Annotated in this window: 43 protein-coding genes and 1 pseudogene; 5 read left to right on the top strand and 39 right to left on the bottom strand. The window is 59.8% G+C overall.

The features are described 5' to 3' along the window. Together ACESLM_RS17455 and ACESLM_RS17460 are read right to left on the bottom strand one after the other, a co-directional pair. Positions 1-859 (bottom strand): annotated as a pseudogene (locus ACESLM_RS17455) (hypothetical protein); the annotation flags it as partial. A gap of 78 nt (positions 860-937) precedes the next feature. Beyond that, the gene (locus tag ACESLM_RS17460; protein ID WP_372632855.1) at positions 938-1564 is read right to left on the bottom strand and encodes a ribonuclease HII; all 627 of its coding nucleotides are present in this window, start codon (positions 1562-1564) and stop codon (positions 938-940) included. 232 nt (positions 1565-1796) lie between these two features. Here ACESLM_RS17460 and ACESLM_RS17465 point away from each other — a divergent pair, with 232 nt between their 5' ends. Beyond that, positions 1797-2171 carry a hypothetical protein gene (locus ACESLM_RS17465; RefSeq protein ID WP_372632856.1) on the top strand — a complete coding sequence of 125 codons (375 nt, stop codon included), beginning with the start codon at positions 1797-1799 and terminating at the stop codon, positions 2169-2171. 49 nt (positions 2172-2220) lie between these two features. On the opposite strand, the gene ACESLM_RS17470 is transcribed toward ACESLM_RS17465, so the two are convergent. Together ACESLM_RS17470 and ACESLM_RS17475 are read right to left on the bottom strand one after the other, a co-directional pair. Further along, positions 2221-2640, bottom strand: coding sequence for a thiol-disulfide oxidoreductase DCC family protein (locus ACESLM_RS17470; protein ID WP_372632857.1), 420 nt, complete (start codon positions 2638-2640; stop codon positions 2221-2223). A 162-nt stretch (positions 2641-2802) separates the two neighbouring features. After that, positions 2803-3561 (bottom strand): YheC/YheD family protein, encoded by a 759-nt coding sequence (locus ACESLM_RS17475; protein WP_372632858.1) that lies wholly within the window; start codon positions 3559-3561, stop codon positions 2803-2805. A gap of 190 nt (positions 3562-3751) precedes the next feature. Between ACESLM_RS17475 and ACESLM_RS17480 the strand changes: the two genes are divergently transcribed. Next, positions 3752-4936: an acyl-CoA dehydrogenase family protein gene (locus ACESLM_RS17480; protein ID WP_372632859.1), complete on the top strand. Its 1185-nt coding sequence runs from the start codon at positions 3752-3754 to the stop codon at positions 4934-4936. Positions 4937-5022: 86 nt separating this feature from the next. Beyond that, on the top strand, positions 5023-5436 hold the full coding sequence (locus tag ACESLM_RS17485) for a VOC family protein (RefSeq protein WP_372632860.1): 414 nt from the start codon (positions 5023-5025) through the stop codon (positions 5434-5436). Between the two features lie 296 nt (positions 5437-5732). Here ACESLM_RS17485 and ylqF read toward each other — a convergent pair whose 3' ends face one another. The 33 genes from ylqF to ACESLM_RS17650 all read right to left on the bottom strand — a co-directional run bounded on the left by ylqF (position 5733) and on the right by ACESLM_RS17650 (position 41758). Continuing rightward, entirely contained in the window at positions 5733-6605 is an 873-nt protein-coding gene (gene ylqF, locus ACESLM_RS17490; protein WP_094050777.1) for a ribosome biogenesis GTPase YlqF, read from the bottom strand. A gap of 91 nt (positions 6606-6696) precedes the next feature. After that, positions 6697-7404: a signal peptidase I gene (lepB, locus tag ACESLM_RS17495; protein ID WP_372632861.1), complete on the bottom strand. Its 708-nt coding sequence runs from the start codon at positions 7402-7404 to the stop codon at positions 6697-6699. A 77-nt stretch (positions 7405-7481) separates the two neighbouring features. Further along, positions 7482-7826: a 50S ribosomal protein L19 gene (gene rplS, locus ACESLM_RS17500; RefSeq protein ID WP_094050775.1), complete on the bottom strand. Its 345-nt coding sequence runs from the start codon at positions 7824-7826 to the stop codon at positions 7482-7484. A 326-nt stretch (positions 7827-8152) separates the two neighbouring features. After that, positions 8153-10885, bottom strand: a complete 2733-nt coding sequence (locus ACESLM_RS17505; RefSeq protein ID WP_372632862.1) for a DNRLRE domain-containing protein — start codon at positions 10883-10885, stop codon at positions 8153-8155. A 222-nt stretch (positions 10886-11107) separates the two neighbouring features. Then, entirely contained in the window at positions 11108-12211 is a 1104-nt protein-coding gene (locus tag ACESLM_RS17510; RefSeq protein WP_372632863.1) for a Gfo/Idh/MocA family protein, read from the bottom strand. A gap of 28 nt (positions 12212-12239) precedes the next feature. Beyond that, on the bottom strand, positions 12240-13466 hold the full coding sequence (locus ACESLM_RS17515) for a Gfo/Idh/MocA family protein (RefSeq protein WP_372632864.1): 1227 nt from the start codon (positions 13464-13466) through the stop codon (positions 12240-12242). 88 nt (positions 13467-13554) lie between these two features. Further along, positions 13555-14583, bottom strand: coding sequence for an alpha/beta hydrolase family protein (locus ACESLM_RS17520; protein WP_372632865.1), 1029 nt, complete (start codon positions 14581-14583; stop codon positions 13555-13557). Positions 14584-14600: 17 nt separating this feature from the next. Beyond that, complete coding sequence (locus ACESLM_RS17525; protein ID WP_372632866.1) at positions 14601-15806, bottom strand: MFS transporter; 1206 nt, start codon at positions 15804-15806, stop codon at positions 14601-14603. Next, complete coding sequence (locus ACESLM_RS17530) at positions 15803-16657, bottom strand: carbohydrate ABC transporter permease (protein ID WP_372632867.1); 855 nt, start codon at positions 16655-16657, stop codon at positions 15803-15805. The genes ACESLM_RS17525 and ACESLM_RS17530 overlap by 4 nt, the downstream gene beginning before the upstream one ends. After that, on the bottom strand, positions 16657-17553 hold the full coding sequence (locus ACESLM_RS17535) for a carbohydrate ABC transporter permease (protein ID WP_372632868.1): 897 nt from the start codon (positions 17551-17553) through the stop codon (positions 16657-16659). Before ACESLM_RS17535 ends, ACESLM_RS17530 begins: the two co-directional genes overlap by 1 nt. A gap of 80 nt (positions 17554-17633) precedes the next feature. Next, a complete protein-coding gene (locus ACESLM_RS17540) occupies positions 17634-19013 on the bottom strand; it encodes an ABC transporter substrate-binding protein (protein ID WP_372632869.1) in 1380 nt (459 codons plus the stop codon). A gap of 64 nt (positions 19014-19077) precedes the next feature. Then, positions 19078-20034: an AraC family transcriptional regulator gene (locus ACESLM_RS17545; RefSeq protein WP_372632870.1), complete on the bottom strand. Its 957-nt coding sequence runs from the start codon at positions 20032-20034 to the stop codon at positions 19078-19080. A 49-nt stretch (positions 20035-20083) separates the two neighbouring features. Beyond that, complete coding sequence (locus tag ACESLM_RS17550; RefSeq protein ID WP_372632871.1) at positions 20084-21280, bottom strand: N-acetylglucosamine-6-phosphate deacetylase; 1197 nt, start codon at positions 21278-21280, stop codon at positions 20084-20086. Then, positions 21277-22014: a 6-phosphogluconolactonase gene (locus ACESLM_RS17555; RefSeq protein WP_372632872.1), complete on the bottom strand. Its 738-nt coding sequence runs from the start codon at positions 22012-22014 to the stop codon at positions 21277-21279. Before ACESLM_RS17555 ends, ACESLM_RS17550 begins: the two co-directional genes overlap by 4 nt. A gap of 71 nt (positions 22015-22085) precedes the next feature. After that, the gene (locus ACESLM_RS17560; RefSeq protein WP_372632873.1) at positions 22086-23135 is read right to left on the bottom strand and encodes a LacI family DNA-binding transcriptional regulator; all 1050 of its coding nucleotides are present in this window, start codon (positions 23133-23135) and stop codon (positions 22086-22088) included. Between the two features lie 1127 nt (positions 23136-24262). Further along, positions 24263-25033 (bottom strand): tRNA (guanosine(37)-N1)-methyltransferase TrmD, encoded by a 771-nt coding sequence (trmD, locus tag ACESLM_RS17565; protein WP_372632874.1) that lies wholly within the window; start codon positions 25031-25033, stop codon positions 24263-24265. 1 nt (position 25034) lies between these two features. After that, entirely contained in the window at positions 25035-25556 is a 522-nt protein-coding gene (gene rimM, locus ACESLM_RS17570; protein WP_372632875.1) for a ribosome maturation factor RimM, read from the bottom strand. 191 nt (positions 25557-25747) lie between these two features. Then, a complete protein-coding gene (locus ACESLM_RS17575) occupies positions 25748-25981 on the bottom strand; it encodes a KH domain-containing protein (protein ID WP_094050760.1) in 234 nt (77 codons plus the stop codon). 121 nt (positions 25982-26102) lie between these two features. Next, entirely contained in the window at positions 26103-26375 is a 273-nt protein-coding gene (gene rpsP, locus ACESLM_RS17580) for a 30S ribosomal protein S16 (RefSeq protein WP_094050759.1), read from the bottom strand. 48 nt (positions 26376-26423) lie between these two features. Further along, on the bottom strand, positions 26424-27806 hold the full coding sequence (gene ffh, locus ACESLM_RS17585) for a signal recognition particle protein (RefSeq protein WP_372632876.1): 1383 nt from the start codon (positions 27804-27806) through the stop codon (positions 26424-26426). Positions 27807-27876: 70 nt separating this feature from the next. Continuing rightward, complete coding sequence (gene ylxM / locus ACESLM_RS17590; RefSeq protein WP_372632877.1) at positions 27877-28227, bottom strand: YlxM family DNA-binding protein; 351 nt, start codon at positions 28225-28227, stop codon at positions 27877-27879. An 831-nt stretch (positions 28228-29058) separates the two neighbouring features. Beyond that, complete coding sequence (gene ftsY, locus ACESLM_RS17595) at positions 29059-30066, bottom strand: signal recognition particle-docking protein FtsY (RefSeq protein ID WP_372632878.1); 1008 nt, start codon at positions 30064-30066, stop codon at positions 29059-29061. Between the two features lie 323 nt (positions 30067-30389). Next, a complete protein-coding gene (gene smc, locus ACESLM_RS17600) occupies positions 30390-33959 on the bottom strand; it encodes a chromosome segregation protein SMC (protein WP_372632879.1) in 3570 nt (1189 codons plus the stop codon). A 30-nt stretch (positions 33960-33989) separates the two neighbouring features. Beyond that, positions 33990-34691 (bottom strand): ribonuclease III, encoded by a 702-nt coding sequence (gene rnc, locus ACESLM_RS17605; protein WP_372632880.1) that lies wholly within the window; start codon positions 34689-34691, stop codon positions 33990-33992. A 110-nt stretch (positions 34692-34801) separates the two neighbouring features. After that, entirely contained in the window at positions 34802-36043 is a 1242-nt protein-coding gene (gene fabF, locus ACESLM_RS17610) for a beta-ketoacyl-ACP synthase II (RefSeq protein WP_372632881.1), read from the bottom strand. Positions 36044-36146: 103 nt separating this feature from the next. Continuing rightward, positions 36147-36380, bottom strand: coding sequence for an acyl carrier protein (locus ACESLM_RS17615; RefSeq protein ID WP_094050752.1), 234 nt, complete (start codon positions 36378-36380; stop codon positions 36147-36149). Between the two features lie 131 nt (positions 36381-36511). Further along, positions 36512-37258, bottom strand: a complete 747-nt coding sequence (gene fabG, locus ACESLM_RS17620) for a 3-oxoacyl-[acyl-carrier-protein] reductase (RefSeq protein ID WP_372632888.1) — start codon at positions 37256-37258, stop codon at positions 36512-36514. 45 nt (positions 37259-37303) lie between these two features. Next, positions 37304-38230, bottom strand: a complete 927-nt coding sequence (gene fabD / locus ACESLM_RS17625) for an ACP S-malonyltransferase (RefSeq protein ID WP_372632882.1) — start codon at positions 38228-38230, stop codon at positions 37304-37306. Positions 38231-38243: 13 nt separating this feature from the next. Further along, positions 38244-39230 (bottom strand): beta-ketoacyl-ACP synthase III, encoded by a 987-nt coding sequence (locus ACESLM_RS17630; RefSeq protein ID WP_372632883.1) that lies wholly within the window; start codon positions 39228-39230, stop codon positions 38244-38246. 9 nt (positions 39231-39239) lie between these two features. Beyond that, entirely contained in the window at positions 39240-40229 is a 990-nt protein-coding gene (gene plsX / locus ACESLM_RS17635; RefSeq protein WP_372632884.1) for a phosphate acyltransferase PlsX, read from the bottom strand. An 81-nt stretch (positions 40230-40310) separates the two neighbouring features. Further along, a complete protein-coding gene (gene fapR / locus ACESLM_RS17640; protein WP_094050748.1) occupies positions 40311-40877 on the bottom strand; it encodes a transcription factor FapR in 567 nt (188 codons plus the stop codon). Between the two features lie 201 nt (positions 40878-41078). Then, positions 41079-41252 carry a 50S ribosomal protein L32 gene (gene rpmF / locus ACESLM_RS17645; RefSeq protein WP_094050747.1) on the bottom strand — a complete coding sequence of 58 codons (174 nt, stop codon included), beginning with the start codon at positions 41250-41252 and terminating at the stop codon, positions 41079-41081. A 50-nt stretch (positions 41253-41302) separates the two neighbouring features. Beyond that, a complete protein-coding gene (locus ACESLM_RS17650) occupies positions 41303-41758 on the bottom strand; it encodes a YceD family protein (protein WP_372632885.1) in 456 nt (151 codons plus the stop codon). A 366-nt stretch (positions 41759-42124) separates the two neighbouring features. On the opposite strand from ACESLM_RS17650, the gene ACESLM_RS17655 reads away from it, so the two are divergent. Further along, on the top strand, positions 42125-43360 hold the full coding sequence (locus tag ACESLM_RS17655; RefSeq protein ID WP_372632886.1) for a nucleotidyltransferase: 1236 nt from the start codon (positions 42125-42127) through the stop codon (positions 43358-43360). A 315-nt stretch (positions 43361-43675) separates the two neighbouring features. Then, the gene (locus ACESLM_RS17660) at positions 43676-44935 is read left to right on the top strand and encodes a hypothetical protein (RefSeq protein WP_372632887.1); all 1260 of its coding nucleotides are present in this window, start codon (positions 43676-43678) and stop codon (positions 44933-44935) included. A 50-nt stretch (positions 44936-44985) separates the two neighbouring features. On the opposite strand, the gene coaD is transcribed toward ACESLM_RS17660, so the two are convergent. Together coaD and rsmD are read right to left on the bottom strand one after the other, a co-directional pair. Next, complete coding sequence (coaD, locus tag ACESLM_RS17665) at positions 44986-45519, bottom strand: pantetheine-phosphate adenylyltransferase (RefSeq protein ID WP_094050743.1); 534 nt, start codon at positions 45517-45519, stop codon at positions 44986-44988. Continuing rightward, positions 45516-46145 carry a 16S rRNA (guanine(966)-N(2))-methyltransferase RsmD gene (gene rsmD, locus ACESLM_RS17670; protein ID WP_372632889.1) on the bottom strand — a complete coding sequence of 210 codons (630 nt, stop codon included), beginning with the start codon at positions 46143-46145 and terminating at the stop codon, positions 45516-45518. Before rsmD ends, coaD begins: the two co-directional genes overlap by 4 nt. Positions 46146-46539 lie beyond the last annotated feature (394 nt).

Below are 46539 nucleotides of genomic sequence, written 5' to 3' on the forward strand. Positions count from 1 at the left end.
GCTCCAGTTCGTGAATCTCGGCCCCCGGCGCGTCGAGGACTACCGGGACGTGGCCGGCGAGGACGCGATCGAAGAGCTGCGTCGCGAAGCGGCGCCGCTGCGCGGCGCCCGCCTCCGGCCTCGCCGCTTCGCCTCTGCCGGCTCGCGGCTCTCCTGCCAGCTGCACCTCTCCCTCCGCCACGATAGAAGCCCCTTGCGCCAGCAAAGCCGCGAGCCGCTGGCCGAGCGCCGCAGCCTCCGGAGACGCCGTCTTGGCCGCGCCGCTTCCGAGCCAGCCGTCCAGCGCCGTGCGGAAGCTCGCCAGCTCCTCATGAACGGGCGCCCCGAACAGCGCTTGCCTGAGCGACGCCAGCGTCGTCTCCGTCGGCTTCAGCCCGCGGCGGAACGCGACGTCCGCCGCGCTCGCCCACGATTCCGCGTCGATCCCGGCCGGCTTCAAAGCCGCTGCCGCGTTGAAGAACGCCGCCGTATCCTTCCCGATCGGATAACCGTCCCGCTTCAGCCCCCGCACCAGCTCCATCGCCCATTTCTGGTCCGACAGACCGAACGTCTTCAGAACGTCCTTCATCCCTTCTTCCGGCAGCGTGTCCGTCGCGTCGGCCAGCGGCTTCAGCGTCACGAGGCCGCCCGCTCCTCCGGGCTGAACTTGCAGCAGGGTGCCCCTTCCGAGCGGCATCTCGGCGTCCAGCTTGGCTCTCACCTGCATCCCGTTAATGTTCACGAGCGCTTCCTGGTTGTCCAGCATTTCCATAAGGACGCCTCTGACGATCTGACCGATTCTCAGCTCCAGCGAGCGGCTGTCCGTCGGCACCGCGTCGCCCATTAGCGCCCGCAGCATCGGACCGATATTCATGTTCATGCCCTTTCCTCCCCGCTAACGCCTTATCCCTTATGTATCGGCACCCGAAAAGCCTTTCATGAATGGCTCTCTCCGGCTTCAGAACAGCACTTGCTGCTCAACGCTTAAGCCTTTCAGGAAGCTGCGCCTGTGCAGTGGCGTCGGCCCGAGCTCGAGCAGCGCCTGGCGATGCGTCTTCGTTGCGTAGCCTTTATGTACCGCGATCCCGTAGCCGGGATACAGCGAATCCCATACTTCCGCGCACAGCCTGTCCCGCGTCACCTTGGCGACAATCGACGCCGCCGCGATCGACTGGCTTAAGCTGTCTCCCTTAATGATCGCCGTCTGCCCGATATCCAGATCCACGCTCTCCGCGTCGACGAGCAGATGCTCGGGCGCGATTCCGAGGCCGAGCACGGCCTGCTTCATCGCCAGCCTCGACGCCTGCCGAATATTGATCTTATCGATAACGGAAGGCTCTACTCGCGCGACCGACCACGCGGCCGCTTCCGATATAATTTGCTCGTAAAGCCTGTCCCTTTTTTTCTCGCTGATCTGCTTCGAATCGTTGACTTCTTCCAGCACGAGCCCGACCGGCAGCACGACCGCCGCCGCCACCACGTCTCCGAACAGGCAGCCCCGCCCGACCTCGTCGACTCCCGCGACCGCCGTCACGCCTTGCGACCACAGTTCGCTCTCGTAAGCCAACCGATTGATTTGTTCCATGTAAGACGTTCCTCCCCAATCCAATCCAATCCGTTTGCTGCTTTATTGTCCGTCATAGCCGCCCAAATGCCAAGCCTTTTTTGGCTTCGTCCCCCCTACGGCGCGCCCTCAACTTTCGATAACAAGCGCTTGCCTTATTCCCCACATTTAGGATATACTTACAATATAGCACATACGTTCGCATTAAGAGACAAATCTTCCTTTTATTTCCATTGCGTGGAGGGCGAAAATTATGAACGATGCGAAGCTGGACCTTTTGTTGAACAAAATGGAAGCCATGCAACTTCAACAAAATAGTCAAGGGGAGCATGTCAGACAACTCATTCACATTGTCGGCTCAACCCATGCCAAGGTGGAAGAGCTGACGGAAGACATTCAACAAATCAAGCAAGACCTGACAGTCCTCAAAGATGACGTTTCTTTTCTCAGACAAGATGTCGCGGTCCTCTCAGAAGACATGTCCGAACTCAAAAGCGATGCGCATCAGCTCAAATCGAGCCAACAGACTCTGCTCGGAATCCAAAAAGAACAGCAGAAAATTTTGGAGCGCCTATCCGTTCGTTCTCTCTCCCAAGAAGCGGATATTGCTGAATTGAAAAAATTCTAACCCTCCGATAAAACCAACCGCCGTCCAACGACTCTTCTTCCGCTTGCCCCTAATCCAGAAACCGCGAACGCATTTCCGGAGTCGGCAGAAGGCAGCTTTCGCTGTGACCGAACCAGCGGTAACGCCGGCGAGCGACGAAGTCGTAAACCCGATCCCGCACGAAGCGCGGAAGCGCGATGGACGGATAAGCAAGCGCCCAGGGCGCGCCCAGCTTCCTCCCTATTCTCAGAGCCGCGGTCGACTTCGTAAAATACTTCCCGTTATCGACCATAACGAACGTTTCCAGCGTATCCTCTCGCATGCCGCCTTCCTTCAGCAGCCGCCGGCCCAATTCCGACTGCAGCGAAGCGAACCGGAAAATCGCGCGCTTGTCCCGGCGGATAACGAACTTGGCAAGACCGTGGCACATGTTGCAGTGTCCGTCTATCAGCAGCACGATCGGCTGGGCTTGGCTTCCTTTGATGTTCATGACCACCGTCCCCTTTCATGCTTCCATTGTAACTCTATTTTCCGCGCTCGCCCAGCGCATATAGAACCGTAAAGCCGTCCGCCGGGACCGGCGCAGCCCCGACGACAATGCCGTTCCGAAACCCGCTTGACGCCGCCCGTCCGTCCTTTCCGGTTTTGCCCGCTACCTCCTCTTGCCCCGTCCATACTTCTTCGCATAGTCGGTTATGCGCCGATACGCCGATCTGTCCACGTTTTTCAAAGGATAATACTGCGGACGCGTATTCGCCTCAAGAATCCAGAAGCGCCCCTCCTTGTCGATGGCGACGTCGAGCCCGATCTCCCGAAATCCGTCCCGATGACGGTCGAAGCAAGCTCCCGCCGCCTCTCCGAGAAAGCCCAATCTTCTATACGCTTCTCCGATCGCGGAATCGGAATAACCGGCTCCCCCCATCGTTTCTTTAAAACCGGCCACTCTCCCCCCGCTGTGATAGTTGGTGACGACTTTCCCTTTCTTCCCGATCTTGGCGAACAAAGCCGTCGTAACCCAGCGCCCCCCGTCCCTCTGCGTCATAACGCGAAGATCGAACGGGCTGCCTCCCGTAAGCGCCAGATCGATGCCCCTTTGCAGCAAGTATCGTTTGCCGCCTGTGAGCGACTTAAGCTGGGCGTACAGCTCGTCCGCCGACAGAGCGTTTCGGGTTCCGCCGGTTCCCTTCATGCGGTAGCCTCCTGCGGGCGACCGCTCGATGCGGGTAATCTTTTTGCCCCCGGTTCCTCTTGAAGGCTTAAAATACAGCACCGCGTAACGGCCCAGCATCGCCTCCAGGTTCGCTCCGTTAAACAGCCGGGTCTCGGGAACGTAAGGACGCAGACTGGAGTCCTCGAGCATCCATCCGGTTTTCCTCCATTTGCTTGCGATCGACTTGCTGGCGTACTTCACTTGCCCTCCCTCCCTGACGGTTTTATTTGTTAACATAAACTATGTCAACTTGCCGGCCGCCCGTCACCGCGCCAGCGTACTTCGGATCAATTGAGAAAATTTGCCCATCTTGTTGCTCGGGAGATTAACGCCGGGTTCTCTGACAGGTAGAATAAGAAAATATGGATCTCATAAAAGGAGCGGGAAGCAGATGACAAAATGGAACGATCCCTATATTCGAAACAGAGAGGAAGAAGCCCGGGCAGCCTGGGCGGAGCAATTGGCGACCCGGTTTGCCGAGCGCGCGGAGCGGCACGATCGGGAAGGTTCGTTCCCTTTCGAGAACTTCGCCGAATTGCGCCAAGCCGGTTACCTTAAAATAACGGTCCCCAAGCAATACGGCGGCGACGAATTGTCGCTGTACGACCTCGTCCAGCTGCAGGAACGGCTGGCGTACGGCGACGGATCGACCGCGCTGGCCGTCGGCTGGCATGTCGGCCAGACGCTTCACTTCCGCATGAGCGGGAAGTGGCCTCAGCCGCTCTTCGCCGACCTGTGCCGCTCCATCGTCCGCAACGGAACGATGATCAACACGTTCGCGAGCGAAGCGGCTTCGGGCAGCCCGAGCCGCGGAGGCCGCCCCGAGACGACGGCCGTCCGCGCAGACGGAGGATGGCGCATTACGGGACGCAAGACGTTCAGCACGCTGTCCCCGATTCTCGATCGCTTCGTCGTGACGGCGTACGTCCCCGAAGACGACGTCGTAAGCGAGTTTCTCGTGAAGCGGACCGATCGGGTGAGCATCGTCGAAACGTGGGATACGCTGGGAATGCGCGCAACCGGAAGCCACGACGTCGTGCTCGACGGCGCTTACGCCGGAGCGGACGACCGGATTCCCGGCAAAGGAATCGACGACGGAGGAGGCTGGCTGCTGCATATTCCCGCCTGCTACATCGGGATTGCCCGGGCGGCCAGAGACTTCGCGCTGCGATTTGCGCGATCGTACCGCCCCAATACGTTAAGCGAGCCGATCTCCTCGCTCCCGACCGTCCGGCAGACGATCGGCGAGATGGAGGCCGAGCTGCGAACCGCCCGCGCGCTGCTCTACGAGGCCGCCGAACGATGGGACCGCGAGACGGAGGAACGGCGGCCTTCATTAAGGCCGGAGCTCGGGTTGGCCAAATACGCCGCCGTCAATAACGCGATCCGGATCGTAGACCTCGCCATGCGAATCGTCGGAGGCACGAGCCTGTCCCGCCGCTCGCCTCTGGAGCGGTACTATCGCGATGTCCGGGCCGGCCTGCACAATCCGCCGATGGACAACGTCGCGCTTCAGATGCTGGCCGACGCCGCGCTGCGCGAACAGAACGAGCCCAGTTCTTCGGCGGAACGATAATTTCCGAAAAACAGAACGTACGTTTGTTTTTCGGACGAAACTGTGGTATCATCCTTTCGAATCCATTCGATGAGGAGTGAACCCGCTTGCCGTTAAACCCTTATTTGAATTTCGACGGAAACACCCGGGAAGTCGTTCAGTTTTACGCACAGGCGTTCGGACTCGAGGAGCCCCAGATGATGACTTTCAGTTCCATTCATTCCGAAGAGGAATTGCCTCCGGGAGCGGCGGACCGAATCATGCACACGTTCCTGAACATCGGGGGAAGCACGCTGATGTTTTCCGACACGTTCCCCGGAATGCCTTTCCAGCAAGGCACCAACAACTTTTCCCTCGCTCTCGTGCTGAACGACGAGAACGCGCTTCGGGATGCCTTCCACAAGCTGAAAGAAGGCGGAACAATCCTAATGGAACTCCAGGAAGTGCCTTGGAGCAAGGTATACGGCAGTTTGACGGACAAATACGGAGTCTCCTGGCAATTCAGCATGGAAGCGAATTAAATCTCGTCTCCATTCGGCTCCAACACGCAAAAGCCGCGCCCAGCCGGACGCGGCTTTCTTAATTTTCCGTGATGATGCTCGGGTAAGACGGATATCGTTCGCACGGGATCGGCCGGTCAAACGGTCGGTGTTCCGCGGACGCGTCCAATATGCCGTGAAGCATGCGAAACGAAGCTTGGCTGCGATCAAGCTCTTCCAGAATTCGGCCCGGCTGCTGGATGTAAGGCGCGTCGACCAGCCAAGGATGTCGCCGTTCCTCGTATAAATCGACGAACGAAACGGAGCCAAGCAGCTTCCTATTGCGCCTCGCCAGGCATTTCCAGCGTCATTTTCCCCAGCTTGCCCGAGCGCAAATCCCGCAGCAGCACCGTCGCCGCCTTCTCATAGTCGACATTGCCGCCGCTGACGATGCAGCCTCTGCGTCTGCCGATGCTCTCCAGCACTTCGACCGCCGCCTGCATGTCCGGCAGCTCCTCCGGTAGGTCCGTCAGACCGTAACGGTCGCCCAGCACCGAGCCGTATTCCTCGACGAGCACCTTAAGCACGAAACAGGCGACTTCGTCGATATGAATGACGTCTTCTTTAATGGCGCCGGTTGCCGCCAGCCGGAAGCCGACGATCGGATCCTCGAACTTCGGCCAGAGAATACCCGGCGTGTCCAGCAGCTCCAGCTCTCCGCCGAACCGAATCCACTGCTGCCCTTTCGTCACCCCGGGCCGATCTCCGGTCACGGCAATATTGCGTCCGGCCAGCCGGTTGATCAGCGTCGACTTGCCGACGTTCGGGATGCCGACGATCAGCGCGCGAATCGGGCGCGGCTTCATGCCTTTGGCGATCTGCCGGTCGATCTTTTCCTTCAGCAGCTCTTTCGCCTTGCCGGCCAGATCTTTGACCCCTGCTCCAGCGTTGGCGTCGATCGCATGAACCGCCAGCCCTTGCTCGCGAAAATGCCGGCTCCACTCCGCCGTTCTCTCCGGATCGGCCAAATCCGCCTTATTGAGCAGCACAAGCCGCGGCTTCGCGCCCGTGATTTCGTCCACCATCGGATTGCGGCTGGAGCTCGGGATACGCGCGTCGAGCAGTTCGAACACGACATCGATCAGCTTCAGCTTCTCTTCGATCTGCCGTCTCGCGCGGGTCATATGTCCGGGAAACCACTGAATCGTCATGATGCGTCACCTTCCTTACCTATAGAACGGGGCCGTCCCGTCGGTCATCGCGCGATGATCGGGGATAGCCCCTTGTGAATGCTATGCTCGGTTAATGCTTGACCCATTTGAAATCCGGGATCGGCCAGAAAATCAGATCGGCGCGGCCGACGATCTCGTCCATCGAGACGTAGCCGATCATCCGGCTGTCTTCGCTGTTCGGCCGATTGTCGCCCATCACGAACACCGTTCCCTCCGGCACGACGCCGTCCGGGAAAGAGCTGTTCGGGAAGTTGGAGCGGTCCCCGTCGTAACGATTGTACAGCACGCCTTGCGAATGGGCTTTATCGTAGGCTTCCTGTAAATAAGTTTCGGCGAGCGGCTCCCCGTTTATGTATACTTGGTCGCCTTCGACCTTGACGGTCTCGCCAGGCAACGCGATTACGCGTTTGATAAAGTCGCGGCCTTCCTGCGGCACGTGGAACACGATCACTTCCCCGCGCTTCGGCTCGCGAATGTCGTAGATGATTTTGTTGACGATAATCCGCTCGCGGTTCCAGAAATTCGGCTCCATGGACGGTCCGTCGACGATAAAAGGACTGACGAGAAACCAGCGGATGACGAACACGAGAACGCCGGCGATCGCAAGCGCCTTGATCCATTCCAGCAGCTCGTTGCCCGGCCGCTTCGCGTCTTTGCTATTCCGGTTCGCTTCGGAAGAGGCGCCCGTTCCGTCGCCGCGAACCGCGCGGTCGTCCGCAGCCGAGTTCGCGTCCAGCTCGGCCGATTCGTTTGGTTTGGAATTGTTATTGTGGTCCATTCGTAATCGCCTCTAGCTTTCTGGAATACATGCAAAAAGGAGGACTTGAACGTCGCCAAGCCCTCCTCTGTCGTCCATTATCGAATTTCCTTGATACGTGCTGCCTTACCGCGCAGGTTGCGCAGGTAGTACAGTTTCGCGCGGCGAACTTTACCGCGGCGAGCCACTTCGATTTTCTCCAGACGCGGGGAATGCACCGGGAAGGCACGTTCTACGCCTACGCCATACGAGATTTTGCGAACCGTGAAGGTTTCGCTGATTCCGCCGCCGCGGCGTTTGATAACGACGCCTTCGAACAGCTGAACGCGCTCGCGGGAACCCTCGACGACTTTCACGTGAACTTTCAGCGTGTCGCCCGGACGGAAGCTAGGGATGTCCTTGCGCAGCTGCTCTTGCGTGATTGCTTGAATCAGATTGCTCATTGCGTGTTCACTCCTTCCCTAACAGACGTTCGTACCCCGCTCCCCGAGTGCCTGGCATCCGGATCTTGGCGTGCAGAGGACCGTCCTACTCGATCAGCGTATCCGCTTCACCCGAAGACGGACACAACATTTCAAATTTTAGCATAACCCTGGACAAAAAACAACCATTCCGTCCTCTTCTTTTTCAAAACAAATAAGCACCGCAATTCCCGGCCGACTAGAGCGAACGCCCCAGCCCGGTCCGTCCCTGCATCTCCGAAGGAGGCAGGACGTACGCGAGCGGAGGCGCCGATAACTTAGCTTAATTGCCGGACAATTCGCCTTCCTTAATGATAGGTAATCGTCAGCTTAGGCCGATAAGACGCGTTGCCGTATTGGTTGCTCGGCACCTGCTGGATGTTGATCGGACTGCCCGAGGCGGGCCGGATATACCAGCCTTGGTTCGGCGCGGTTCCGTCGATCCATGCCTGCACATCGGCTTTGACGTCGGTAGAAGCGTTCCAGCCGCTTCCCGTCGTCATGGCCACCGTGCCCGAAGCGGCAAGCGCGGCGTCCAGCAGCGTGCTGCCGGAAGTCGACGTCCATCCCTTGGTCACCGTATTGCCGCTGCCCGCTCTTCGCGTCCAGGCGGCTCCGTCTTTTAACGTATAATCCGTATTTGCGCCTTCGTCCCACATGCCCAGGCCGTCCGGGTCGACAATCCGCCTTAGCTCAAGCGTGCCCGCCGTATACGAATCGGTGCCCGTATTGTACAGCGACAGCACCGCCGAATCGATCGTCGCGCCGGTCGGAACGACGCCGGTCAGGTCGAAGTAAAGCAGCACGCCTGTCGCGAAGCCTTCGCGCAAATAATAAGTCGTCGCTTGGCCCGCTCCGTAGTGTCCTTCGTTCGGCGAAGTTTCCCGGATATGGCTCTGATCCTTGCCTCCCGTGTAGCCCCCGACTCCCGCCTGCAGCGTCACCGAATCCGGGTCCGGCGATGGAGTCGGCGTCGGGGTCGGACTTGGCGAAGGCGAAGGCGTCGGTTCTCCGTCCTCCGAATACGTCAGCGTCAGCTTCGGCCGTAAAGCCGAGTTGGCATACTGGTTGCTCGCCACGTCCTGAACGTTGATGCCGCTGCCGTCTCTCGTCCGCAGCAGCCAGCCTTGATTGACGTCCGTGCCTTCGATCCACGTCAGCACGTCGTCGAGCACGTCCGTGGACGTATGCCAGCCCCCGCCGGTGCCCAGGGCGATCGTGCCGCTCGGCGGAGTCGCGACGGCATCCAGCGGCGTGCTGCCGGATACGTTCGTCCAGCCGGTCGTCACCGTATTTTCCGTACCGGCGCGCCGCGTCCAGGCCGCTCCGTCTTTCTCGGTGTAATCGTCGCTGCTGCCTTCGACCCACGGTCCGAGATCGTCGGGATCGACGATCCGGTACATGTCGAGCGTGCCTCCGGAATAAGCTGCCGCGCCTTCGCTGTACAGCGACAGCGTCGCGGATTCCAGCACCGCCCCTTCGGGCAAAACGTCTTCCAGATCGAAGGAGATGAGCACGTTCGTCGGAAAACCGCCGTCCCGCAAATAATACGTCGGTGCCTGCCCCGCGCCGTAGTGTCCTTCATTAGGCGAAGTTTCCCTTAGATGGCTCTGGTTTTTGCCGCCCTCATAACCGTTTGCGCCCATTTGCAGCGTAATCGTGCCCTCTTCCGGCGACGGAGTCGGGCTTGGCGTCGGAGTTGGCGTCGGCGAAGGGCTTGAAGTCGGAGACGGCTCGGGCCCGGTGCCCGCCTCCGGAATATCTCCCGGCTCCAGGCGAATCATATAGGCATCGATATTCGTGCCCGACGACGTCTCCCAATTGGAGTTGAACAGTATTTTCGTAAAATCCCGGTTAACCGTCGCATGCGGCTCCGTATCGTATCCCGCGTACGTGAATACGTGGTGATGCGCGAGATTGTAGATACGGGGATTGGCCTTGAGCTCGACGGCGAAAATTTTCTTGTTGAACCACTGCGGCGACACGTTCTCTCCGCCATAGGTGGAGAGAAGCGCCCAGCCGGGGTGATCGTACGCTTTGCCCGATACGTGCAGCGCCGTCGTCTGGCCGCCCACGTAAGTCGAGAAGAGCACCGTTTTGTCCCCCGTCCGCAAATTCACCATGAAGACGTCGCCCGAGTTCGACTGGTAATCGATCGAGACGTAGACGTCGTCCCCGTTCGCGTCGATCGCCAGATCGGAATGCTCGCTCTTGTGGTGCAGCGTGCGGACCGGCGTGCTCAGGTCGTTCCGCGCGTAAGCGACCGTACCCGACGCGTCGTCGCCCGACGTGATGAAGTAGTCTCCCGAAGGGCTCATGCTGACATGGTCCGGCTTCACGCCGTTCGTGCTTCTCGTCGACAGAATCGTGTCCGTCTGCAGATCGTACGTAAATACGCCCAGGCTTTGCCAGCTGGCGTTATCCACCTGGAAGCCCCAATAACGCCCGTCCGCCGAAGGCGAGCCTTCGCTGCGGGTCGATACGTGGGCCGCGCCCGTCCACGGCAATCTTCCGGCAAAGTTCGCCGCCACGGTCGTCGTGCCCGCGGAAATGTCGAGCCGGTTCAGTACAAGCCCCCCGTTGTTCGGAACGTAATAGAGCACGTCCGGATCGGTCGGACTCCATTGCGGCTCCGCGGCTCCGCCCAAGTACGGCAGCTTCTGCAGCTTGGCGTACGTGTCTGCGTCGTACAAATACCAGAAGCCGTCCAGCGCCTTCACGATATACTTGGAATTATCCTGGTTAAACGCCGGCCTCCGGGAATAATCGTTGCGGACGAAGACCGGATTGTTCTGCACGTTCACGATGCCGTCCGCAAGGTAATCCGTCGCCCTGACGACCGTCGTCTGGTAGATCGGATCGGTGTAAGGCACTCCTTTGACCGGCTTCGTCATCGACGACGGCTGCTGATTGTCGTAACCCTCGATCAGAGTCGTCGAAGCGTAAGACCGTTGCATAACGAAAAACAGCGCGACGAGCATCGCGCCTGCCAGCAGAGCGGCCAGCGCGCGCTTGGCCGGTTGAGACATTGAACTGCCCATGTTTCAAGCCTCCTTTGTCGTTTTGCTTGCCCGTTCCAAATACACCCGTCATCGGCGACAGCCCCTCCCCAGGGGGCGCAGTGTCAAATCCCTCCTTCCAGGCTGCAAAATTCGGCTTCGGCGCATTTTGTCGACTTTCTGATGTCCGCGCGCTTCCCCCGTGCCTTTATCGTACGGCTGTCGACCCTCTCCCTTCCTCCGTCATCTTCTTGTTTTCTTCCGCTATTTTATCGTTTTCATCAGCCTGTGCAGCCCTGCCGTCGTATAGCAGACGTCATCCCGGCCGATTGGCAGCCGCACCTCCGCCCCCGTCGCCGCGGACTTGTAGATCGCCGTCACGGCTTCGATCGTCCGGCGCACGGACAGCCCTCCGGTAATCGGCTCCCGGTCCTCGCGGATGGCGGCGAACAGATCGCGGATCGGACCGGAGAAGCCTTCCGTGACGTCTTCAGCATCCAGCGCATAGGCGTCCGCGGCTTGCGCCAGCTCAACCTCAGCCGCTTCATCCCGGATCGGGTAGCCCGCATCGTTTTGCGCGTATGCGGCAAAGGAGAGCGGATAGCGCACCATTCTGCTGCGCCCCGAAATTTCCAGCGAGCTGCCGTCGACCGGATGCGTCGTCGTGCAGACGAATTGGGCTAGCGCGCCGCACGCGAATTTGAGCGAAGCGGTCGCGGCATCCTCCGTCTCGATCCGGTTGCCGAGCGTGGCGATGTCCGCCCTGACCGCCGACAGCTCGCCGAGCGTCCAGAGCAGCACGTCCAGCGTATGGATGCCGAGGTTCATCAGGACCCCTCCGCGCTCCCGCTCCCATGTGCCCCGCCACGGCTTGCCGTAATATCGCTCGCCGCGCCAATGATGATTGGCCGCCGAAGCAAACAGCGGCGCGCCGATCGCGCCCGAGGCGACCAGATGGCGGATTTGCCGGACCGGCAGCTCGAAGCGCGTCTGCAGCATGACGGCCAGCTTCCGGTCATGCTTGGCCGCCGCCTCCAGCATAGCGTCGCATTCCTCCAGCGAAGCCGCCAGCGGCTTCTCCGCCATCACGTGCTTGCCCGCGGCCAGCGCGGCAACGATTGGCTCCTCGCGCACGTACGGCGGCGTGCAGACGGAGACAATGTCGATATCTTCCCGCTCCAACAGACGACGGTAGTCGGCGAACGTCTCCGCTTCCGCTCCGGCCGCCTCGGCGAGCCGCCGCGCGCGATCCTCGTCGGTATCGGCTATCGCGACCAGCTCGCATTCCTCCGCCAGTTCCCCGTACGCCTGCGCATGCATGACGGCGATGTCCCCGGCGCCGATGATGCCGACCCGGAACTTTTTCATCGCGCTCCCCTCCCTTGTCCGCTAACCTTCATACGCCGCCGGCCTGCAGCAAAGCCGGAACGTCGACCGGCCGGCCCGAAGAGATCGAGCGATTGGCCGCGATGCCGATCAGAATCGACTGCGCGCCTTCCCAAGAGCCGGCCTGCTTGCCGAGCGGGTCGGCCTCGCCGCCGACGAACAAGCTTGACTGCAGCCGCTCGTCCCCGCCTCCATGCACGCCTTGCACCTGCGGCAGATGGTAGACGACCGCTTCGCCGCGGCGATTGAACACGCGAATGACGTCGTTCGCGCTGTCCGCGTTAAGGGCATGTTCGTACGATTCGGCTTCCAGCCGTCCCTCCGTGCCGTTAACCGACACCTTCCAGCCTTCGTAAGGACAGAACGCGTTCAAAGAGTAAGACAGCAGCGCTCCGCCTTGATATCGAACCTGGACGGCCATCGTGTCGTAGGTCGTAATGCCGTCGCCGAACACGCAGCGGTCCCGGTAATAGCCGTCCTCGTCCTCGTTGTCCACGTACAGCCGGCGCAGTTCTTCGTCCGCCGTCACGTCGAAATAAAACTCGCAATCCGTCCGATGCCCGCAAGTCAGGCAGCGCTCTCCCCGCTCCTCGCGCGTCGGTCCGTAGAACACCGTGTCTCCGTAGGCGTGAACCGTGCTCGGCTCGTCCTCCAGCCACCAGTTCACCATGTCGAAATGGTGCGTCGACTTGTGCACGAGCAGCCCGCCCCCGTATTCCTGATGGCGATGCCAGCGGCGAAAATAGTCGGCTCCGTGCGACGTGTCCAGCATATATTCCAGGTGCACGCTCAGCACTTTCCCGACCGCGCCTCCGCGAATCAACTCCTTGACCCGGCCGACGTAAGGAATGTACCGCACGTTAAACGTCACGATCACCTTCCGCCCCGTCTCGCGCTCCGCCTCCAGAATGGCCCGGCATTTCTCCTCGTCCGTCGTCATCGGCTTCTCCGTGATCGCGTCGCACCCCGCGCGCAGCGCGCGGATAATGTATTCGTGATGGACGCTGTCGATCGTCGTCACGATGACCGCATCGGCCCCGCTCGACGCCAGCATCTCCTCGAAATCCCCGTATACCGGCACGCCCCCGCACATGTCGCTCATCGTTTTCGCCCGCTTGGCGTTAATGTCGTAGATGCCCGCAAGCTCCGCGACGTCTTGGAAACGGCGAACGAGCGGGAGAGCGAACATATGCAGCGCGCGATGGCCGGCGCCCGCGATGACATATTTCTTAGGCATTGTTAGTAGCAGCCTCCCGGAGGTTATTGAAGGTTGAGCTTCTTTCAACCTTCTCGGTGCTGAAAACCGGACTTTTTGAACTCGCACTTTATAGATAAGTTTTGAAAAAATCAAACGCCTTGTTGCCGGCGAATGCGTGAGGCCCGGGAAACACGTCGGAATCGAGACGGTCTTCCGCCCCCGCCGCCTCGTAAATCCGCTTCACGCCCTCGTAGCCTTTGAGCAGATCCTCGATGCGGAAGCAGTCGTCGTAGATCGCCATCTCCACCAGCAGCGGACGCGGCGCGATCAGCCCGGCGATGTCGTGCGTGTCGAAATATTTGAACACCTCGGGAAACACCTGCGAGCCGCAGAAGTTGCCCCGCTCCAGCCCGAAGCCGCGGAACGAATTAATGTAGCCGCTGACGTCGGCCGCCTTGATCCGCGGTTCGACCGCCGCCGTTAGCGCCGTCATCGTCCCGCCGTAGCTCAGTCCCATCATGCCGATCCGGCCCGGATCGACTTCCTCCCTCGTCTCCAAATAATCGACGCAGCGCTTGATGTCCCAGACGTTCAGCGTCTGAGGATAGAGGCCGAGAATCGAGCCTTTGATGTAATTGATGTCGCAGGCGTCGCGCCGCCCGAACGTATCGTTGCGTTCGCCGAAGCCGCGCAGCTCGGGCATGATCGTCAGAAATCCCGCCTTGGCCAATTGCTCCCCGTAGTTGTAGTTCATCCGCGCGATCGCCTCGTCGTGCTCGGGCTCGGAACGGACGCCGGCCACCGGGTCTTTGCCGAGCGAGACCGGATGCCCGTTGCAGCATATTATGGCGGCGTTCGCCCGGTTCGCTCGCATGTCCTTCGGCCGCAGCACGATGCACGGCACGGACGCGAACTCCTCCGAGTCGAAGACGACCCGCTCGCGGATCAGCTCGCCGTCGGGGACGGCGTACTCGATTTCCGCCGCCAGATCGACCGGCTCCGGGAATTCCCCGAGCAGCTCTAGCAGCTTGGCCAGCGCCTCTTCCCGCCATGCCTTCCACGCCTCCGGTCCCTCTCCCCGGAACGTCATCCGAGGCTGCCACCGCTTCGCACGGTTGATCCAATATTCGGTCATGCCGAAATGTCTGTTGGCCATCGCTGAACCTCTTTTCCTCAATCAAAATAAGTGCCGTTCCGATGCTTGCCCGATACCTTCGCCGATCTCAGCCGTCCCGCGAATCCGGCCGCGGCGCACGCCGACAGCAGCAGCGCCGCGCCGAACAGCGCCGTTGGCCCTCCCTCCTCCAGAAGGAAGCCGCCCAGCAGATTGCCGACCATCCCCGAGAACGAATACAAAACAACGAACAGCGCCGATTGCCCCATAGCCAGCATCCCTTCGGGCAAAATCTCGCGCAAATAGACGGTGACCGCCAAGTAGAGCAGCATCGCTCCGCCGGCGAGCGGCGCCTGAGCCGCCGCCAGCGCATACAACGACGAAAAGCTCAGTAGCGCGAGCCAGGCGCAGACGTACAGCATGGCCGCCAACAGCAGCGCGCGGTCGGCGCCGTAGCGCCGGATGCCGGCCATCCCCAGCAGCAGAAACGGGATTTCGCAAACCGGTTCCAGTACGGACAAGCCCGCTACGGTCAGTTCGTCCGCTCCCAACTGCTTGGCGTTCAGGCTCAGGAAGCTCTCGAATGCCCGTGCCGGCACGGCGGCGAGCGCCGCGAAGGGCAGCAGCTTCCATATCGACGGATGCCGCAACACTCGACCTGCCCGCCGCCAGTCCGCCGCTCCTGCCCGCGGACGACGCCGCTCCTTCATCCCGATCGCGAGCGCAGCTCCCGCCGCCAGCGCCGCCCATTGAAAGACGTGCACTGCGACGAGCCCCGAATCCGACGCGGCCAGTCCCATGCCTGCCGTCAGCAGTACAAAGCCGGCGCTGCCCCACAGCCGGTAACGTCCGAAACCGGCCGTTCCCGCCTCCAGCAGCGTCCAACTGTCCGTCAGCGGCTGCAGCGACGTCGTGCACAATCGCACGGCTACCGCGCAAGCCGCTGCCGCCCATACCGCCGCCGAAGCGTATAGCCCGCCGAGCAGCAATCCCGCTCCTATGAGCAAGGGAGCCAAAACTCGTCGGGACGTGCCGAAGCGGTCGCTTAGCGCCCCCCAGAGCAATTGGCCGAACAGCCCGACGAGCGAGCCGGCCGCCAGCGTTGCGCCGATCTCGGCCATTCCGAGCCCTTTGGCCTGCAGCGTAAGCGGCAGATAGACGGAGACGAACGCGAGCGGAGCGGCGACCAGGAAGTGCAGCGCGGGCAGTCCGCTTAAGCGGCGGGCAGCCTCCGGCTCCCCGCGCTCGGTCGGAGCCGTCTTCATCCTTTCAGCCCCGTCGTGGCGATTCCCTGCATGAAGCGCCGCTGCGCCGCGAAGAAGACGGCCAGCAGCGGAACGACGGACAGCGTCGTCATGGCGATCGCCACGCCGACCTTGCCCGTTCCGGCTTCGTCGAGGAACGTGTTGATCGCGACCGGAACGGTGAATTTCTCAATGCTGCTCAGGAAGATAAGCGGCGTGAAGAAATCGTTGTACGTCCAAGTGAAGCTAAGAATGACGATCGTGATCAGCACCGGGGAGCAGAGCGGCAAAATAATGCTCCAATAAATGCGGAACGTCGAAGCGCCGTCCAGCCGGGCCGATTCGTCCAGATCGAAGGGCAAGCCCATAATGAACTGCCGGATCAGGAAAATATAGAACGCGCCGCCTCCGAAAAACGCGCCGATATAGAGCGCGGCGTACGTATCGATCAGATTCAGGTAATCGAAGATCAGAAACGTCGGCACGAGCGTCACCTGCGTCGGCAGCATCATCGTCGCCAGCAGGGCGACGAACAGCGCGTTCTTGCCGAAGAAGCGCAGACGCGCGAACCCGAAGGCGACCAGCGTCGACGTGAACACGGTGGCGACGACCGACACGATCGTTACGTACGCCGTATTCAGATAGACGCGCGCGAACGTGACGCTGCCCATGAACCGCCAGCCATCCTTGTAATGCTTAAACGTCCAATCGACCGGCCACCATTCGAACGGAATGCGGAAAATGGCCGAAAGCGGCTTGAAGGAACTGACGACGAGCCAATAAAGCGGGAACACGAACAGCAAAGACAGCAGCGACAAAACGACGTACAGCACGACTGTGGCCGCGGCGGAGCGGAACGAGCTGCTTCGCATCAGCGCTTGCCTCCTTTCATCTCGGTCTCATAGAACACCCAGGCGGAGGAAGAGCGCAACGTCAGCAGCGTCAGCAGCAGCACGATCAGGAACAACACCCAAGCGAGCAGCGACGCGTAACCCATGCGGAAAAACTTAAACGCTTCCTCGTACAAATACAGCACGTAGAAATAAGTCGACTGCGCCGGTCCGCCCCGCGTAATGACGAAGCCGTTCGTGAATACCTGCATCGCGTTGATGATACCGAGAATCAGGTTAAACAAGATGACCGGAGTCAGCAGCGGAAGCGTGATCGAGCGGAAGCGCCGCGCCGCGCCCGCGCCGTCCACCTTGGCGGATTCGTACAGCTCGCGGGGAATTTGCTGCAGCCCGGCCAGGAAGATCAGCATCGCCGTGCCGAGCACCCAGGCGTTGATGCCGACGAGCGTGTACAGCGCGTTGTCCGGACTATTGAAAAACTTGACCCTGTCCAACCCGATGCCGGTCAACACGGCGTTGACGACGCCGCTGTCGCTGAAAATCATTTTCCACATGATCGCCACTCCGATGGAGGAGCTGACGAATGCGGGCAAATAGAACACCGTGCGGTAAAAACCGATTCCTCTGATTTTGACGTTCAGCGCCATCGCGGCGAGCAAAGCCGTGCCCAAGTGCAGCGGAACGGACAACAGCGCGTACACCGACGTAATGCGCAGCGACTTCCAGAACACGTCGCTGTCCAGCATCTTCCGGACGTTCTCCGTCCCCGTCCATACCGGCGGCTTCAGAAAGCTGAAATCCGTGAAGGCCAGATAGAGCGACCAGCCCGCGGGAATCAGCATGAACACCAGAAAACCGATGAACCAAGGCCCGATGAACAGATAGCCCTCCAGATGTCTTTTCCACGTTTTACCCATGTGCGGCCAATCCCTTCCGGTATCGTGTACTGGCAATGCGGAGGCGGGGCAGCCTCTTGCGCTCTGCCCCGCCCGGCAAGTTACTTGGCGGCTTCCTGCAGCTTCTCGTTCATCGTCTTCTCCGCTTCCGCGAGGAACCCGTCGATATCGACCTGCTTGAACAAGTACTTCTCGAACGCGGTCTGGAACGCGGCGTTCGCGTCCGGAGCGCCCAGCGGCTGCGCGGGGAGCCAGTATTCGTCCGATCCTTGCTGGGACCGCTTGACGACGTCCAGCATCTCGCTCTCTACGCCGGTTCCTCCGAACACTTCGGCCGACAGGTATTCGAGCGATTCGGCGACGGCGGGTACGCCCGTCTCCACCTTAAGCGTCTTGATTGCGTCCTTGTCGGTAAGCAAGAAGTTGACGAGCAGCAGCGCTTCTTCCTTATGCTTCGTGCGGGCGTCGATGCCCCACAGGCTGGTGGGCACCGGCGGCATCGAGATTTTCGGACCGCTGCCGTCGAACGTCTTCGGCAGCGTCGCGAAGCCGAGCGGATCTTCGGTCATGGCTGCCGTGGACGGAATCACCGATGCGGCCGACAGCGCGGAGGCCAGGTTGCCCGCATCGAACCCGATCGTGTCGCTCGAATCGCGAGGTATCGCGTTTTCCTCCCACAGCTTCTCCGTCCATGTCCAGACGATTCTGGCCTGATCGGGATGCATGCTCGCCTTCGGCGGATTGGAAGCGCCGTCGATCAGCTCCCCGCCCAACTGCTTCATGATAAGCGGGTAAGCTTCCGGCATGTAGAACCAGCCCGCGTCTCCGTACACTTTAGGGTTGGCCTGGTGCACCTTCGACCACTTCTCGCCGAGCGACAGCCACGTTTCGTCGTCGGTCGGAACGGGCACCTGGGCTTCTTCGAACACTTTCTTGTTGTAGACGAGCACGGTAGACGTAATGCCCGACGGCATGCCGATCAGCTTGTCGCCGAACTTGTAGTAAGGAGACTGCATGATCGGGTCCAGCTCGGACAGCGCCGGGATCAACTCCTTGTGCTCGTAGTAATTCAGCAGCACGTCGCTCTGGCCGAACTGCTGCGTCAGGGCGCGGGAGAACATGAACACGTCGGGCGCATTGTCGGTGCTGAGCTGCACGGTCAGCTTGTCGGCATAGCCGTCGAATCCGGAGAACGTCGGCTTCACCGTAATCCAATCGTATTTCTGCTGGAACAGCTTGAACGCCTCTTGCAGCGCGGCGTGGCGAGTGTCGCCCCCCCACCAGCTGATCTCGAGCGTGACCGGATCCTTCTTCTCGGGACTGGCGGGCTCCTGCGATTGCTGCGACGGAGAAGCGGCGGACGGGGACGGGGAAGACGAGGCTTCGCCACCCGACTTGGACGAACAAGCGCCCAATACTGCGGATAACAGGACGAACAGGGCGAGAATCGCCGGCAATGCGAACCGTTTGTTGCTGAACATGGATCAAGACCCCTCTCTTGAATGAAGTGACGTTAGGGCGAACCCCTTGCGTCTGGCTTTCAGTCTACAAAAATCGATATTCGCGTTCTTCTGCAAATCGGTTGCTTAACGATGGTATTTTATCGACTTGCCGGCGGCCGGAGGATACGATTTTGCGCACATGGCTGGGAGAGACGCCGACGTTGCACTTGAACAAGCGGTTGAAGTTCGAGAGGTTGTGAAAGCCGCATTCGTAAGCGACGTCGACGATTTTCCGGTCCGAGCTTTCCAGCAGGCGGACGGCGTTCGACAGCCTGACTTTGATCAAGTACTCCATCGGGGATACGCCGAGAGCCTGCTTGAACACCGCGCTGAAGCGGGCGGGGCTTAAGTAGACGCGGTCGCTGAGCGTCTTGAGATCCCATTCCCGGGCGTAATGCCGCTCCATCAGCTCCAGCGCGTCGCGGATTTTCTCCAGTCGCCCTTCCGGCGTGCTGCCTGCCCTTGCGCCGCCGACGGAAGCGAGCCTGCGGCAATCCCTCGCGACATAGGCGAGAAATCGCAGCAAGTGAGAGCGCACGACGGAAATATGAGATACCGCCTTATGCTCGTCTTCCTTCTGGAGCGTCAGCAGAATCGCCCGCAGCGTCTCGATCCGGGGATGATTGCGCGAGATCAGATGGCCGTAGTGCACGCCGAGCTCCCGGAACGGGGACAGCAGCGCGGGATCGTACCGGAGATCGGCCAGAAACCAATCCGGACTGAACGTGATGACGAGCATTTGCAGATTTTCCCGTTCGTACGCGCGATGCAGATCGTTGGCTCCGATAAGCAAAATGTCCCCTTGGCGAAACTCGACCGTTTTGCCGTTAATGTGGTAGTATCCTCTCCCCCGCTTGACCAGATTGATTTCCAGCACGTCGTGCCAATGCAGCCGCCGATACTGGGGAGCGATGCCGGACGACTCCGTGACGAGAATCGGATAATCCGCATCGAGCTTGCAGTCGTCCCTCGGAATTCGCCCCGCCGATGATTCGCTCATACGCAGCACCTCCAAATAGGCTTAACGACTCCGTCTTTGCGCACAATCGTCAATTCCCGAATGGTCCGCCTTCCGCTTGCCGATAGACCGATTCGCCGGCCACTACCGTCTCGACGATGCGGACCGACGCGTCTTCCCCGCTTCGCTCGCATTCGAACAGCGTCAGATTGCCCTGAAGGCCGGGCTCAAGACGCCCGAAGTCCTGCCACCCCATTGCCTTGGCCGGGCGTTCGGTCACAAGCGCGATCGCATCCGCCAGCGAATATCGCAGCGTGCCGACCAACGTCTCGATTCCCTTCTCCAGCGTGGATGCGGAGCCGGCAAGAATGCCGGGATCGTCCGCCAAATACAGCCGACCGTCCTCGCGAAGCACGACCCGCTCTCCGATCTCGCCTTTGTACTCTCCGGGCGGCATGCCCGCTAGACTGACGCAGTCGCTGACGACGAACGCCTGCTCCCCCTTGGCGCGCAGCATCGCCTTCAGCGTAGATAGCGGCAAATGATGCCCGTCGGCAATGAACCCCGAGATCAGGCGCTCATCGGCCAGCTGCTCCCACAAGTAGTTCGGGTGGCGAGGCAGCATTAGATGGCTGCCGTTGCCCAGATGCGTCGACATCGACGCTCCCGCTTCGGCGGCGGAGGCGATCTGCTCGCCGCTCGCGGCGCTGTGCCCGATGCTGACGACGATGCCCCGGCCGGCGAGCTCGCGAACGAACGGAATCGCGCCCTCCCTCTCGGGAGCCAGCGTCACCAGCACGATTCTCCCTCCGGCGCTCCGCTGCAGCCTTTCGAACTCCTCCGGGTCCGGATCGCGGACTTGCCTCGCGTCATGAGCTCCCCTCGGCCCCCGCTCGCCGGACAAATACGGCCCTTCCATATGAATACCGCCGATCGTCCTTCCGAGCGGCGTCGGCTCCGCAGCCGCTTCCGCGATCGCCGCCATCGCCCGGTTCATCCGTTCGAAGCTGCCGGTAATGACCGTCGGCAGGTAGCGGGTCACTCCTTTCGTCCATAAGTACCGGGTCGTCCGGTCAACGTCCTCCAGCGTCGTCCGCTGCCCGTTGAAATCTCCGCCGTTGGCCCCGTTCACCTGCAAGTCGATCCACCCGGCGCTGATCCAGGGCAAATCTTCTTTCTCTTCCGTACACGCCACGGACAAGATGACGCCGTCCTCGATCCGCACCTCCACCGCTTGCCCGTTCGCCGCCCTGCCCTGCCAGCAGCCGCTTCCCGTCGCCGCGCTCATGTGCGGATCGGCAGCAGCGACGCCGATTCCGGGTCGAGGAACAGCGACCAGTCGGCATGCCGTTTCAAAATGGTGGCGGGAATATCCGGGGTGATTTCGTTGCCGAGCGCACTTGAAACCGCTTTCGCCTTGGCCGAATGGGGAACGCAGGAAATGATTTTACGACAGCTCATAATGGCGCTTACCGTCATCGTGATCGCTTGTTCCGGCACCTCCTCCAACGAACCGAACCACCCCTCCCGAACCTGCTGGCGCTTGCACGCTTCGTCCAAAGCGACGATCTTGTACGTCTGCCCCGCTTGAAAGTCCGCAGGCGGGTCGTTAAAGGCGATATGCGCGTTCTCGCCGATGCCGATCAGTCCGAGATCGAACGGCGCTTTAGCGGCTTCCGCTTCCAGCTTCGCGATGACCGCCTCCGGCTCGCCTTCTCCGTCGACCAGGTGCGCGCTCCCGATCGGCACCTTGGAGAGGAAGCGTTCTCGCAAGTACCGGCGGAAGCTGGCCGGATGCTCGGCCGGAAGGGCGATGTATTCGTCGAGGTGGAACATTTCCACCAGCCGCCAGTCGACGGGCTGCCGAACGAAGCTGTCCAGAAATTGAAACTGCGACGCACCGGTCGATAGGACGAGCCGGGCCTTTCCTTTGCTCTCGATGCAGGCGTTCAGCCAAGCCGCGGCCGCCTCGGCCGCTCTGGCTCCAAGCTCTTCCGGATTGCTCAAGATGTTGATTTGCAAGCTGTTCACTCCTTGAAATAAACGATAGTAATCGATTGCTTTTTGCTGAAAAAAGGGCGTCGCCTCCTTGCTTAAAGGCGGCGAACGGAATTGCGCTCTACCAGCCTGGGCTGCAAAATCAGCTCTCCCGGTTGATTGACTTCGTTGTCCATCCATTCCATCAGCATGCGGCAGGCCATTCGACCCATCTCGTATTTCGGTTGCTCGATCGTCGTCAGCGCCGGAGACACGATGCCGGCGAAGTCGAGATTATCGAAGCCGATGACCGAGATGTCCTCGGGCGACCGTACGCCCTGGGTCATCAGCTCGTTCAGCACGCCGAACGCGGTCATGTCGTTGCAGGCGAAGATTGCAGTCGGCCAAGGCTTCTTGCGCAGCAGACGCTCCGCCAGCCGTTTGCCGTTCTCGAACTCGCCGATCGTCTGGGAGGCGAGCTCTCCGTCTTCCTGTTTGCCTCGGGAGACGATCAAGCGGTCTTCTCCGACGGGCAAGCCGTGCTCCTCCATCGTCTCCAGGAAGCCCTGGTAAATTTGCTTGCGGCTGGGCAGACTGAGCGGAGCGGTCAAGTAGGCGATATCGCGGTGTCCCTGGTCAATCAGGTAGCGCGTGCCGATTCTTCCCCCTTTGCGATAATCGAAGTTGATCTGGAAAGCTGCGAAGTCGTCGATCGTCTGGTCGATGGAGACGACTTTCAGACCGCTCTTCATGTAGCTCTTCAACTCCTCGTTGCCGTCGGAGACGGAAGAGAGGATCACGCCTTTAACCTGCTTCTCGAACAGCGTCGTCAGATGGCTCATCTCCAGCTCCGGGCTTTGCTGCGAGTTGCAGAGCAGCACGTGGTAGCCTTTCTCGCTGGCCACCTCCTCGATTCCCGAGACGACGGCGGAATAGAACGGATTGGTGATCGACGGAATAATGACGCCGATCGTCGACGTCTTGTTCGTCTTCAGCTGCCTTCCGATGCTGTTCGGATGGTAATTCATCTCCCGCGCCGTCTCCCGGATGCGCTTGGCCAGCTCGGCCCGCACGGGATACTTGCTGTTGCTCAGCACGCGGGACACCGTCGCGGCGGAAATGTTCATTCGCTTGGCGATGTCGTATATGGTGGTCGGCTTCTGCAAAGTTCACACTCCCGTTTTGATGATTAGCCCGATTATAACCCGGTTTTTTTCGTTTAGCAATCGATTTCTTTATCTATTGCTGGAACAATCGATTTTTCTGTAAGTATCAATAAGCAATCGATTGCTTTATTGTGTATTTTCAATAGGATCACAGGCAGCCTCTCGTCTCCTTTCTCCATTTCACGCTATCCCCTTCCGTCAGTCTGTCGCTTCCTCCCCGTCCGCTTTCCACTTCTTTGTCGCTTTCCACTTCTTTGTCGCTATCCCCTTCCGTCAGTTCTCCTCAGTACCGCATCTCCCTTTCGCGCCTTTTACCCATATCCCTTTCCATCAGTTCGTTCTATCATTCTTTGCGTCTTTTGTCGCTATCCCCTTCCGTCAGTTCTGCCCAGCATCATACCTCCTCTTCACGCCTTTTGCCGCTATCCCTTTGAATCAGTTGAAAGTCACGTCCGTTGATCGCAGATTCATCATTCTTCCACAGTCGCCTATCCTGAACTCACGAAGTCTGGAGGCCGTTCCCGATCCGACAGACTGACTCCGGCCTCATGTCTCAAACTGAATCATTGGGATACCCAGCAAGCTGCTGAATACTAATTCACAGCCGTGAGGATGATCAACTGCATGAGACGGGAAAGCCAGCTTATCGCTAAACGCGACAACCAGATTTCTGAGCTGCCGGGATACCGACAAATGGAGGACATGTCATGGCCGATCTCGCAGGAGTCGTACGATCAACCTGATTGGACGGGATACCGGTAAAAGAGCGAAAAAGGCGCTGCGTACGTATTCGAGAATGTGGCGCAGACAAGCTGAGTGGATGGGATAGTGGCAAAAGAGGCAGAGAACGATAAAACCCGCCGCCGGATCTTTACTACATCCTCATTTCACATTGGGTATTCCAAGCCAAAACGGTCTTTGTCGCCCTCTAGACGCAAAATCGATTTTTTGTAGGAGGCGACTCCGTATAGCGGATTTTGTACTTTCTGAACTGCTCAAAAAGCGGCAAAGACGGTTCCGGGATGCGGTTCCCTGTGCCGTCTTTGCCGCTTTTTCGTTATGCCTCATCCTCGTCCGTCTCTCTCGTCCGCGACCGCCTCGGACCGCTGCGACTAAGAGCTCTGCCTTCAGTCGCCGGATGGAGACGCCGCAGCTTCCCTGGTTTGCCTGAGCCACGTCCGCTCCTTCTCCGTCAGCTCCGCCTGTTCCAGCAGCTCGGGGCGGCGGACCAGCGTGCGCTCCAGCGACTGCTGCCTCCGCCACTTCTCGATCTCGGCATGATGGCCGGACAGCAGGGCGTCCGGCACCTTCCAGCCTCTGAACTCCGCCGGCCGCGTATAATGCGGATATTCCAGCAGACCGTCGCTGAACGAATCGGTGACGGCCGACTGCTCGTTGCCGAGCACGCCCGGCAGCAGCCGGACGACGGCGTCGGTGACGACCATCGCGGGCAGCTCCCCGCCGGTCAGCACGTAATCCCCGACCGACAGCTCGTCCGTCACCAGATGCTCGCGAATGCGCTCGTCGTAACCTTCGTAATGGCCGCATATGAAGATCAGATGCGACTCCTCGGACAACTCTCGAGCGATTTCCTGAGTGAACGGCCGGCCCTGCGGACACATCAAAATAATGCGCGGCTTCCTCGCTTCTTCCCCGTCTTCCGCTTGCCGCTCCAGCACATGCTCGACCGCGCCGAAGATCGGCTCGGCCTTGAGCACCATGCCTCCTCCGCCCCCGTACGGGGTATCGTCGACCGTATTGTGCTTATTGTTGGCAAAATCGCGAAAATTAAGCGTGTTCAGCGACACGATTCCTTTGTCCTGCGCCTTGCCCAGAATGCTCGAGCCGAATACGCCCGCGAACATTTCCGGGAACAGCGTTAGTACGTCTATCCGCATGCTAGAGCAGCCCTTCCATCAGGTGGACTTTGATTTTGCGAGCGGCGACGTCGACGTCGAGCACAACGTCGTCGATGACCGGCAGCAGCAGCTCCTTGCCCTTGGGCATTTTCACGACCCAGATGTCATTCGCCCCCGGAGACAACGTATCCGTAACCGTGCCGAGCAACTCGCCTTCCTCCGTAAACACCTCGCAGCCGACGATATCGCGGACGTAATATTCGCCTTCTTCGAGAGGCACGCGATCTTCCTCGGGCACCTTCAGTTCCCAGCCCTTGTATTTCTCGACGTCGTTGATGTTGTCGAATCCTTTGATTTTCACGACGTACATCTTCTTCTGCTCGCGCGCCGAGACGATCTCGACCGTAATCGGGTTGCCGGCTTCCGGCGGAATCAACAGCAGCCGGTTGCCCGCCTTGAACCGCACCTCCGGAAAGTCCGTCTGCGGCCAAACCTTCAGTTCTCCCTTGATTCCGTGCGTGTTGACGATTTTCCCTACGTTAAGCAAACGCCCTTCCGACATGCAACTAACTCCTTCCATTCTGCGCCAATCCTCTGATCTTATCATATCCCATCGGCTGCCGCGATCGCAAACGGCGCTTGCGCATCTCGCGAACCTCCGCCCGAGCGCTTCCCTTGCACGTATGCTGGACCTTCCCCCACGCTATGCAAAAGGCCGCACCATGCTGACGCACGGTACGGCCTCCTAGCCTATTATTCCGAGACAATATCCACGATGACGCGCTTCCGCTCCTTCACGGCGGCGGAAGAGACTACTGTACGCAGCGCCTTGGCGATGCGTCCCTGCTTGCCGATAACTTTGCCGACATCGTCGGGGTGCACGGAAAGCTCGTACACCAGGCCTCTCGCGTCTTCCCTGACCTGAATCTGCACGTCTTCCGGGTGATCCACAAGCGCCCGGGCGATAACCCGAATCAATTGTTCCATGGCTCAGCCCTCCGGTTAGAGACTGCATTGAAATCAAGTATCGCTCATTTCGCCGCAGCTCCTTGGAGACTGCATCGAAATCAAGTATCGTTAATTTCACCGCAGCTCCTTAGTGACAGGATTACTTCTGGAGCTTGGATTCGTGGAACTTCTTCAAAACGCCGGCTTTGCTGAGCAGGTTGCGAACGGTATCGGAAGCTTGCGCGCCGTTTTGCAGCCATTTCAACGCTTTTTCCTCGTCGATCTGTACTTGAGCCGGTTGAGCTACCGGATTGTACACGCCGATTTCTTCAATAAAACGACCATCGCGCGGGGAACGGGAATCCGATACGACTACGCGATAGAACGGTGCTTTGTGAGCGCCGATCCGTTTCAAACGAATGCGAACTGCCATGTGACTTTCACCTCCTTGACAAGAGTAGGAATGGAGAATCCTGTTCGCTTAGAACGGGAACTTCATGTTTTTGCCTTTGCCTCCGAACATGCCCTTGAGCGCCTTCATGCCGCCCTTCGGACCTTTCGGACCCATCATGCCGGAAAACTGCTTCATCATCTTCTTCATGTCCTCGAACTGCCTGAGCAGCCGGTTGACGTCGGCCAGCGTCGTGCCGCTTCCCGCGGCGATCCGCTTGCGCCGGCTGTAATTGATGATGTCCGGTTTCTGCTTCTCCGCCTTCGTCATCGACTTGGCGATCGCTTCCGTGCGGGCGATCTGCTTCTCGTCGATCTTGAAATTCGGATTGTTCTTGACCTTGCTCATGCCCGGAAGCATGTCGAGCAGTTGATCGAGCGGCCCGAGCTTGCGGACCTGCTCCATCTGCTCGAGGAAATCGTCGAAGGTGAACTCGGCGGTGCGCATCTTGCGCTCCATCTCGGCCGCCTTCTCCGCGTCCATGTTCGTCTGCGCCTTCTCGATCAGAGACAGCATGTCGCCCATGCCGAGAATCCGCGAAGCCATCCGGTCCGGATGGAACGCTTCGAGCTGGTCGATCTTCTCGCCCGTGGAGGCGAATTTGATCGGACAGCCGGTCACCGCTTTGACCGATAGCGCCGCGCCGCCGCGCGTGTCGCCGTCGAGCTTCGTCAAAACGACGCCGGTCAGCGCGAGCTGCTCGTGGAAGCTCTTGGCCACGTTGACCGCTTCCTGCCCCGTCATCGCGTCGACGACGAGCAACACTTCGTCGGGCTTCACTGCGGAGTGGATGTCCTTGATCTCCTGCATCAGCTCTTCGTCGATCTGGAGACGACCCGCCGTATCGATCAGGACGTAATCGTTACCCTTCTCTTTCGCCAGCTGCACGCCTTGCTTCGCGATCTCGACGGGACTGATCTTGTCTCCGAGAGAGAACACCGGAGCGCCGATCTGGCCGCCGAGCACTTCGAGCTGCTTGATCGCCGCCGGACGGTAAATGTCGCCCGCGACGAGCAGCGGCTTATGGTTCTGGGACTGCAGCAGCTTCGCGAGCTTGCCCGTCAGCGTCGTCTTACCCGCGCCCTGGAGGCCGGCCATCAGGATGACCGTCGGAGGCTTGTTCGCCTTCGCCAGCTTCTCCTGCGTGCCGCCCATCAGCTCGGTCAATTCCTTGTTGACGATGTCGATGATCACCATCGCGGGCGTAAAGCTCTTCTGCACTTCCTGCCCGGTCGCGCGCTCCTTCACCTTGGCGATGAAGTCTTTGACGACCTTGAAGTTAACGTCCGCCTCCAGCAAGGCGAGGCGCACCTCGCGCATCGCTTCGTTGACGTCGTCCTCCGAGACTTTGCCGCGGCCTTTCAGTTTCCCGAATACGTTCTGCAGCCGGGTTGTCAATCCTTCGAATGCCATCTTCCCATCCCTCCTTCGGAACGGTTATTGTTCATCTTCTGTCCGACGGTCGCCTTCGCGGCGAACTCCGTCACTCCGCGCTTCTCAGCAAAGCCGCAGTGCGAGAGAGTGTCTGGCGCCATTCCGCGGGCAATCCGGCGATCTGCTCTTCCAGCAGGTCGATTCCGGCGATCAGGCGGCTGTGTCTTGCGGCCAGCCCGAGCTTCGCTTCGTACTCCTCCAGCACCTGCCCGGCGCGCTTCAAGTGCTCGTACACCGCCTGCCGGCTGATCCGGAAGTCCGCGGCGATCTCGCCCAGTGTATAGTCATCGTGAAAATAACATTTCAGAAACGTCTGCTGCTTGTCAGTTAACAAAGGTCCGTAAAAATCAAACAACACATTGATTCGGTTCGTCTTCTCGAGCGCGTTCTCCCCGTTCACAATGGCTGCTCCCCCTCATTCCCATGCGACGCGATGCGAATTCCGACGTATGTTTCGTCCCGCATCTCCGCGCTTGCGGTGTCAAGGAAAAACACTTTACAACCTAATCACATTGCCTATCATACCGAAAACAAAATAGGATGTCAAGGTGAATACCTTAACAGGACATTACATTAACAATCTTTTTGCAAAGTACATGGCTAAATTTCGCAGCTGTAGGGTAGAGATGCGGAGAGAGTACGATATGTACGGCTCGGCATAGCGTGTGCGATGGCGGGCGGTACAGGGATGAGCAACATTATGCTCTTCGGTGCGGTACAGGGGTGAGCAACATTATGCTCTTCGGTGGCGGTACAGGGGTGTGAGACTTCACTTCTAGTTCACGAGGTAATCCCATGCCCGCATTTGGAAATAAAGCGGATTTCCTACTTTATTTTCGGGTGCCGGTCGGATTCTGTGCGTTTAAAGCGGATTTCCCGCTTTATTCTGGAGAAAATCAGCTTTTCCTAAATTTAAAGCGGGGAATCCACTCTGTTTTCTTTAAAATGGTCGGCTTGCCAAAAATAAGGTGGATTTTCTGCTCTAGCCCAAGTCGTCCATCTACCCCCTCCTCGTTAACCCCCTCTTTTCTTGCTTTTTTGGGAGACGTCTACCTCTCTGCCTTTGTCCCATCCGGATTCTCCAAACAACGGACTTTTTGAACATTCTCTCTAACAGAGAAAAGGAGCTTGCACCCCTTTAGGGATACTCGCTCCTTAACTTCATCAGCCAACTTCCTGCAACTGTGAATTCGGCTCTTGTTCGCGTCTATGATCCTACTCCATGCTTCAGCTACCGCGAATCGTTGTCCTCTTCTGTCTCCTCGGTACCGGCCATGCCCGCGAACAGGGCGTGGACGAATTGGTCGGCGTCGAATTCCTGCAGGTCGTCCATCTTCTCGCCGAGGCCGACGAACTTGACCGGCAGCTCCAGCTCGTTGCGGATCGCGATGACGATGCCGCCCTTGGCCGTGCCGTCCAGCTTCGTCAGCACGAGTCCGGTCACGCCGCTCTTCTCGCCGAACAGCTTCGCCTGCTGCAGCGCGTTCTGCCCGGTCGTACCGTCCAGCACGAGCAGCGTCTCATGCGGAGCGCTCGGAATTTCCCGCTGAATGACGCGGTGAATCTTCGCCAGCTCCTCCATCAGATTATGCTTGTTCTGCAGACGGCCGGCCGTGTCGCAGATCAGCACGTCGACATTGCGCCGCTTCGCTTCCTGTACCGCGTCGAACATGACCGCCGCCGGATCCGCGCCCGAGCCCTGCTTGACGACGTCCACTCCGACGCGTCCGCCCCACACTTCGAGCTGCTCGATCGCACCCGCGCGGAACGTGTCGCCCGCGGCGAGCAGCACGCTTTTGCCCTGCTGCTTGTAGCGCCAGGCGAGCTTGCCGATCGTCGTTGTCTTCCCGACTCCGTTGACGCCGACGAACAAAATAACCGTAATGCCGTTCGGATTCTCCTTCAGCCCGACTTCGTCGCCGGAGCCTCTCAGCATCTCGACGAGCTTCTCGGACAATATCGGCTGCAGCTCGGACGGCTCTTCGATCTTGCGCTTCTTCACCTCGTCGCGCAGCTCGTCGATCAACGCCATGACCGTGTTTACGCCGACGTCGGCTCCGATCAGAATTTCTTCGAGCTCTTCGAAAAACTCCTCATCAATCTTTTTCCGACGGCTGAACAGCTCGCCAACCTTGCCCACGAGCGCGTCCCGCGTCTTCGCCAGACCGTCGCGGAATTTGCTTGTTACCGCCTCCGTCCTGGACGCGATCGTTTCCTTTAATCTTTTGAAAAAACCCATTATCGTTCCTCCAACCCTGTCGCGTTTGCGCCGATGAGCACGGCGTTTGCAGCTAACGGTCCCGCTCGCCGTTGTTCCTCCGAACCGCCCGGTCCAACCTCAGCTAACGGCCTGCCAGACCGTTACTTCGCCAACAATCCCGCTCTAACCCCTGTTAACGGTCTGACAGACCGGTTATTCCGCCGAACGTCCGGCTCTAGCCTCAGCTTACGGTCTGGCAGACCGCTAATTACCATCACGGACTCTTTTACCTGCGATAGCGGTCCGCTAGACCGTTAAGCTTGCAGCCCCAGACTTACGTAACGAATGCCCCATCGCCGGCCCTAAGCCGTCGCGATCATATCGTCCGTTTCTTCCAGGCGAACCGATACGAGCTTCGATACGCCGCCTTCCTCCATCGTCACCCCGTACAGCACGTCGGCTTCCTCCATCGTGCCTTTGCGGTGCGTAACGACGATAAACTGCGTCGAATCCGAAAACTCGCGCATGTACTGCGCGTAACGAGCCACGTTCGCCTCGTCCAATGCCGCTTCGACCTCGTCCAGCACGCAGAACGGCACAGGCTTGACGTGCAGAATCGCGAACAACAGCGCGATCGCGGTCAGCGCCCGCTCTCCCCCCGACAGAAGCTGCAGGTTCGTCAACTTCTTGCCCGGAGGCTGCGCGACGATGTCGATGCCCGTGTCGAGCGGCTTGTCCGGCTCGGCCATGATCAGATCCGCGCGGCCGCCGCCGAACATGCGCGAGAAGACGACGACGAAATGCTTGCGAATCTCCTCGAACGTCGTGCGGAACCGCTTGGACATCTCCTCGTCCATCTCGCGGATAATGCCGTGCAGCTTGGTCTTCGCCTCGATCAGGTCGTTCTCCTGAGCCGCCAGGAAGTCGTAGCGCTCCGATACGCGTTTGAACTCCTCGATGGCGCCGAGATTCACGTCCCCAAGCGACGAAATTTTGCGCTTCATGTCGCGGACCTCGTTCTGGGTGCCGACGACGTCTTCCGGAATCGGATAGCGCTCCTTCGCCAGCTCGAAGCCGATCTCGTACTCCTCCGTCAGCTTCCGAAGCAGGTTGTCCAGCTCCACGTCCATCCGGTTGACGGCAATCTCAGCCTGCCTCAAGCTCTCGTCGACGTTTCGCAGCTTCGCGCGCTGGTCCTTCGTCTCGCCTTCCTTGCGCTCCAGCTCCCGCTGCTTCTCAGCGCGATCGGCCCGCTTGAACTCGAGGTTCTCGGTCAGCTGCTTCTTGCGGATGCGCAGATCGTTAAGCTTCTCCCGCTGCTCGACCGACTCCTGCAGCGTTCGCTCCGCCTCTGCTTCGTTATGCTCAAGAGACTCTCTGAACTGCTTGATCTCGCCCGTCAGGCGGCCCAAGTCCGACTTGTGGCGGCCTAGCTGCTCGTCCAGCGAAGCGCGATCCTGCTCCATCCGCGCGATCGCGACCTTGAGTTCGGTCAGCGCGGCCTGCAGCTCTTCCTTCGCGGACGCGCTCTTGCGGCGCAGTTCCTCCGCTTCTCGTATCCGCTCCTGAATGCGCTGCTCTTCGCCCGTCAGCTCGGCCAACCGCTTCTCGGCCTCTTCCTTGCTCGCGGCCAGCGCTCCCGCCTCCGCGGCGAAAGCCGCTTTCTCGCCGTCCGTCGCGGCACGCTGCTCTTCCAGCAGCCGCTCCTCCTGCTCGAACTGGGCGCTTTCTGCGGATACCTGCTGCTCCCGCAGACGCTCCTGCTCTCCCTGACCGCGGAGCTGCTCGATGTTTTGCGCAACCTGGGCCAATTCCTTCTTCAGGTCGTCGACCGAAGCCCGCGCGTTCTCGCGAGCTTTCTCCGCCTCCGCGATCTCGCGCTCCAGCTCCTCGAGCTGCCGCTGGCGTCCGAGCAGATTGGCCGACTTCTTCTGCAAACTCCCCCCCGTCATCGAACCGCCCGCGTTAACGACGTCACCGTCGCGAGTCACGACTCGGTAACGGTACTGCAACCTGGAAGCAATGCGGTTCGCCTGCTCCAGCGTCTCGGAGATGAGCACGTTGCCGAGCAAGCTGCCGACGATCGCTCCGTACTTCGGCTCGAAGCCGACCAGCTCGGCCGCGACGCCGATAAAGCCTTCCGCCTGCTCCACCGTACGCCGGTCGCCGTCGGAAATCGACCGCGCCCGGATCACGTCGAGTGGCAAGAACGTCGCCCGGCCGGACTGACGCTGCTTCAAGTGGGCGATCGCCGCCCGCGAGCTCTTCTCGTCCTCCATGACGATATGCTGGAGCGCCGCGCCAAGCGCGGTTTCGATCGCCGTCTCCAGATGGCCGGGCACGCTGACGAGCTCCGCGACGGCGCCGTGCACGCCGTGCAGCGAACCGCGCTTGGACGCTTTCAGCACTTCGCGGACGCCGTGCTGGAAGCCGTCATAGTCGTTTTGCAGCTCCTTGATCGTATCGCGCCGCGAGACGAGCGCTTCTCTGCGCTGCTCGTGCCGCCGCACCGACACCTGGGCCTCCTCCAGCTTGCGTTGAACTTCCGAAGACCTGGCTCCCTCGGCCACGTAGCGGTCGCGAACTTCATGCAGCGTGCGGGTTACTTCGGCGAGCTTCTGCTCCAGCCGCTCCCGCTTCGCGCCGAGCGCTTCGAACTGCTCGCGCCACTTCGCTTCCTCTTCCGCGATCCGCGACATCCGCCGCTCCAGCACCTCGCGCTGGCCTTCCCCGTAGCGAATGTCGTTGCGCGACTGCGCCATCGCGTTCAGCGTATCGAACAGCTCGGCCTTCAGCCGCTCCTCGACTTCGGTGCTGCCGTCGGCCAGCGCCAGCCGGTCCTCTTCCTCCGCCAGCTTCGCCAGCGACGTTGCAAGCTCGGCGTCCAGCGCGCCGCGCTTCGCCTGCAGCTTCTGAGCTTCCTCCGTCGACAAGGCGAAGCGCTCCTCCGCGGATGCCAGCGATTGCCGCAACCCGTCGCGGGTGCGCTCCAGATGACCGCGGCGCTCGTTCAGCAGCTCGACGAAGCCTTCGGTTTTCTCCGTCTCTTCGCTGCAGCGCAGAAGCTCGTCCTGCAGCTTCTCGAGCAGTTCCTCGAGCTGCGCGAGCGTCAGCCGCTCCTCTTCCAGCAGCGCGTCGTGCTTGCTCACGAAGGTCGACAAGCCCGTCTGCTCCTCGCGAAGGGCGCTCAGCCGCTCGCTCGTCTGCGTCCACGATGCGTGAACGCCTTCGATCTGGTGAACGTACAGCGCGATTTCTTTGCTTTTCAATTCTTCCTTAAGCGTCTTGTACATTTCGGCTTTGGCCGCCTGATCTCTTAGCGGCTCGATCTGGCCGTTCAACTCGCTGACGAGATCGTGGATCCGCAGCAGGTTGTTCTCGGTATCCTCCAGCTTCTTCTGGGCTTCCTTCTTCCGGCTCTTGTATTTCACGATGCCCGAAGCTTCCTCGAAAATCCCCCGGCGGTCTTCCGAACGCGTACTCAAAATCTCTTCGATTCGGCCTTGTCCGATGATCGAATAAGCTTCCCGGCCGATCCCGGTATCCATGAACAGCTCGGTTATATCCTTCAGCCGGCAAGGCTGCTTGTTGATCAGGTATTCGCTCTCCCCGTTGCGGTGGACGCGGCGGGTGACCGTGACTTCGCTGAAATCAAGCGGCAGCGCCTTGTCCATGTTGTCCAAGGTAAGCGACACTTCGCCGAAATTGACTGCCTTGCGGGAGTCGCTTCCCGCGAAAATAATATCCTGCATGTTGCCGCCGCGCAGCGACTTGGCGCTCTGTTCCCCGAGCACCCAGCGGATGCCGTCGGAGATATTGCTCTTGCCGCTGCCGTTCGGCCCGACGACGGCGGTAATGCCGCGAACGAATTCGAGTTCGGTGCGGTCCGCGAACGACTTAAACCCAGTCAGCTCGATTCTTTTCAAAAACATAAGGACGGTTTCTCCTCTCGAGTCGGTAGGTCATCTTGAATCCTGTTTCGCAAACGACGCCAACGCTTGGGAAGCGGCTTGCTGCTCCGCTTCCTTCTTCGAACGTCCGATCCCTTTGCCCAGCTGCCGATCGCCTACCCCGACAACGGCGATAAATTCCTTATCGTGGGCGGGTCCTTTCTCCTCGACGATGCGATAGTCGAGAGCGCCCATGGACAACTGCTGGATTTTCTCCTGAAGCTCCGTTTTGTAGTCCTTCATCGGCGCCTGGCCGTTCCGGGGCAGCTTCGCGAACATGTGCCGCTCCAGGAACGCCCGCACGGCTTCCAGCCCTTGATCCAAATACAGCGCTCCCAGGAACGCTTCGAAAGCGTCCGCCAGCAGCGACGGTCGGGTGCGTCCTCCCGTCTGCTCCTCCCCTTTGCCCAGCAGCACGACCTGCCCGAATTCGAGCGCCTCGGCAAAACGGACAAGCGACGGCTCGCAGACGATGCTCGCCCGCAGACGGGTCAATTCCCCCTCCGGAGAATCCGGATAGAGCCGGTATAAATATTCGGACACGGTAAGCTGCAGCACGGCGTCTCCCAGAAACTCCAGCCTCTCGTTGTCCGGAATGCGCACGCCCCGCTGCTCGTTTACGTACGAAGTATGCGTAAACGCCTGCTTCAACAGCGCGGGATTGCGGAAGGTCAAATCGATGCGCTGCTGCAATCGTTGAAATCCGTCCTTCATGAACCGTCACCTCGATCGCGCCTCATACACAACCGACGCAGACGGCTAATGCCGCCTGCGTCGACGTTCACGCGCACTTTTTGAACTTGCTTATCTTCAAATGGATTACATTAATCTTCGAACTTGCGCATGATGATCGTGGCATTGTGTCCGCCGAAGCCGAAGGAGTTGGACAGCGCCACTTGAACGTCCGCATTGCGCGGCTTGTTCGGCACATAATCCAGATCGCATTCCGGATCCGGCTGGTCAAGGTTAATCGTCGGAGCAATAACGCCGTTCTTCAGCGTCAACCCGAGAATAACCGCTTCCACGCCGCCCGCCGCGCCGAGCAGATGTCCGGTCATCGACTTCGTCGAGCTGACGGCCAACTTGTAAGCATGGTCGCCGAACGTCTTCTTGATCGCCGTCGTCTCGGACTTGTCGCCCGCTCCCGTCGACGTGCCGTGCGCATTAATGTATTGAATCGACTCGGGATCGATCCCCGCGTCCTTGATCGCTTTCTTCATGCAGCGAGCCGCTCCGTCCGGATCTGGATCCGTCATATGATAAGCGTCGCCGCTCATGCCGTACCCGATCACCTCGGCATAGATCCGGGCCCCTCTGGCTTTGGCATGTTCGAGCGATTCCAGAATGAGCACGCCCGAGCCTTCCCCCATGACAAACCCGTCGCGGTCGACGTCGAACGGACGGCTCGCCTTCTCGGGCTCGTCGTTGCGGGTGCTCATCGCCCTCATCGCGCAGAAACCGGCCATGCCGATCGGACGGATCGTCGCTTCCGCGCCTCCGCAGATCATGACGTCGGCGTCGCCGCGCTGAATCGTCTTAAAGCTGTCGCCGATCGAGTGCGTCCCGGTAGCGCAAGCGGATACGGCCGCGGTGTTCGGTCCTTTCGCGCCCGTGATCATCGAGATTTGGCCGCTGGCCATGTTCGCGATCATCATCGGGATAAAGAACGGGCTCACCCGCCGCGGACCTTTCTCCATCAACGTCGTATGCTGCTCTTCCCAAGTGCCTAGGCCGCCGATTCCGGAGCCGACGATGACGCCAACCCGCTCGGGGTCGGCATTTTCACCGATCGCCAGTCCCGCGTCTTCGATCGCGAGCTTGCTCGCGGCCACGCCGAACTGCACGAACCGGTCCATCTTCCGGGCTTCTTTCTTATCGATATTATATAGGCTAGGATCGAAACCCTTAATTTCTGCCGCAATCTTGGTTGTATATTCCGTCGTATCGAAAGCTTCGATCTGACTGACTCCTGATTTGCCGTCGAGCAAGTTGCTCCAGAACGTAGGCAAGTCGGTGCCGAGGGACGTGACGACCCCCATTCCTGTAACAACGACGCGCTGTGTCAAAACCTATTCACCTCTTCAGGCTATATCATCCGTCGCGCGCTCGGCGCGAATCGGCGTTTAGAATATGCAGAAGTCCCGTCGCAATAACGGGACCCGTCGATCATTACGCATGAGATTGTATGTATTTAACGACTTCTCCCACCGTTGTGATCTTCTCTGCATCCTCGTCGGAAATCTCCAAATCGAATTCGTCTTCGAGCTCCATAACGAGTTCTACAACATCCAGAGAGTCAGCGCCCAAGTCGTCTTTGAAAGATGCTTCGGGTGTTACCTCTGCCTCTTCTACACCCAGGCGTTCGATAACGATGCGTTTTACGCGATCCAGTACATCGGACATCCGGTTCACCTCCCTTAACGTATTATACGTGAATCATGGACAAAAAGCCATAGAGGCCTTGCATGAGTCCGGTCGGCCCCGGAGACGCCGCTCTTGCCGCGAGGCAAACGACGCCGCTTCGGCCGGCGGTATTACATGTACATGCCGCCGTCGACGTGAACCGTCTGGCCAGTCATGTAGGATGCCGCGTCCGACGCCAAGTAGACGACGATGGAAGCGATATCTTCGGGACGGCCCATCCGGCCCATCGGAATCTCCCCGAGCAGCTTGTCGCGGTATTCCGCGGGAAGCTTGTCGGTCATATCCGATTCGATAAAGCCGGGAGCGACCGCATTGACGGTGATGCCCCTGGAAGCAAGCTCCCTGGCCGCGGACTTCGTCAAGCCGATGACGCCGGCCTTGGCCGCGACGTAGTTGGCTTGTCCCGCGTTGCCGAGCACGCCGACCACGGACGAGATGTTGATGATGCGGCCGAAGCGCTGCTTCATCATCGGACGGGTCACCGCTTTGATGCCGTTGAACACGCCCTTCAGGTTCGTCTCGATGACTTCGTCGAACTCGGCTTCCTTCATTCGCATAATTAGATTATCACGAGTAATGCCGGCATTATTCACGAGAATGTCCAGCTTGCCGAAAGCTTCGAGCGAAGCTGCCACCAGCTCGTCGAACTCCGCCGCCTTGCCGACGTTCGCCTTGACCATGATCGCCTTGCGTCCGAGCGCTTCGATCGCTTTGACCGTCTCGGCCGCCGCCGCCTCGCTGCCGGAATAATTCACCGCCACGTCGGCCCCGGCTTCCGCCAGAGCGATCGCGATCGCCCGGCCGATTCCCCGCGACGCGCCCGTCACCAGGGCGCTCTTGCCTTGCAAATCCCACATCGCCATTGCCTGTTCACCTCTCTGCCATTGTCGCCGGATCGGCGCTTATTCCGCGACGGCGCTTGCGGCCGCCGCGCTGTTCACCGATACGATCCGCACGGACTTGTCGATCTTCTTGATCAGGCCGGCCAGCACTGTTCCGGAGCCGATCTCCACGAACGTGTCGACGCCTTCCCCGATCAGGTACGCGATCGTGTCCTCCCATTGTACGGGCGACACGACTTGCTTGACAAGCAGCTCGCGAAGCTCCGCCCCGGAGGCAACCGGTCTGGCGTGCACGTTCGCGACGACCGGCACCGACGCGTCGCGGAATTCCGCCTGCGCCAGCGCTTCCGCCAGCTTGTCCGCAGCGGGCTGCATCAAGGAAGAATGGAACGGACCGCTCACTTCCAGCGCAATGACCCGCTTGGCTCCAGCCTCCTTGCCCCTCTCCACGACTGCCGCGACGCCGGCCGCCGAGCCGGATACGACAATCTGGCCCGGGCAGTTGACGTTCGCCAATTCCACGACCGTTCCCGCTGCCGTAATCTCCGAGCAGAGCGCTTGCAGCGCCGCCCGTTCCGCCCCGAGGACGGCCGCCATCGCGCCCTGACCCTCGGGTACCGCTTGCTCCATAAACTGTCCGCGAGCGCGAACCAGCTTAACCGCGTCCGCGAATTCGAGCACTCCCGCGGCTACGAGAGCGCTGTACTCGCCAAGGGAATGACCGGCCACGTAATCCGGCTTCACTCCTTGCTCCTTGTACACTTCCAGCAAAGCGACGCTGGTGGCGAGCAGCGCGGGCTGCGTGTTCGCCGTCTGGCGCAGCTCTTCCTCCGGCCCCTCGAAGCTCAGCTTCGATATCGAATAGCCGAGCGCCTCGTCCGCCTTGTCGTAGATCGCCTTCGCGGCGGCGCTGCTCTCATAGGCGTCCTTCCCCATGCCGACCGCTTGCGCGCCTTGGCCGGGAAACACGAATGCGATTTTACCCAACTCGATTCCTCCTCTACCAGTTCAGCACGGCCGCTCCCCAAGTCAAACCGCCGCCGAAGCCGACCAGCACGAGCGTGTCGCCTTCCTTGACGCGGCCTTCCTCGACCGCCTCCGCCAGCGCGAGAGGGATTGAAGCCGCCGACACGTTGCCGTACCGGTCCAGATTGATCATCGCCTTGTCTTCGGATAAGTCCAATCTTTCCAATGCCGATTGAATAATGCGAATGTTGGCTTGGTGCGGAATGAGCAAGTCGATGTCCGCTTTCCCATAGCCTGCCGCGGCAAGCGCCTCTTCGGCCGCGCTGCCCATCACCCGGACGGCGAACTTGAACACGTCGCGCCCGTTCATCTCGATGAAATGACTCCGGTCCGCAAGCGTCTCGCCGCTGGACGGGCACCGCGATCCGCCGCCGCGAATGCGAAGCAGTTCTCCGCCGGCGCCGTCCGCCCCCAGCTTAAACGACTTGAAGCCCCGATCCCCGGACACCGGCCCGAGCACGACTGCGCCCGCTCCGTCTCCGAACAGGATGCACGTATTGCGGTCTTCGTAATCCGTAATGCGGGACAAGCATTCCGCCCCGACGACGAGCACGTGCTTGTACATCCCCGTAGAAATAAATCCGGTCGCGTTCGCCAGACCGTAAATAAAGCCCGAGCAAGCCGCCGACAGGTCGAACGCCGCAGCCTTCTTGGCTCCGAGCTTCTCCTGGAGCAAGCAGGCCGTCGACGGGAAAAACATGTCCGGCGTAATCGTCGCCACGATAATCAGGTCGAGTTCCTCAGCCGTAATACCGGCTGCGCTCAGCGCCTGCAAGGACGCTTCGTAAGCAAGATCCGACGTCGCCTGCTCTGGAGCGGCGATACGGCGCTCCCGGATGCCGGTGCGCGTCACGATCCATTCGTCGTTCGTCTCGACCGTCCGTTCCAGCTCAGCATTCGTTAACCGGCGCTCGGGAACGTATTTGCCCGTCCCGAGAATGCCTACGGATACTCCATTCATTGCACTCTCTCACTTTCCGCTGAATTCGTCCGCCAAAGACGCGATCAATCGGTTGCTTATCGCCGTGCGCGTCTGGCGGATCGCCGTTTTCATTGCGCTCGCGTTGGATGACCCATGTCCTTTGACGACCAGTCCGTTAATGCCGAGCAGAGGCGCGCCGTTGTATTCGTTGTAGTCCATCCGGGTGCGGATTCGACGGAAGCTCGGCTTAAGCGCCGCGGCGGCCAGCTTCGTCTTGAAGGAAGCGGTCAGTTCCTCGCGGAGCAGCTTAAAAATGGACTGCGCCGCTCCTTCGATCGCCTTCAGCAAAATATTGCCCGAAAATCCGTCGCATATAATGACGTCGCACACGCCTTCGAGCACGTCGCGAGCTTCGACGTTGCCGACGAAGTGAATCGGGGCGTTCTCCAGCAGGGCGTAAGCCGCTTTCGTCACTTCGTTGCCTTTGGCCGCTTCGGTACCGACGTTAAGCAATCCGACGCGCGGCTTATCGATGCCGTGAACCTTGCTGCGATACAGGCTGCCCATAAGCGCGTACTGGAGCAGATGCTCCGGCTTCGCGTCCATGTTCGCGCCCATGTCGAGCGCAAGCAGTCCTTTGTTGTCGAGCGTCGGGAAAATCGCGGCCAAGCCCGGACGTTCGATGCCCTGCATCCTTCCGACGACGAGCAGGCCGGTAGCCATCAAAGCGCCGGTATTGCCGCATGAGATCATCGCATCCGCGCGGCCTTCCTTGACCATCCGTCCCGCCACGACCATCGACGAATCCGTTTTGCGGCGCACCGCTCTAACCGGCTCGTCGTCGCTCCCGATAACCTCGGCGGCGGGTTCTATAGACACGTTGTCCGGAAGGGCGCCGCCGAGATGAGGGCGAATCGCATCCGGATCGCCGACCAGCACAAGATGGATATCCGGCCATTCGGCAGCGGCGGCCAGGGCGCTCTCGACCTGGGCCTGCGGCGCATGGTCGCCCCCCATCGCATCTATGGCAATCCGCATGATGTACAACTCCTTTACGATGTCGCTGTCAGAGGTTGTTCAAAAAGTCCGATTCTTGAACCTCTATTTGAACACGCCTACCTATTCGCCGGCGGATCTGTAAATAATAAAGTTCCCTTGGAACACCATTTCGTCGCCGACATATGTAAACACTTCGACTTTAGCTTTCCCTTTTTGCCCGCCGCTCGATCGGACGAACGCTTTGGCGATGCATTTCTCACCGAGCCGCGCGGGCCGGATGAACCGAATGTCCGCCGAAGCCGTCAGCGCGATCTCGTCGTTGATGACCGCCACCGCGAGCGAGTTGGCTTGCGCGAAGACGTGATGTCCCCGGGCGATGCCGGAACGGGAAAAGACGTGCTCCTCCGAGATCTCGAACAGCGAGATGCCGCTCTTGTCGAGCTGCAGGTCGAGAATATCGCCGATAACTTCGTGCAAAGGCAAAGAACGAACGGAATCGTAAGACCGTTCCGCCATCAGCTTTAATCGTTCCCTCAGCTCGGGAATGGCCAGCTCCAACCGATCCAGACGGATCGTTTGAATGCTCACTTTAAGCAGGCGGGTCAACTCCCGGTCAGTTAGAAAAGGGTTCTCTTCCAACAGCTTGCTGAGCTGTTGATGGCGCTGTCTTTTAGGAAGCCGCTCCACGCCTCTCCACTCCCTTCTGCGCTCGATCCTGTTCGCTCGATCCACGCCGTTTGTCGATAACTTATTGAACTCTCATTCTAATACCTGGTGCCAATACGAGTATAAAGAAAAACGCGCCGGCATGCAACGACCGCAAGTTACGCTAAGCCGATCGTTGCCGACCGAAGCGCTTGCCCGTCGTGATTCCAGACGCGTTCAAGCTTATTGCTTGATAATTTCACGGGACTTGTACGTACCGCACACTTTACATACGCGGTGCGACACTTTCAATTCTCCACATTGATCGCATTTCACCATACCGGGAACGACCAGTTTAAAGTGGGTCCGGCGTTTGTGTTTGCGGGCTTTCGATGTTTTCGCGAAAGGGACTGCCATGCTGCCACCTCCTTATCAGTCGGAACAAGCTTCGGCGGCTTGCGCCGGGCCTATTCTTTCTGAGATTTAAACCAATCCTGAAGCGCAGCCATACGGGGATCGATCTTCTCCGTATTGCAACCGCACGATTGTTCGTTCAGGTTTGTCCCGCACTCGGGGCACAGCCCTTTGCAGTCTTCGCTGCACAGGGGCGCGTAGGGCAATTGGACGACGAACTCCTCCATGACGTAAGGAGCCAGGTCGATCCGCTCTTCCGTTACCGGTACGGCTTCTTCGACGTCTTCGCTTGTTTCTTCTTTCTCTTCCGCAACCATGCGAAACTGCTCCTCGAAAGGAACCTCGATCTTCTCCTCGACCGGCTCCAAACAGCGCGAACATTGCATGCGCACGTCGCAGCTCATCCGGCCCTTGACGATAATCAGATCGTCGGCGGCGTTCGCCGTCAGTTCGTATTCCAGCGGAGAGAGCGGGTTGTACTCCGGATGATTCCGGAACAATTCCGCCATGATCAGAGTTCCTCTTAGGCTTACCGGTTGCTGCCGGGATGCCAGCTCTTGCACTTTAAGCAACAATTGAATCACTCCAAACAAACAAAATTTATTATATCGAGATTCCTATTCACTTGTCAACAATTTCTGCGACTTTACCTGGACTGTCGAACACCTTGCCCGATCCGGATTCGCCGCATGCACTCGATCCGTCCGTTATTCCGCTCCCCGAACTCGACCATCCGCCTTTTACGATCGCGTGCCGATATTTCACCCGCCTCCGCTTCTCTTTGGCGCTTGCTCATGCTATATTGTGGAAAATACGCTTGAAGGCGCGTTCGAAGGTCCGATTCCGGCACCGAACGACCTTGTAAGGAGACGGTCATGTCCACGGTCGGCGTCATCGTAGAATACAACCCGTTGCACAACGGTCATCTCTATCATTTACAGCAATCGAAGAAAATAACGCGCGCGGAAAACGTCGTCGCCGTCATGAGCGGCAACTTCCTGCAGCGGGGCGAACCGGCCTTGGCGGACAAATGGGCCCGGACGGAGATGGCTCTTCGCTCCGGCTGCGACCTCGTGCTGGAATTGCCCGTCGCCTACAGCTCGCAGCCGGCTCAATGGTTCGCCTACGGGGCCGTCTCCGTTCTGGATGCGTCGGGCGTCGTGGACTCCCTGTGCTTCGGCAGCGAGAGCGGAGAACTGGAGTCCCTTCTGGAGCTGGCCTCCCTGCTGACGGAAGAGCCAGAAGCGTTCACCCCTTTGCTTGCGGAGAGGCTTAAAGCCGGGCAGCCCTATCCGTCCGCGTTCACCTCCGCGGCCGAAGCTTATTTGCGCGAGCGAGGCATGGCCGAGCACGCCTATTCGCTCTCCCAGCCTAATCATACGCTGGGACTGCATTATTTGATCGCGCTGCGCAAGCTCGGCAGCACCATCAAGCCCTTCACGCTGCGCCGTGAGAAGTCCGGCTACGGGCAAACCGACATCACCGACGCCAAGATCGCCAGCGCGACCGCGCTGCGCAAGCTGCTGCTTGGCCAATCCGGCTCCCTGGATCAGTTGGCGGCGTATGTGCCCGCTTCTACTCTGGATATTTTGCGCCGCGAGACGGTAGCCGGACGCGCACCGATCCATTGGGAAAGTTTTTCCAGGCCGCTGTTCCACGAACTGCATCGCCAAACCGCGGCCGGACTGGCCGAGTTCGCCGAAGTGAGCGAAGGGCTGGAGCACCGCATTCGCGGCATTATGACCGAGCTGCCCGAATATTCCGTTGCCGCCCTGCTGCAGTCTCTAAAGACGAAACGCTACACCCACACGAAGCTGCAGCGAACGCTGCTGCGCGTCCTGCTCGGCCACCGCAAGGAGCTGCTGACCTCAGAGCGGCTTGCTGCCGGCGTCGACTACGTGCGGGTGCTGGGCTTTACCGAGCGCGGCCAGCGCCTTCTTCGCGACATGCGCCGGAATGCGAAGGTTCCGGTCGTCTCCTCCGCCGCCAAACACAACTCTCCATACTTGGCGATGGAAGCGCAAGCGACCGGAGTATACTCCCTCGCCTTCCGCGACGCCAAACCAAGCGACGCCTTGCGCGACTTCACCCTTTCTCCCCTTCGGTTGTAGGACAAGGAGGTCTAACCCGTCCCCCCGAGACGTACACATTAAGAGGTAGTTCAAAAAGTCCGATTTTGATCACGGAGTCTAGACATGGAGCGGATTCGACGTCGAATCTTGAATTCAGCCGGCTCTTCCGGTACTCATGTAGGTTCTCCTACACTCCGTTCCTCAGTTCCTAGCTTCATCCATCCTTCTTGGTGCTGAAAACCGGACTTTTTGAACCTCATCTCAACAGTAGTTCAAAAAGTCCGATTTTGATCACGAAGCGAACTTTATTGAACGTACATGCGATGATCTCTGCACGCTCGGGAGGCGATAACTGTGGCCAAGGCCATTCCATCGAATAGCAAACGCGCGATTTTCCTCTCCCTGCTGCTGGGCGCCGCCTCCATGTTCGTCGTGGCCGGAATCGTCCACTCCCCCGGAGAAGCTTTCCGCGCGTCTTTATCCGGGCTGCAGATCTGGTGGCAGAACGTCTTTCCCGGCCTGCTCCCTCCGCTTATGCTCGCCGAGCTGCTCGCGGCCTCGGGCTTGCTGCACGGCTTGGCAGCGCTGGCCGAGCCCCTCACCCGCGGCCTGTTCCGGCTGCCGGGAGCGGCGGGCTGGGCGATCTCCTTCGGCTGGTCCGCCGGCATCCCCGCGGGAGCGAAGGAAACCGCCCGACTGCGGGACAACGGCATGATCCGGGACGAGGACGTCGACACCGTGCTGCTCGTCTCCCACGTCCCCAACCCGTTCCTTATCGTGCTCGTCGTCGGCTTCGGCTTTTTACATTCTCCCGCACTCGGTTGGGCGATCGCGCTCGGGCTGTGGCTCTCGGCGATCCTGTCGGGCATCGTCTGGTCTCGCATCGCCAAACCGCGCGGCCCGCGAGTGCCGGCTCTCCCGATGACGCTGTCTCGGGCGCTCCTGATTCGCGCCGTCCGCGCGGCGGCCGACGCCCGTAAGGAAGACGGACGCCCCCTCGGCAAGCTGCTCGCCGACTCCGTGACGGGCGCCGTCGGCACGCTCATGACAATCGGCGGCCTGATGATGATGAGCGCGGTCGTCGTTCGCCTGCTTCAGCTGTTTGTTCCCGGCAACGATCTCTGGCTCCAGTTTCCCGGCCTGTACGAACTTCATCTCGGCGCGTACGAGAGCAGCCAATCCGCCTTGTTCGCCTCCGATCCGGCGCAAGCCTGCGCCCTGCTGGCCGCCGCCCTCGCCTGGACCGGCTGGAGCGGCCTGCTTCAAGCCAGAGCGGCCTTCGGACTGAACAAGCCTTTTCCTTGGCTGAGGATCATCTCTTCCCGCCTGCTTCATTCCGCCGCCGCTTTGCTGATCGTGTATCCGCTGGCGAAGCTCTTCCTGGCCGAACCGGTCAAAATGCGGCTTGCCGATCGCTGGCCCATTCCATCCGCCAACCCCGAAGCTTGGTCGGCTTCCTCGGGCGTCCTGCCAAGCGGCTGGAGCCATCTCTCCGAGAACGTGACGGTGGCGCTCGCGAGCTTCGGCGTCTTCCTCCTTCTGGCGCTGATCGCCGCGCTTATCCGGCCGAAAGCGCCATCCGGAAAGGATAAGCCGGGCAAGCCCGGAACCTAGAAAGGAGCTTCCCCTTGTCGGGGACAGCTCCTTTTTCCGTTCCGAGCCGATCACTTGGCTGACGCTCCGTCCGGCGTGTCGTATTTCCCCTTCAACTCCGTCTCCACGACGGGCGGCACAAGATCGTGCACGGGACCGTGGAACTTGGCGATTTCTTTGACGATGCTCGAGCTGAGATAAGAATACTTCGGATTGGTCATCATGAACACCGTCTCGATGCTCTCGTCGAGCTGACGGTTCGTCGAGGCCATCTGCAGCTCGTATTCGAAATCCGTCACCGAGCGAATGCCGCGGATAATAACCTTCGCATGGCGCGACCGCATATAGCGGACGAGCAAATCGCGGAAACTGTCAATTTCCACGTTGGGCATATCCTTCGTCACTTCCGCCAGCAGCGTCTTCCTCTCTTGCACGCTGAACAGCGGCGTCTTCGTCGTATTGTTAAGCACGGCCACGATCAGCCGGTCGAACTGCTTGGCCGCTCTGCGGATAATGTCCAGATGGCCGAGAGTGACGGGATCGAAGCTTCCGGGGTATACGGCGATGCGATACTCGTTTTCCGTTCCGGTTTGCTGTCGGGTCATCGTTCGTTCGCCTCCTCCGTTTCCATAGTTGTTCCGGCCGATGCCTCTTGGTTGGATTCATAACGGTAGATGGATACGGCAATATCGCCGTACTTGGCGTATCTCGTGCGCTCGAAACCTCCGAAAGCTTCGGGATAGCTTACGTCCGGATGATGCTCGACGACCGCGATCGCCGATTCCGCCGCCAGTCCCCTCTCGGCTATTTCCGTCAAAAGCGCGTCGCAATCCTTCATCATGTAAGGAGGATCCAAAAAGATCAGATCGAACGGCCGGCCCGATTTCTCCAGCACTTTCAACGCTCTTCTCGCGTCGTTGCGGTACACGGACGCCTTGCCAGCCAGCTTGGTCGATTCCAGATTGCGGCGGACGACCTCTACGCTCTGCGGGCTGGAGTCGATGAATACCGCGCTTTCCGCCCCGCGGCTAAGCGCTTCGATGCCGAGCCCCCCCGTTCCGGCGAAAAGGTCGAGCACTCGTTCCCCGTCGTCGAAATACGGTCCGATCATGCTGAACAAGGCTTCTTTGACTTTATCCGTCGTCGGACGAGTTGCGCTTCCCGGCACCGCCTTCAGCGGGTGCCCTTTGGCTTGTCCAGAAATGACGCGCAATTGCTTCAACCCCTGCAGTCGTACGAAATGTGATAGTTAACGGTGTAATGTTACCACAAACTCCCTCGCTGCAAAAGCTCCAAACTCCGCGAATCGTTGCCGTAGCAGGAACGCTAATTTTTTTCCGCGGCTACGTATAATTTCCTCTTCACGGGCCACAATGATATTACCGGCGCCGAGAGGCGTCGGGGACAACCGCGGAGAAGACTTACGTTTCCCCATAAGCTCTTCGTCCGGTTTCTCCTCTCCCATGAAGGCCCTCGTCGCGAGACGGGGGTCGACTTTTTGTTTATAAAACCTTATACGTCACGGTTTACGATCTCAATGGCGACATTGTTTCGATTACAAACATCGCATTGTCCACTACGCGTCCAATCAATGCCACCATTGTATAAAGAACATATCCGCGCGT

Source organism: Cohnella sp. (assembly GCF_041641335.1).
Taxonomy (GTDB): domain Bacteria; phylum Bacillota; class Bacilli; order Paenibacillales; family Paenibacillaceae; genus Cohnella.

Coding starts and splice junctions, on each gene's coding strand:
- ACESLM_RS17460 (WP_372632855.1), bottom strand. CDS start 1,564: ATGGAACAAATCAATCGGTTGGCTTACGAGAGCGAACTGTGGTCGCAA.
- ACESLM_RS17465 (WP_372632856.1), top strand. CDS start 1,797: ATGAACGATGCGAAGCTGGACCTTTTGTTGAACAAAATGGAAGCCATG.
- ACESLM_RS17470 (WP_372632857.1), bottom strand. CDS start 2,640: ATGAACATCAAAGGAAGCCAAGCCCAGCCGATCGTGCTGCTGATAGAC.
- ACESLM_RS17480 (WP_372632859.1), top strand. CDS start 3,752: ATGACAAAATGGAACGATCCCTATATTCGAAACAGAGAGGAAGAAGCC.
- ylqF (WP_094050777.1), bottom strand. CDS start 6,605: ATGACGATTCAGTGGTTTCCCGGACATATGACCCGCGCGAGACGGCAG.
- lepB (WP_372632861.1), bottom strand. CDS start 7,404: ATGGACCACAATAACAATTCCAAACCAAACGAATCGGCCGAGCTGGAC.
- rplS (WP_094050775.1), bottom strand. CDS start 7,826: ATGAGCAATCTGATTCAAGCAATCACGCAAGAGCAGCTGCGCAAGGAC.
- ACESLM_RS17505 (WP_372632862.1), bottom strand. CDS start 10,885: ATGGGCAGTTCAATGTCTCAACCGGCCAAGCGCGCGCTGGCCGCTCTG.
- ACESLM_RS17510 (WP_372632863.1), bottom strand. CDS start 12,211: ATGAAAAAGTTCCGGGTCGGCATCATCGGCGCCGGGGACATCGCCGTC.
- ACESLM_RS17515 (WP_372632864.1), bottom strand. CDS start 13,466: ATGCCTAAGAAATATGTCATCGCGGGCGCCGGCCATCGCGCGCTGCAT.
- ACESLM_RS17520 (WP_372632865.1), bottom strand. CDS start 14,583: ATGGCCAACAGACATTTCGGCATGACCGAATATTGGATCAACCGTGCG.
- ACESLM_RS17525 (WP_372632866.1), bottom strand. CDS start 15,806: ATGAAGACGGCTCCGACCGAGCGCGGGGAGCCGGAGGCTGCCCGCCGC.
- ACESLM_RS17530 (WP_372632867.1), bottom strand. CDS start 16,657: ATGCGAAGCAGCTCGTTCCGCTCCGCCGCGGCCACAGTCGTGCTGTAC.
- ACESLM_RS17535 (WP_372632868.1), bottom strand. CDS start 17,553: ATGGGTAAAACGTGGAAAAGACATCTGGAGGGCTATCTGTTCATCGGG.
- ACESLM_RS17540 (WP_372632869.1), bottom strand. CDS start 19,013: ATGTTCAGCAACAAACGGTTCGCATTGCCGGCGATTCTCGCCCTGTTC.
- ACESLM_RS17545 (WP_372632870.1), bottom strand. CDS start 20,034: ATGAGCGAATCATCGGCGGGGCGAATTCCGAGGGACGACTGCAAGCTC.
- ACESLM_RS17550 (WP_372632871.1), bottom strand. CDS start 21,280: ATGAGCGCGGCGACGGGAAGCGGCTGCTGGCAGGGCAGGGCGGCGAAC.
- trmD (WP_372632874.1), bottom strand. CDS start 25,033: ATGCGGATAGACGTACTAACGCTGTTCCCGGAAATGTTCGCGGGCGTA.
- rimM (WP_372632875.1), bottom strand. CDS start 25,556: ATGTCGGAAGGGCGTTTGCTTAACGTAGGGAAAATCGTCAACACGCAC.
- ACESLM_RS17575 (WP_094050760.1), bottom strand. CDS start 25,981: ATGGAACAATTGATTCGGGTTATCGCCCGGGCGCTTGTGGATCACCCG.
- rpsP (WP_094050759.1), bottom strand. CDS start 26,375: ATGGCAGTTCGCATTCGTTTGAAACGGATCGGCGCTCACAAAGCACCG.
- ffh (WP_372632876.1), bottom strand. CDS start 27,806: ATGGCATTCGAAGGATTGACAACCCGGCTGCAGAACGTATTCGGGAAA.
- ftsY (WP_372632878.1), bottom strand. CDS start 30,066: ATGGGTTTTTTCAAAAGATTAAAGGAAACGATCGCGTCCAGGACGGAG.
- smc (WP_372632879.1), bottom strand. CDS start 33,959: ATGTTTTTGAAAAGAATCGAGCTGACTGGGTTTAAGTCGTTCGCGGAC.
- rnc (WP_372632880.1), bottom strand. CDS start 34,691: ATGAAGGACGGATTTCAACGATTGCAGCAGCGCATCGATTTGACCTTC.
- ACESLM_RS17615 (WP_094050752.1), bottom strand. CDS start 36,380: ATGTCCGATGTACTGGATCGCGTAAAACGCATCGTTATCGAACGCCTG.
- fabG (WP_372632888.1), bottom strand. CDS start 37,258: ATGTGGGATTTGCAAGGCAAGAGCGCCCTGGTGACGGGCGCGTCGCGG.
- ACESLM_RS17630 (WP_372632883.1), bottom strand. CDS start 39,230: ATGAATGGAGTATCCGTAGGCATTCTCGGGACGGGCAAATACGTTCCC.
- plsX (WP_372632884.1), bottom strand. CDS start 40,229: ATGCGGATTGCCATAGATGCGATGGGGGGCGACCATGCGCCGCAGGCC.
- rpmF (WP_094050747.1), bottom strand. CDS start 41,252: ATGGCAGTCCCTTTCGCGAAAACATCGAAAGCCCGCAAACACAAACGC.
- ACESLM_RS17650 (WP_372632885.1), bottom strand. CDS start 41,758: ATGGCGGAATTGTTCCGGAATCATCCGGAGTACAACCCGCTCTCTCCG.
- ACESLM_RS17655 (WP_372632886.1), top strand. CDS start 42,125: ATGTCCACGGTCGGCGTCATCGTAGAATACAACCCGTTGCACAACGGT.
- coaD (WP_094050743.1), bottom strand. CDS start 45,519: ATGACCCGACAGCAAACCGGAACGGAAAACGAGTATCGCATCGCCGTA.